At 41.6% G+C, this 57,671-nt stretch carries 39 protein-coding genes and 2 riboswitches; of the genes, 13 read left to right on the top strand and 26 right to left on the bottom strand.

Going from position 1 to position 57,671, the window contains the following annotated elements:
* The 4 genes from QMG11_RS03890 to QMG11_RS03905 all read left to right on the top strand — a co-directional run.
* A partial coding sequence (locus QMG11_RS03890; RefSeq protein WP_281833597.1) for a CLIPPER-2 domain-containing protein occupies nt 1-3,739 on the top strand: 3,739 nt, incomplete at its 5' end.
* The gene (locus QMG11_RS03895; RefSeq protein WP_281833598.1) at nt 3,739-7,275 is read left to right on the top strand and encodes a hypothetical protein; all 3,537 of its coding nucleotides are present in this window, start codon (nt 3,739-3,741) and stop codon (nt 7,273-7,275) included. The genes QMG11_RS03890 and QMG11_RS03895, both read left to right, overlap by 1 nt.
* Before the next feature lie 473 nt (nt 7,276-7,748).
* The gene (locus QMG11_RS03900; protein ID WP_281833599.1) at nt 7,749-11,711 is read left to right on the top strand and encodes a tetratricopeptide repeat protein; all 3,963 of its coding nucleotides are present in this window, start codon (nt 7,749-7,751) and stop codon (nt 11,709-11,711) included.
* Between the two features lie 516 nt (nt 11,712-12,227).
* Complete coding sequence (locus QMG11_RS03905) at nt 12,228-13,952, top strand: ATP-dependent DNA helicase (protein ID WP_281833600.1); 1,725 nt, start codon at nt 12,228-12,230, stop codon at nt 13,950-13,952.
* A 159-nt stretch (nt 13,953-14,111) separates the two neighbouring features.
* Here QMG11_RS03905 and QMG11_RS03910 read toward each other — a convergent pair whose 3' ends face one another.
* Both QMG11_RS03910 and QMG11_RS03915 read right to left on the bottom strand, forming a co-directional pair.
* Nucleotides 14,112-15,449 carry a CoA-disulfide reductase gene (locus tag QMG11_RS03910; protein WP_281833601.1) on the bottom strand — a complete coding sequence of 446 codons (1,338 nt, stop codon included), beginning with the start codon at nt 15,447-15,449 and terminating at the stop codon, nt 14,112-14,114.
* Nucleotides 15,450-15,591: 142 nt separating this feature from the next.
* Complete coding sequence (locus QMG11_RS03915) at nt 15,592-16,971, bottom strand: L-cystine transporter (RefSeq protein WP_281833603.1); 1,380 nt, start codon at nt 16,969-16,971, stop codon at nt 15,592-15,594.
* Nucleotides 16,972-17,243: 272 nt separating this feature from the next.
* On the opposite strand from QMG11_RS03915, the gene QMG11_RS03920 reads away from it, so the two are divergent.
* Entirely contained in the window at nt 17,244-18,386 is a 1,143-nt protein-coding gene (locus QMG11_RS03920) for an aminotransferase class V-fold PLP-dependent enzyme (protein ID WP_281833604.1), read from the top strand.
* A 48-nt stretch (nt 18,387-18,434) separates the two neighbouring features.
* On the opposite strand, the gene QMG11_RS03925 is transcribed toward QMG11_RS03920, so the two are convergent.
* From QMG11_RS03925 to QMG11_RS03960, 8 genes are all read right to left on the bottom strand, one after another.
* The gene (locus QMG11_RS03925; protein WP_281833605.1) at nt 18,435-20,354 is read right to left on the bottom strand and encodes an amino acid permease; all 1,920 of its coding nucleotides are present in this window, start codon (nt 20,352-20,354) and stop codon (nt 18,435-18,437) included.
* A gap of 272 nt (nt 20,355-20,626) precedes the next feature.
* Complete coding sequence (locus QMG11_RS03930; RefSeq protein WP_281833606.1) at nt 20,627-21,787, bottom strand: CD0519/CD1768 family membrane protein; 1,161 nt, start codon at nt 21,785-21,787, stop codon at nt 20,627-20,629.
* Between the two features lie 302 nt (nt 21,788-22,089).
* Nucleotides 22,090-23,016 (bottom strand): pseudouridine-5'-phosphate glycosidase, encoded by a 927-nt coding sequence (locus QMG11_RS03935; protein WP_281833607.1) that lies wholly within the window; start codon nt 23,014-23,016, stop codon nt 22,090-22,092.
* Complete coding sequence (locus QMG11_RS03940; RefSeq protein WP_281833609.1) at nt 22,992-24,101, bottom strand: PfkB family carbohydrate kinase; 1,110 nt, start codon at nt 24,099-24,101, stop codon at nt 22,992-22,994. Before QMG11_RS03940 ends, QMG11_RS03935 begins: the two co-directional genes overlap by 25 nt.
* A gap of 69 nt (nt 24,102-24,170) precedes the next feature.
* Nucleotides 24,171-25,076, bottom strand: coding sequence for a DMT family transporter (locus tag QMG11_RS03945; RefSeq protein ID WP_281833611.1), 906 nt, complete (start codon nt 25,074-25,076; stop codon nt 24,171-24,173).
* Complete coding sequence (locus tag QMG11_RS03950) at nt 25,057-27,429, bottom strand: ATP-binding protein (protein WP_281833613.1); 2,373 nt, start codon at nt 27,427-27,429, stop codon at nt 25,057-25,059. Before QMG11_RS03950 ends, QMG11_RS03945 begins: the two co-directional genes overlap by 20 nt.
* Before the next feature lie 475 nt (nt 27,430-27,904).
* Nucleotides 27,905-29,875, bottom strand: a complete 1,971-nt coding sequence (locus QMG11_RS03955; protein WP_281833615.1) for a UvrD-helicase domain-containing protein — start codon at nt 29,873-29,875, stop codon at nt 27,905-27,907.
* Between the two features lie 52 nt (nt 29,876-29,927).
* Complete coding sequence (locus QMG11_RS03960) at nt 29,928-30,494, bottom strand: hypothetical protein (protein WP_281833617.1); 567 nt, start codon at nt 30,492-30,494, stop codon at nt 29,928-29,930.
* A gap of 132 nt (nt 30,495-30,626) precedes the next feature.
* On the opposite strand from QMG11_RS03960, the gene QMG11_RS03965 reads away from it, so the two are divergent.
* Nucleotides 30,627-31,406: a RelA/SpoT domain-containing protein gene (locus tag QMG11_RS03965; protein WP_281833619.1), complete on the top strand. Its 780-nt coding sequence runs from the start codon at nt 30,627-30,629 to the stop codon at nt 31,404-31,406.
* A 77-nt stretch (nt 31,407-31,483) separates the two neighbouring features.
* Here QMG11_RS03965 and QMG11_RS03970 read toward each other — a convergent pair whose 3' ends face one another.
* Both QMG11_RS03970 and QMG11_RS03975 read right to left on the bottom strand, forming a co-directional pair.
* Nucleotides 31,484-32,827 carry a diadenylate cyclase gene (locus QMG11_RS03970; RefSeq protein ID WP_281833620.1) on the bottom strand — a complete coding sequence of 448 codons (1,344 nt, stop codon included), beginning with the start codon at nt 32,825-32,827 and terminating at the stop codon, nt 31,484-31,486.
* Nucleotides 32,828-33,013: 186 nt separating this feature from the next.
* Complete coding sequence (locus tag QMG11_RS03975) at nt 33,014-33,331, bottom strand: hypothetical protein (RefSeq protein ID WP_281833622.1); 318 nt, start codon at nt 33,329-33,331, stop codon at nt 33,014-33,016.
* Nucleotides 33,332-33,622: 291 nt separating this feature from the next.
* Between QMG11_RS03975 and QMG11_RS03980 the strand changes: the two genes are divergently transcribed.
* The 3 genes from QMG11_RS03980 (at nt 33,623) to QMG11_RS03990 (ending at nt 35,999) form a co-directional block, all read left to right on the top strand.
* Complete coding sequence (locus QMG11_RS03980; protein WP_281833624.1) at nt 33,623-34,561, top strand: NAD(P)H-dependent flavin oxidoreductase; 939 nt, start codon at nt 33,623-33,625, stop codon at nt 34,559-34,561.
* A 78-nt stretch (nt 34,562-34,639) separates the two neighbouring features.
* Entirely contained in the window at nt 34,640-35,581 is a 942-nt protein-coding gene (gene fabK / locus QMG11_RS03985; protein WP_281833626.1) for an enoyl-[acyl-carrier-protein] reductase FabK, read from the top strand.
* Between the two features lie 124 nt (nt 35,582-35,705).
* Entirely contained in the window at nt 35,706-35,999 is a 294-nt protein-coding gene (locus tag QMG11_RS03990) for a hypothetical protein (RefSeq protein WP_281833628.1), read from the top strand.
* Between the two features lie 26 nt (nt 36,000-36,025).
* Here QMG11_RS03990 and QMG11_RS03995 read toward each other — a convergent pair whose 3' ends face one another.
* The 6 genes from QMG11_RS03995 to fdhF all read right to left on the bottom strand — a co-directional run bounded on the left by QMG11_RS03995 (nt 36,026) and on the right by fdhF (nt 42,484).
* Entirely contained in the window at nt 36,026-36,499 is a 474-nt protein-coding gene (locus QMG11_RS03995; RefSeq protein ID WP_281833629.1) for a GDSL-type esterase/lipase family protein, read from the bottom strand.
* Nucleotides 36,500-36,581: 82 nt separating this feature from the next.
* Entirely contained in the window at nt 36,582-36,761 is a 180-nt protein-coding gene (locus QMG11_RS04000) for a hypothetical protein (RefSeq protein WP_281833631.1), read from the bottom strand.
* 16 nt (nt 36,762-36,777) lie between these two features.
* The gene (gene fdhD / locus QMG11_RS04005; RefSeq protein WP_281833633.1) at nt 36,778-37,509 is read right to left on the bottom strand and encodes a formate dehydrogenase accessory sulfurtransferase FdhD; all 732 of its coding nucleotides are present in this window, start codon (nt 37,507-37,509) and stop codon (nt 36,778-36,780) included.
* Nucleotides 37,499-38,095, bottom strand: coding sequence for a molybdenum cofactor guanylyltransferase (gene mobA, locus QMG11_RS04010; protein WP_281833635.1), 597 nt, complete (start codon nt 38,093-38,095; stop codon nt 37,499-37,501). Before mobA ends, fdhD begins: the two co-directional genes overlap by 11 nt.
* Entirely contained in the window at nt 38,096-39,793 is a 1,698-nt protein-coding gene (locus QMG11_RS04015) for a 2Fe-2S iron-sulfur cluster binding domain-containing protein (RefSeq protein WP_281833636.1), read from the bottom strand. It abuts the gene before it with no gap.
* Nucleotides 39,794-39,805: 12 nt separating this feature from the next.
* Nucleotides 39,806-42,484, bottom strand: coding sequence for a formate dehydrogenase subunit alpha (fdhF, locus tag QMG11_RS04020; RefSeq protein ID WP_281833637.1), 2,679 nt, complete (start codon nt 42,482-42,484; stop codon nt 39,806-39,808).
* A 292-nt stretch (nt 42,485-42,776) separates the two neighbouring features.
* Here fdhF and QMG11_RS04025 point away from each other — a divergent pair, with 292 nt between their 5' ends.
* From QMG11_RS04025 to QMG11_RS04035, 3 genes are all read left to right on the top strand, one after another.
* Nucleotides 42,777-44,027 carry a helix-turn-helix transcriptional regulator gene (locus QMG11_RS04025; RefSeq protein WP_281833639.1) on the top strand — a complete coding sequence of 417 codons (1,251 nt, stop codon included), beginning with the start codon at nt 42,777-42,779 and terminating at the stop codon, nt 44,025-44,027.
* 61 nt (nt 44,028-44,088) lie between these two features.
* The gene (locus QMG11_RS04030) at nt 44,089-44,886 is read left to right on the top strand and encodes an ABC transporter substrate-binding protein (RefSeq protein WP_281833642.1); all 798 of its coding nucleotides are present in this window, start codon (nt 44,089-44,091) and stop codon (nt 44,884-44,886) included.
* 50 nt (nt 44,887-44,936) lie between these two features.
* A complete protein-coding gene (locus QMG11_RS04035) occupies nt 44,937-45,386 on the top strand; it encodes an MOSC domain-containing protein (protein WP_281833644.1) in 450 nt (149 codons plus the stop codon).
* A 40-nt stretch (nt 45,387-45,426) separates the two neighbouring features.
* Here the strand turns inward: QMG11_RS04035 and QMG11_RS04040 are convergent, their stop codons facing one another.
* The 8 genes from QMG11_RS04040 to nadA form a co-directional block, all read right to left on the bottom strand.
* Nucleotides 45,427-46,713, bottom strand: coding sequence for an NCS2 family permease (locus QMG11_RS04040; RefSeq protein ID WP_281833645.1), 1,287 nt, complete (start codon nt 46,711-46,713; stop codon nt 45,427-45,429).
* Nucleotides 46,714-46,804: 91 nt separating this feature from the next.
* Nucleotides 46,805-47,728, bottom strand: coding sequence for a BMP family lipoprotein (locus QMG11_RS04045; protein ID WP_281833646.1), 924 nt, complete (start codon nt 47,726-47,728; stop codon nt 46,805-46,807).
* 83 nt (nt 47,729-47,811) lie between these two features.
* Nucleotides 47,812-47,913, bottom strand: a riboswitch (purine riboswitch).
* 53 nt (nt 47,914-47,966) lie between these two features.
* Nucleotides 47,967-48,068, bottom strand: a riboswitch (purine riboswitch).
* 79 nt (nt 48,069-48,147) lie between these two features.
* Nucleotides 48,148-48,963, bottom strand: coding sequence for an aldo/keto reductase (locus tag QMG11_RS04050; protein ID WP_281833649.1), 816 nt, complete (start codon nt 48,961-48,963; stop codon nt 48,148-48,150).
* Between the two features lie 846 nt (nt 48,964-49,809).
* On the bottom strand, nt 49,810-50,805 hold the full coding sequence (locus tag QMG11_RS04055) for an NAD(P)-dependent oxidoreductase (protein ID WP_281833651.1): 996 nt from the start codon (nt 50,803-50,805) through the stop codon (nt 49,810-49,812).
* Nucleotides 50,806-51,312: 507 nt separating this feature from the next.
* A complete protein-coding gene (locus QMG11_RS04060) occupies nt 51,313-52,098 on the bottom strand; it encodes a PHP domain-containing protein (RefSeq protein WP_281833652.1) in 786 nt (261 codons plus the stop codon).
* A 251-nt stretch (nt 52,099-52,349) separates the two neighbouring features.
* Entirely contained in the window at nt 52,350-53,189 is an 840-nt protein-coding gene (gene nadC, locus QMG11_RS04065; RefSeq protein ID WP_281833653.1) for a carboxylating nicotinate-nucleotide diphosphorylase, read from the bottom strand.
* Complete coding sequence (locus QMG11_RS04070) at nt 53,170-54,459, bottom strand: L-aspartate oxidase (protein ID WP_281833654.1); 1,290 nt, start codon at nt 54,457-54,459, stop codon at nt 53,170-53,172. The genes nadC and QMG11_RS04070 overlap by 20 nt, the downstream gene beginning before the upstream one ends.
* A gap of 2 nt (nt 54,460-54,461) precedes the next feature.
* Nucleotides 54,462-55,373 (bottom strand): quinolinate synthase NadA, encoded by a 912-nt coding sequence (gene nadA, locus QMG11_RS04075; protein WP_281833655.1) that lies wholly within the window; start codon nt 55,371-55,373, stop codon nt 54,462-54,464.
* Nucleotides 55,374-56,005: 632 nt separating this feature from the next.
* Between nadA and QMG11_RS04080 the strand changes: the two genes are divergently transcribed.
* Nucleotides 56,006-57,424 carry a carbon starvation CstA family protein gene (locus QMG11_RS04080; RefSeq protein ID WP_281833656.1) on the top strand — a complete coding sequence of 473 codons (1,419 nt, stop codon included), beginning with the start codon at nt 56,006-56,008 and terminating at the stop codon, nt 57,422-57,424.
* The last annotated feature ends 247 nt before the right edge of the window (nt 57,425-57,671 follow it).

A 57,671-nucleotide genomic window follows, 5' to 3' on the forward strand; every position in this document is an offset into this window, starting at 1 on the left:
GATCACATATAGCTTTACCGTTAAAAACACTGGTAATACTACTCTTACTGCTGTCACTGTTACAGATCCTAAGATCTCAGCTCCTATTACCCTGGATAAGGCAACGCTACTTCCTGGGGATACTGCTACTGGAACTGGAGAGTATACTGTCACTCAGCAGGACGTAGATGCCGGTAAGGTTGACAATACCGCTACATTCACCGGTACCGATCCTAAGGGTGGTAAGGTCACTGAAAAAGATACTGTTTCCGCTAAGGGACAGGTTACTGCTGACTTTACCGTTACCAACACTCCTGTAATAAACGATAAGGATAGTAGTTTCGTGGTAAATAAATACACCAAGGTGGGGGATATCGTTACATATACCCTTACCCTTAAAAATACCGGTAACGCTACCCTTAAGGACATTGTCGTTACCGATACAAACAACACTACTGGAATCACAATGGATAAAGATACATTACTTCCTGGGGATACTGCCACTGGTACAGTAACGCATAAAGTTACACAGGCTGATATCGATGTCGGTACCATCGTTAATCCGGCGAACTTCACTGCTAAGGATTCCAAGGATGTTGCTCTTCCTACAAAGGAAGCTACGGCTACTGTTAATGGAAAAGCTATAGTAGACCTCTCCATAGAAAAAGCTGTAACCGATGAGAGTGGAGATGGAAAGGCTCAGGATAGGGAGATGCTGACATACACAATAATAGTAAAAAACAACTCAAACATTACAGTAACGAATTCTAAACTAACAGACACTCTGTCATCCAAGTTCTTCAATGGACAGACCCCTAAGAATCTGGAGGTAAAGGGAGCCTCCACTCAGGGAAGCTTAAAAAATGGTATTACTCTGGACAAGATAGCAGTAGGTCACTCTGTAAAAGTAACCTTCCAGATGAAAGCTGTCTATCCGGCCGGGACTATCTCTGGAGATAGGGTGGATAACATAGCTACTGTAATCTATGAGGGTAAGAATATAGATTCCAATAAGGTTAGCCTTCCAGTTGAAGAGCTCTCTCTTGTTGATCTGGACATTAAGCTAGATGTTAAAGACCTGGGAGGAAAGGGAACTACAAAGGGAGACGGAGTAGTTGAAGACGGAGAGTCTGCTGAATATACAATCTCTGTAACCAATAATAGTAGTGTAGATGCTGAGAATGTAAGAGTAATCGACCCTTATAAGGAACTCTTCCTCTACAAGGACAACTCATACAGCTATCTTTCTCTTGAGGACGGAATAACCTCTGCAAAGGATCTGGGAGAAGGAATAGTTATTCCAAGGGTAAAAGCCGGGGAAACTATTAAATTAAAGTTCCAGGTGGAGTTTGCCTATAAGGGAAGGGAGGTCTATGAGGGGGATACTATACCTAACCAGGCATATCTCTCCTTTGAACAAAATCAAGATCCTAGAAGGAGAAGCCTCTTCCAAATCAGCAGTTTAGCAGCTACAACGGATCAAAAGAAGGACTCTAATGTTGTAGTTCTTAATGTTGCAGAGCCAAGCTATACCCTTACAAAAACTATCAGAGGTAAGCAAACTACCTTCTACCCTGGAGACACAGTTGTCTATGATATTCAGCTGACAAACAACTCCACAGTTATAGGAAGAGATGTAAAAATACAGGACAGGGTCAGCCAGATCAAAGCCTTTGAGAGCTGGGATTGGAGAAGGGAAGAAGTCAAGGACTCTGAATCTCTTCTAAAAACAGAAATAAGAAGGGACCTTTTTGAAACAGGTCTTATTATTAATCCTGGAGAAACTAAGAATTATACCCTTGTAGGAAAGCTTAAGAGCGACCTCAAAAAGGGAGATGTTACAAATACAGCAGAGGCAGGAAAAAATCTGGAGATTAAAGCTGAAGCTACGCTAAAGGTAGAGGAAGCTGATATCAAGATAGAGAAGAGTGTCAAAAAAAGATGGGTTTCCATTGGTGACCTTGTGAGTTACAAGATCATTATTCAGAACCTTTCAGCCTCAGAAAGCAGCGTGTTGAGAGATGTAAGGATAGTGGATATCCTTCCTCCTGGGTTCAAGTATGCTGAAAATTCCGGAAAAATCGATGGTAAGAAGGTCCAGGTAGAGAATAAGGGACGTACTGTGTACTTTAAGGGACTTACCCTAACTGGAAAAAAAGAACTGGAGATAAACTATATCCTCCGTGTGGGAACCGGTGTAAAGCCTGGGACCTATGTTAATAAAGCCTGGACCGAGACTTCTGGTGATAGAAAGGCATCCAAGGTAGCTGAAGCTAAGGTAGAGGTAATAAACGATCCTCTATTCAACAGTACCGTTATAATCGGAAAGGTCTTCCATGACAGAGACGGAGACGGATGGCAGGATGATGCTACAGCGAAAAGGATTAAGGTTAAAACCCTTACAAATCAGGCTAACTACTCAGGTGGCTTTATGGAAAAGGATGGAGAAAGATGGAGTATCTCACAAGATGATAATGAGATCATCCTTGGAGACCTTAACGGAAAGATTTCAGAAGATTCAACTGCAAATACCATAATGTTAAAAAGGGGGATCATTAACCCTAAAATTCCTGGAGATATTGTAGTTTCTACTAAGAAAGGAACTACTATAACCTTAAAGGGAAGTGGTGAAGTTATTAAATCCTATAAAGGTAGCGTTAAAAAGGGACTCTCTGGAGAAGAGATAGCTGTCAGCAGAAAGATAGTTAAAAACCCTAGCTACAGAGAGGGCTTTAAAGATGTTAAAGGTAGGAGGAGAGTGGTTTTAAACAATATATTCGCTCCTGTATACTTTGACTCTGCATACGCCCTTATCAAGGAAAATGAAAGTGAAAAGTTAAAAAAATATATTGAAAATTTACAGCATAAGAAGAACCTCAAAATAATACTTACAGGGTACACTGATTCTCAGCATCTTACAAAGAGAGCTAAGAAAAGATACAGGAATAACCTCTATCTTTCCTTGGCCAGAGCAGAGGTCCTCAAAGAATACCTTGCAGCTAAGCTGGATATTACAGAGGATATGTTTGTTGTAGAGGGGAGAGGAAGTGAAAATCCTGTGGCCAGCAACTGGACTAGTTCCGGAAGGGAACTTAACAGAAGAACTGAGATATCTATTGAATACGATGAAGAAATCACCGAGAAGAAGCTCTATAAGATAGACAATAGCAGCTACTTTGAAGTCATTGAAATTAGAAATGAAGGGGTAAAAGAAGAGGGAATCCCGGGAGTAAGACTGGCAACTGTAGAGGGGCTTGTTATGGAAACCGATAGATTCGGGAGATTCCACGTAGATGGAGTTGACGATATTCCTGACAGGGGTAAAAACTATATCATAAAGGTTGATAAAGCTACCCTTCCTCCAGACACTCTGTTCACCACAGAAAATCCAAGGGTAAAAACTCTTTCCAAGGTTATGGAGAAGTTTAACTTCGGAGTTAAGATGCCTGAAATGAAAAAGATCAACAAGGAAAAGATAGTTGAAATAAGAGTGGGAAGTGTCTTCTTTAAGACCAATAAATGGGAGATTAAGGAGGATCAGATTGAAAGTTTAAACAATATTGCTGATCTCCTAAAAAAGCACAACGGAGGTACAATAATCGTTGAAGGAAATGCAGACAGCAGAGCTTCCAATGAATATAACAGAGTCCTGGCACTAAAAAGAGCTAAGACAGTAGAGGAGGAGCTGACAAAGCTCCTTGGAGAGAAGGAAGTTTCAAAGATAACAATTATATCTCAGCTTCCAGGAGGTGAGATGTAATGAGAGAAAGAACCTATTTTAAACACTTTTTCATACTCTTTTTAATGGTTAACCTGGTAGCACTATCTTCAGAGGAGGTCATCTTTAACCAGGGTGACCCCTCTCAAGAGGTTGGAGAAAAAGAACTCCCTTACAGCATAAGGGTAGTTACCAATGGGGAGGAAAAACCCATATCTGCAAATGACACTACCGAAGGTATGAATAGCAACAGAAGAAGCGATGTTATATATAAAAGTAGGATACAGCTGGAAAATAATGAGGGGGCTATATGGTCTGTTATAGATCCCATAGAGGTCTCTCCTAAACTTGATATCACTTCTGAAAGGGGAGAAGTTGTCCCTGAACAGGAGACATGGTTTAAGATCTACAGCAACTATGGGGAGTTTATTAAGAGGTGGGAGATTACCATTTATGAAGACAGGGAGGAGAATATCCTTGCTACCCTTAAGGGGAATAGCATAGATTTCTCAAAGGAGATACCATGGATTCCCTCAAGGGATATCTATGGCAGAGAGGAGATTTTCTATAAGTTAAAGGTCTGGGACACCGAAGGAAACTTTGATGAAACAAAGTTGAAACCTCTTAAGGTAGTCACAAGGGAAAGATGGGAGAAGAATAGTGCTGCTGAAAAAAGAGGAGAAAGAGCTCTGAGCGGTGGGGAGGCCTTTGGAGGTAGTTCCCTTTCTATCCAAAATATACCTATAGACGCCTCAAGAGTCAGGGTTTACGGGCATGGTTTCCCAGATAAAACAAAGATCTTAATGGGAGATAGAGAGATTCCAATAGATTCCCAGGGGAAATTTGCACTGGAGGAACACTTCTCCCCCGGTCCTCACATCCTGGATCTTAAGATTGTCAAGGATGGGGAGGTATTTAGCTACCCACTGGAAATTACAGTACCAGACAGATACAACTTTATTGTGGGAATTGCCGACATAAAGGGAGGTAAGAACAAGGTTTCCGGAAGTGATGAGATTATCTCTAAAGATTACCATTACGATGGTTCCTCCTATACAGATGGCCGTGTAGCCTTCTACTCGAAAAACAAATATAAGAAGTATCTTCTGACTGCTCAGATGGATACCCACGAGGAGGAGTTAAAAAATATCTTTAACAACATGGACGAAAGAGAGAACACAAGTGTTTTCAGGGACATGGAAAGAGATATGTACTACACAACCTATGGAGATGAATCCACTACCTATAGTGATGTTAATACTCAGGGAAAGTTCTACCTGAAGCTTTCATGGGATAAAAATAACCTCCTATGGGGAAACTATAATACAGGATTTACAGGAACTGAGTTTGCCAACTATAACCGTAGCCTATACGGGGCAAAGGTAGACTTAAGAAGCAGAAAAACAACACTATTTGGAGAGGACCGTGAGCAGTTAAAGGTATTTCTCTCTCAGCCGGGAACGGTATTTGCCCACGATTCATTCTTAGGTACAGGGGGAAGCCTCTACTACCTGAAGCATACTGATATGGTTACCGGAAGTGAAAAGATATGGGTAGAGGTCAAGGACAAGAGTACAGGCCTTGTTACTGACAATATCTATCTTACCGGCGGTGAGGATTATGAGATCGACTACTTCCAGGGAAGGGTTATCCTCTCAAGACCCCTTCTCCAGATACTTCAGGATACAGATGATACCTCAGTGATAAAGAACGGTGCATTAGACGGCAAGGAAACATATCTGAGGGTTGATTATGAATACTATCCTGTAGGAATTGAAGATGACGACCTTTCAGGAGGTATCAGAGGGGGAAAATGGCTTACAGAAGGAATCTATACAGGGGGTACATATGTAGAGGGGAATGATAACGACCTGGACTATACCCTTAAGGGAGCTGATGTTGTTCTCAGAAAAAGTAAGGATACCTTCTTAAGAGCTGAAATTGCAGAGAGCCAGGGAAGAGAAGGGGGCAGTAAGTTCTACTCCGATGATGGTGGTATCTCCTTTAAAGAGGTAGGAAGCAGGGAAGAGGAACAGGATGGAAGAGCCTACTCCCTAAAGGGTAGAGCCAGACTTTCAGACCTTGACACTAACCTGAGCCACAATACTATAACTGAAGGTTGGTATCGTAAAAAGGAAAGAGGATTTTCCATCTCAAGTCTTGAAGATAACAGAGAGGAAACTAACTACGGAGTCAAAACTACCTATAAATACTCTAAAAAACTCAAGTTAAACTTCTACTACGACCGTGCTGAGAGCAGGGATGATGAGAAGGAACTACAGGAGGAGGTAGGGGCAAAGCTTCATTACAGGTTTGAAAAACTCCTTCTTAGTACTGAGCTGAAGGGAAGCAAGGAGGAGGATTCAGAGAATAAGGGAGAAGGGGTTCTCAGCGGAATCAGAGGAGAATACTTCTTTACTCCTTCCACCTCTGTCTATTCAGCCCTCCAGGGAACTCTTTATAAGAAAGAGGAATATGAAGCAAATGACATGGTAACCCTGGGTGGAAAGAGCAAGCTGGGAGATAAGCTTGGATTAAACCTGGAGTCCAGTTGGGGATCAAGGGGAGATTCGGTTTTAGGTGGCCTCGACTATGCCTTAGGAGAGAACCATGATGTCTATGTTAACTATCTCCTTTCTGAGGACAGCAGCGAGAGAAATAAAACCCTGACCTTTGGTCAGAAAGCTAAATTAAATAAAAGGTACAGTATCTACCAGGAAAATCAATTTGTTCAGGGAGACACCAATGGAAACGGCCTTATCCAGTCCTATGGGCTTGATTTTGACGCTACTGAAAAGTTAAGAACCGGTATCTCTTATCAGCAGGGAGACCTGGATAAGGATGACGACAAGATAAAAAGAAGAAGTGTAAGCCTCTACTCGTCCTACGACGCCAGAAAGGTCTTCCTCAGAAATAAGATCGAGTATCGTAGGGACAAGGGAAGCAGTGAAAAGAAGCATCAATGGCTCACTGCCAACCGTATCAAATATGTCCTTGATAACGAGTGGACCTTTAAGGGAAAGGGAAACCTATCCTACACTAAGGATGAAAAGGATCACAAGGAAGACGCTAAGTTTGTAGAGCTAAGTCTGGGGTTTGCCTACAGGCCTATATGGAACGACAGACTTAATATCCTCAGTAAGTACACCTATCTATACGACCTTCCAAGCGAGGGGCAGGATGACAGCGGCACAGATGAGAAAGCTCACATCTTTGCCATAGAGGAACTATATGATATAGATGCCCGTTGGACCATTGGAAGTAAGGTAGCTCTTAAAAAGTCTATGCTTAGAGAGGGAAGGGATGAAGGTGAATGGTTTAGCAACACCACTGAGCTATACGCTGTTAAAGCCCTCTACCACCTTATTCAAAACTGGGATATAATGGGAGAATATCACTGGCTTATCTCAAGGGATGCTGAAGATATGTCCCAGGGATATCTCGCTTCAGTGCAGTATCATGTAAATACAAATATGAAGGTGGGAGTAGGATATAACTTTACCTCCTTTGACGACGATCTGACTCATGATGATTACGATGCTGAAGGATGGTTTATAAACCTGATCGGAAAGCTATAGTTCCTAAGAAGTACAAATCTTATTTTTAAATCCATAAAAAAGGTTAGAGTATTGACTCTAACCTTTTTTATGGCTGGTTTATTAATTTGAAACTATTATTTTTTAAAAAATTTATAAATCTTCCTCAAATTACCAATAAAGTACAAAAGATTACATTTTTAAAATTCACTCCTCTATATTCCTGTTTTTACAGGTATTAAAATATTCAAGTTCAAGGTAAAGGGTTCAACAACTATATATTAAGTGTTATCTTCCAGACTTTATTACAGAAGTCTATAAAAAACAAAATAAATAACTTTTGTACATTTTTATAAAAAGTCATTAAAAAGTATGACATTTAGTCAAAAAAAGGAGGAGTTGTTTGAATAAATTGTATATTTGTTTGATGGGTTGCTTCTGTTTATAGATTTTTTGCCGGTGAAGGTGTTGTTCATGATGATGACGAAATAAAATTATGTATTGAGGTGAAGACTATGAAAAACTTTATTATGTTAGGGGAGTCTAAGGATAAATTTGAAGAACATATGAGGGAGACAATAAAGGAATCCATAGAGGAAGTTAAAAAATATATGGAGGAAAATACAGATAAAAAAGTGGAAAAAATAAAAAAGGAATTGGAAAACCTGCTTTATTTGAATAATATAAACGTCAAGATAATAGATATAGGGATAGTCAAATTGCCCAAGGAAAGGGTCAGGCTGTTTGAAGAGTTGATTTCAGAGATAGAACAAAAAGATGAACTATCTCATGAAGATAAGAAAATTTTAAAATCTAAAATTTATATTAATATGGGTAGTTCTCACAGGGATTTAAGAAAATATAAGAAAGCTGTTGAGACATACAAAAAATCTATCGATATATCACCCTATAATGATATAGCTTATATTGAATTAGGGGCTGCATATGGTAATCTAAATAAATACCATGAGGCTATTGAGGCGTATAAGGAAGCTATTAAAATAAACCCTGACAATGATGAGGTATATATCAATTTAGGAGCTGCATACTATAACCTGAATAGATATAATGAGGCTATAGGGGTATATGAAAAAGTTATCCAAAAAACTTCCGACAACCATGAGGTATATGTTCATTTGGGTTCTGCCTACGACAGTTTAAATAAATATCAGGAAGCTGTGAAAGCATATAGGGAAGCTATCAAAATAAATCCCAATAATGATGAGGTATATATCAATTTAGGGGCTGCATATCATAACTTAAATAGATATGATAAAGCTATTGAGGTGTATAGGGAAGCTGTTAAGATAAATCCCAATAATGACAGAGGATACATTAATTTGGGATTTGCTTATGTTAATTCAAATAAGTTTAAAGAGGCTGTGGAAGCTTGTAAAAATGCCATTGAAATAGACCCTCATAATGATGGGGTCTATGCTCACCTGGGTTATGCTTACTATAATTTAAATAAATATGAGGAAGCTATTGAAGCATGTAAAGGTGCTATTGAGGTAAACCCATCAAATGACGGTGCCTATGCAAGTTTAGGGTATATCTATAACAGTTTAGACAGACATGAAGAAGCGTTGGAAGCATGTAATAATGCCATTGAACTAAATCCAGATAATGATATGGCCTATGCAGGTTTAGGGTATGTCCATGGGAGATTAAATAGATATGAGGAGGCCATTGAGGCATCTAATAATGCCATTAAATTAAACCCATCAAATGACAACGCCTATGCCAACTTAGGTTATGCCTATGGCAGATTAAATAAATATGACGAAGCCATTGAGGCGTGTAATAATGCCATTAAATTAAATCCATCAAATGCCGTTGCACATGCTAACTTAGGTTATGCCTATAGTAGGTTAAGTAGATATGAGGAGGCCATTGAGGCATATGGAGAAGCTATTAAACTTAACCCAGATAATGGTGAGGTATATGTAAGTTTGGGATACATCTACAGGAATTTGAACAGATATGAGAAAGCTATTGAAGCGTATAATAAAACTATTGAAATAGATACAGCCAACGATATAACCTATGCTAACTTAGGATATGTGTATAGTAAGCTGAATAGATATGAGGAAGCTATTGAAGCGTGTGAAAGATCTATTGAACTAAATCCCAACAATGATATGGACTATGCTAACTTGGGGTATATCTATGGTAGGTTAAATAGATATGAGGAGGCTATTGAGGCATGTGAAAGATCTATTGAACTGAATCCAGATAATGATGCGGCCTATGCTAACTTAGGTTATGCCCATGGTAGGTTAAATAACTATGAAGAGGCCATTGGGGCATGTAATAATGCTGTCAAATTAAATCCGGATAACGACCTAGCATACGCTAGCTTAGGGTATATCTACGGAAAATTAGATAAATATGATGAAACCATCAAAGCATGTAATGATGCCATTAGATTAAATCCATCTAACGCTACTGCATATGCTGATCTAGGAAACGCCTATGACAAGCTAGAAAGATATGAGGAAGCTGTAGTTGCTTATAAGGAAGCTGTTAAAATAAACCCTCATAGTAATGTTTATTCTAGTCTGGGAAGGGCTTGTGACAAACTAGAAAGATATGAGGAAACTGTGGAGGCGTATGAAGAAGCTGTTAAACTTAACCCTGATAGCGATGTTTATGCCGACCTGGGAAGGGCTTGTGACAAGCTAGAAAGATATGAGGAAACTGTGGAAGCATATAAGGAAGCTATAAAAATAAATCCTGATAGCAATGTTTATGTCGACCTAGGAAGGGCTTGTGACAAGCTAGAAAGATATGAAGAGGCTGTGGAAGCATATAGGGAGGCTATTAAATTAGATCCTGACAATGATAATATATATGCTGATCTAGGAAGGGCTTATGGATATTTAAATAGATATGAGGAAGCCATCAAAGCTTGTGAAGAGGCAATTAAACTAAATCAGGATAATGATGCAGCCTATGCAAGTTTAGGATATATTTATAGTAAATTAAATGAGTATGATAAAGCTACCGAGGCTTGCGAAAGATCTATAGAATTAAACCCAGACAATGATATGGCCTATGCAGATTTAGGATATATCTATGGGAAGTTCAATAAATTTAATGACGCCATAGAGGCATGTAAAAAATCTATAGAATTAAACCCAGATAACAATATGGCATACAGTAACTTAGAGGCTGTTTATGACAGTTTGAAGAAATACCAGGAAGCTATTGTATCATTTAAAAAACCCCATAAAGAATCCGGCAAAGCAAGCAAAAAGTCTGCTGAAGTAGATTCCGCCAATAATTCTCAAAGTACTAATTTAGAAGTGGTACCAGCCTCTTCAGATAAAGTTAGAGAATCCATGGAATCAGAAGAGGTGCCTGAAAGAATAAAAACAGATAGTGACTCCACAGACCATCGACTTTTCTCTGAAAGGGTAGAGGAAGACGAGGATGAGGTTCTTATTAGGTCATATAAAAAAGCTGTGGAAGCAAATCCTGAAGATCATTTGGCATATATTGATCTGGGGGTTACTTACTTTGAAATGGGCAGGCATGAGGAAGCTATTGAGTGTTATAGAAGATCCATTAAGCTCCATCCAGGTGCAGATTCCATCTTAAATCTTAAGGAAGCTCTAATAATTACAAATAAACTTCAAGAGTCCCTGGAGGTAACTTTAGAAAATTCTTTAAGCAGAAGGGAGGAAGATAAATTTATATTTATGATGCTGGAGTACATTTCAAAAAAAGTATTGGATATGGATACATCTAAGGAGCTGGATGAGATAAATAGTTTAATATCAAAAAGAAAAAAACATATAAGGTGGCATTCTGAAGATATTGAAGAGTGGATTTCAAAGTTACCAGCAGAAGAAAAAAGAGTAGAAATTTTAAATTTGATAGAGGTATCAAAGGGGCTTAATTTAGAATTTTTATCGGACAGCTTAAAGGATTTTGAAGAAATAAAAACAGAGGATGACCTTACAGATCATAATCCTTCTTCTGCGAGTACAGAGCAATATGAGGAAAATGCCCTTATTAAATCATACAAAAAAGCTGTTGAAATAAATCCTGAAAACCATTTGGCGCATATTGATCTAGGGTTTGCTTACTTTGAGGTAGGCAGGTATGAGGACGCAATCCAGTGTTATAAAAAATCAATTGAGCTTCATCCAGATATAGATTCCATCTTAAATCTTAAAGAAATTCTAATAATTACAAATAGATTTAAAGAGTCTTTGGAAGTGACCTTAGAAAATACTTTAAGCAGAAGAGAGGAAGATAAGTTTATATTTACAATGCTGGAGTATATTGCAAAGGAAGTACTGAATATGAATACATCTAAGGAGCTAAATGAGATAAATGATTTGATATTAAAAAGAAAAAAACACATAAGGTGGCATTCTGAAGATATTGAGGAATGGGCTCTTAGTCTGCCATCGGAGGAGAAGAGAAGAGGAATTCTAGGTATGATTGAAAAATCTAAAGGCAAGTAATTGAAAAAAGAGGAGGTATAAATTTTTTACTAAAGTTAATTTTTTTAACAGAGTTAACCGAAAGATAATATATCAGGTATCTAAAATTATATAAAAAGGAGCGTGCCCCTCCACCCTTTCTAACCTCATATAACTGTTTTTTATCAAGGTCAATAACTTATAATTCTATACTTTTCTTAATAATAAAAAAGGCTGGAGGCACCCCTCCAGCCTTTTAAACTTTTATTCCCTTTTATTATCACTTAGAGAATTTTTTTACACTTAAATAAGTCTATACCCTTATTTATTTGGACTCGTTACCTCCTACCTCTAGTGCCCCTCAGTCTATTTTTCTTATTATACCGTCTTTTTTCAAAGTTCTTTAAGCTGCATCTTCAAGAGATATCTTTTTATGGCATGATTTAATAAAAAGAAGCTAAACGCTCTCCCCTCTCTAACCTCATGTAATGGTTTTTTATAAGGGAATTAATTGGTATAATAGAGGAATAAAAGAAGCAATAGGGACAGGTGCATAAGATGATCGGTAGATATTATGAAATTGGCGGAGAACTAAATAATGAATATGGGATAAGCTATAAACCAAGAAAACAGCAGATAAAGATGGCCAGAGAGATATTCGATACCCTTAAATCCAGTGAAAACCTTGTGGTAGAGGCGGGAACAGGAGTCGGAAAATCCTTAGGATATCTCATCCCCCTGGCCTTCCAGCTAAAAAGAAGCAAAAAAAAGATAAGAGGATTAGTCAGTGTAGGGACTAAAAACCTCCAAAGCCAGTTATGGAATGACAGACATATAATAGAAAAGATGTTTGAATTAGAGATAGCTATGATAAAGGGGAGAACTTCCTATCCCTGCTTGGAAAAATTAGATAAAAACGGATATGAAATCAGGGAATGCGTAAATGATAACTTAGAATTAGTAGCTCCCTATGTAAGCAGTGAATTTTTTACAGAAAGCGAATTATGCAAGGGGAGGTCTTGCACCTTCTATGATGAGTGTATCCCCAGGAGGAAGAGGCTAGAGGCTCTTGATGCAGATATAATAATAGCTAATAATACCCTCACAGTATTAAATATAGAGCTTGATGGGATAATTATGGGAGAGTTTGAATACGCAGTCTTTGATGAGGCTCATGAGTTATCAGATGATGTAAGAAGGACACTCTCCTCTCAGGTAACCCCGAGAGGGATGAAGCAGACAGCAGATGAAGGAAACATAACAGAGGAGAAGCTTCGGATGTCTATAAATAAGTTCAAGGAAGTATTGGAGGAAGTATCCAAGGATATAGAGGAGGATATGGAGTTAACTGAGGAGATAGCAGAAAAATTTGGCTACATCAAGACCGTTCCTGTGTTAAAAGCTGATGAAAAGATAGAAAAGGCCTGTAAATCCCTGAATAAGCAAATAGAGAGCTATAATAAGGCAATAGAGGGAGCTAAAAAGGGAGGCAGTATTAAGGAATACTACTCCTTCAGTAAAACCTCTCTAAATATAAAGCAGATAGATGTGGCCAAATTTTTCATGAAGCTGGATAGCGCCTTCAAGAGTATAATCTTCACTTCTGCTACTATCTTTGAGGGAAAGGAAGACCTTAAGTACTTTAGAAACTTCATCGGAAAGGGATTTCCTATACACAGAACCTTAGATGTGGGGACTGTATTTGACTTTAACAGACAGATGAAGCTCTGGTGCTCTCAGGATTATGATAAGAACGCTGTGGACTATCCAGATAAGGTAACTAAAGTCATAAAGAGGCTGGATTCTAAAAGAAAGACTGGGGAGGGGATAGTAGTACTATTTACCTCTGTTAAAATTATGAATAGCGTCGCTGAGCAGCTAACAGAATACAGAGTCCACAGGCAGCATAAGAAAAATCCCAACTTCAAGGAGGACTTCTTAAAGGATAGAGAGGGCATCCTCCTTGGAGTAAAGAGCTGCTGGACAGGAATGGATATTAAGGGGGACAAGTTAAAGTATCTGGTGATAGCAGGTCTCCCCTTTGATGCACTAACCTGGGAGAATACAAAGGTAGAGGAGTATCTAAAGAATATAGGGAAAAACCCGTTTATGGATTACTCTGTACCCAAGATGATAAATACTTTAAGGCAGGGAATAGGAAGACTCATAAGGACTGTAGATGACTCAGGATCGGTATTTTTGCTGGATAACAAGCTTCTCTCTGGAAAGATGTACACAAAGACTATCTTTCAGTCTCTGCCCACAAGAATTAAGGAGTTTTAATTAAGAAAGTGAGAATAAAGATTATACTAAAAAAGAAGAGACTGAAAATCTCTTCTTTTCTGTTATTACTGTTAAATTTATAGTCGTGAACTCTTTGGTGGAAGGGACGGGAATCGAACCCGTGTCCACCCCTATATGCAAATCCTTTATAAACTTATATTACTTAGAAACGTTACCAGCTACATTTAGCACGTCCCAAGTTCTTGCAAATGGCGGAGCATAGCAAAGGTCAAGCATCCCAAGCTCGTTGGTCTTCATACCAGTGTGGATAGCTGTAGCAATAGTGTCTACTCTTAATACAGCACCATTCTTACCTATCATCTGTCCCCCAAGGATTACCTTAGTATCTGCATCATAGATAAGCTTTACCCAAATATCCTCCTGTCCAGGGTAGTAGTTAGTCTGGTTCTTGTCCTTAATAGTCTTTGTCTTGTAGTTGATACCCATCTTCTCAGCCTCAGCCTCAGAAAGACCAGTTCTACCAGCCTCCATAGACATTACCTTTACACAAGCTGATCCTAGAGTACCAGGGAACTTATTCTCTGCTCCAGCAAGGTTCTCTCCTACGATTCTTCCGATCTTATTTGCAGTAGTTGCAAGAGGAATATATGCAGGCTTATCCTTCAGTCTGTGAGGTACTGTTGCACAGTCTCCAGCTGAGTAGATATCCTCTATGTTTGTCTTACCCATCTCATCAATGATGATAGCTCCGTTTCCTATCATCTCGATTCCAGTACCAGCAAGGAAGGATGTATTTGGCTTTACTCCAGTGGAAATTACCACCATATCAGCCTTGTATTCGCCCTTGTTTGTCTTTACTCCAGTTACTCTTCCTTCTCCAGTAAGCTCTGTTACCATCTCCTCAAGGTGAAGCTCTACGCCATCATAGCTTCTAAGCTCCTCCTCCATTACATCTGTAATCTCCTTGTCAAATGAATCTGGAAGCACTCTAGCGTCTAACTGAATAAGTCTTACCTTCTTTCCAAGGTGGTGAGCAGCCTCTACAGTCTCTACACCGATGTACCCTGCACCGATTACCACTATCTCCTCTACCTCATCCTTGTTTATAGCTTCCTTTACTCTGATTCCGTCTTCCAGGGACTTCAGGGTAAATACATTCTCCTGCTTTACATTCTTAATTGGAGGAATAATTGCCGACGCTCCACTTGCTATCATAAGCTTGTCGTAGTTGTCTTCAAATGTTTCTCCAGTTTCAAGGTTCTTTACAGTTAATGTCTTCCTTTCAGCATCTACACCAGTTACCTCGTGTAGGATCTGAACGTCTACACCAGTTTCTCTGAACTTCTCCACTGGTCTTGCGATCATATTAGAAGCCTCATCAAAGAAACCTCCCACAAAGTATGGAAGTCCGCATGCTCCCCACGATACTGTATCTCCCATCTCATATACCACTACCTGGGCGTCCTTTAACATTCTGTTTGCTTTGGCAGCAGCACTCATTCCAGCTGCTACTCCACCAACGATGATTACTCTCATTGCTGTTCCTCCTGTTTTAAGCTATTTTTATTTTTAATAATTTTAACTTATTTTTTTACTTAAGTCTATTTAAAGGGGACCAAGTTTTCACAAGGTCCCCCTATTAACAAATCTTTTCAATAGTTTTTTAGTTACCTGTCAATTATGCTTCATCCATTGCAAGGTCATTGTCTGAGTTATAAGCCTCTACATCCATCTGTCCTAGAAGCTTACCAGTTACTACTCCAGTTGTCATAGCACCAGATACGTTGATTGCAGTTCTTCCCATGTCGATTAGCGGCTCGATAGAGATAAGAAGTCCAACTAGTCCTACTGGAAGACCTAGAGATGATAGTACGATTAGAGCTGCAAATGTTGCTCCTCCACCTACTCCAGCTACTCCAAATGACGATACAGCTGTTACTACTACAAGTGTTACGATGAAGGAGAAGTTGATCTCAATTCCAGATCCTGGAGTTGCTGCGATCATGATAGCAAGCATTGCAGGATAGATTCCAGCACATCCGTTCTGACCGATTGTAGCTCCCAGTGAAGCTGAAAGGTTCGCTACTCCCTCAGATACTCCAAGCTTCTCTCTCTGAGTCTGTACATTCAGAGGGATAGTTCCCGCTGATGATCTCGATGAGAATGCAAATGTAAGTACCGGAAGAGACTTCTTTATAAATGTTGCAGGGTTAAGTCCAACTATCATAACAAGAACCATGTGCATCACGAATACTGCAAATAGTGCTGCATATGAAGCTCCTACAAACTTTATAAGGTTTAGGATATCGTCTACATTACTTCCAGCTACTACCTTAGTCATTAGAGCAAGTACACCAAATGGAGTAAGTCTAAGAACTAGAGTTACCATTCTCATTACTACATCGTGAGCTGCATTTACCATATCTTTAAACAGTTCAAATGCCTGTGGCTTCTTCTTCTTGATTCCAAGAGTAGAGATACCAATGAACGCTGAGAATAATACTACAGATAGAGTAGAGTTTGAACCCTGACCAGTAATTGCATAGAATGGGTTTCTAGGAATTACACTTACTATAGTAGAGGTAATGTGCTGCTTTGAAGCTGCCATATCCTGAAGCTTAGCTGTTCTAGCTGCCTCTGCTGCTCCAGATGCAAGCCCCTCTGCTGAAAGACCAAATCCAAGGGAAGCAAGTACACCGAATAGCGCTGCCACTGCTGTAGTTCCCACAAGAAGTGCGATAATTGTTCCACCCATCTTACCAAGGGAATCTCCTTGCTTTAAGTTGATTATAGCTGAAGTAATAGATACCATGATTAACGGCATTACGATCATCTGAAGAAGATTTACGTATCCTCTTCCGATAACGTCAAACCAGTGAATTGACTCAGTTACTACATCGGAACCTGCTCCATAGATCATCTGCAGAATTCCTCCGAAAACAACACCCATCCCCAAGGCTACAAAAACTCTCTTAGTAAACTTTACATATTTTTTTTGCATGTTGTAAAGTACTGCCACCATAGCTAACATAGCTACTACGTTGATTAAAACTAACATAAAACACCTCACATAATTTTTTTAAAGTTATTACAACTCCCTTAACACGCATTAGAATATCATAATATATAGATGTGTGTCAATAATTTTCTTTTCGTTTTAATATCGTATGTTTTTTGTTAAATTTAAATTAAAATATGTTAAGTAAAGCTTCCTGAATGGGGTTCTTTACTGCTTTACTGTAGATATCCTATGTTAAGTTTTATTATCTTTCATTCGTAGTATGGACACAAGTTAAAAAATAGACTATACTTCATATTGAGGTGATAATTATGTACTACTTTGACAATGCTGCCACATCCTACCCAAAACCAGAAGGGGTGTATGAGGAGCTTATAGATATAATGAAAACAAGGGGGGCTAACCCAGGAAGGGGAAGCCACACAATGGCACTAAATGCTTCCAGGGTGATCTACGATACCAGGTGTAAACTTGCTAAGCTATTCAATATAGAGAATCCCCTGAATATAGCTTTTACCCACAATGCTACCCACAGTCTGAATATGGCAATTAAGGGATATTTAAGGAAGGGGGACCATGTGGTAACCACATCCCTAGAACACAACTCAGTGCTCAGACCCCTCTACTCCCTGGAGGAGGATTGTGGTCTGGAGCTTACTATAGTGGAGGCCGATAGGAACGGTTCTATCGACACCGAAACTATCCTTTCAGCTATAAGGGAGGACACCAAGGCGGTGGTTATGACCCACGCTTCCAACCTTACTGGAACCATCCTTCCTGTAGGAGAGATAGGTAGAGTATGTAGTGAGAGGGGGATCACCCTTATTGTGGATGCGTCCCAGAGCGCCGGATACCTTGATATTGATGTAGAGGATATGAATATCGATATCCTCTGCTTCACTGGGCACAAGTCCCTCTACGGTCCCCAGGGAACGGGAGGAATATATATAAAGGATGGAATAGAGCTCTCTCCCCTTATGGAGGGAGGGTCTGGATCCCACTCAAAGCTCAAGAGACACCCTCGTGAGATGCCTGATCTTCTTGAGTATGGTACCCTAAATGCCCCGGCTATAGGAGCTCTGGGGGCAGGGATCGACTTTATTACAGAGATAGGACTGGAAAAGATCAGATCCCACGAGGAGGAGCTTGTTAAGACCTTTATGAAAGGAATAGCTGACCTCCCCCATATAGAGATCTATGGAAGGACTAAGGAGAAAAGAACCCCTGTAGTCACTCTGAATATAGAGGGAGCCGACCCGGCAGAGGTAAGTCAGCTTCTGGATGAGGAGTATAACATCGCCACAAGACCGGGAATGCACTGTGCACCCCTGGCCCACAGATCCATAGGGACCTATGAAACAGGTGCTGTTAGATTTTCTTTTGGCTACTTTAATACGTTAGAGGAGATCAACTACGCAGTTAATGCCATGAAGGAAATAGTTGAGAGTATATAAGAATTACAGAAAAAGGGAAGGCAGATGCCTTCCCTTTTTTAATACTTTCTATCTTTTATCAAATCTCTTTCTTTCACTGAGAAGAATCAGATCCTTGAGGTAGTTTTCATTTTCAGCTTCCAGCCACTTCTCCTCAAAGTCCTCATTCTTTACTATAGAGGCAATGGAGGCCAGGGTCTGAAGATGCTGTCTCGAAAGGTTTCTTCCACTGACAAAGAGAAATACCGCCTTTACCCTTTCACTTCCCACACCGAAGTTTACCCCCTCACTACACCTGATAACAACCATCTTAAAGATATCCTCCCTGTCTATCACCACATGGGGAATGGCTGTAAAGTGGTTTATAGCTGTACAGGATTGCTCCTCACGCTTTCTAAAGAGATCTATAAGCTCATCCTTGGAGATCTTGAGATCCTCTGTCAGATACTCTGCCTCTATCTTAAAGAGCTCCTCCAGACTTAGTAGCCTGTTCACATCTATGAAGTTACTCTCCTTTATAAGAAGATCGAAGTGATCTAACTTAACATCCTCCCTCTCATGGATAATATCCCTCAGCTCCTCCTCTAGGTGGTGCTCTACATTAATATTCTTAGTTACCCTGAGAAGAAGGTGAAGAAGGGCATACTCTCCGCTGTACTTCTTGCTCCCATAGAAGATATACATAAAGAGACTTCCCACTGCCAGAATAAAGCACAGGAATATAGGCATAAATCCAAGACTCAAAATAAAGTAGGAAAAGGTAACTATTACACCACACTGAACCCAGGGATAAAACTTCACCTTAAATGTTGGACGATAGTTCTTAATATTGCTTTCTCTTAATATAAGTACACAGAGATTTGTAAGTATATAAGCTAAAAGTATCACCGACGACGCTGTCTTAGCCAGATACTCCAAAGGAAGCATCAGAGACGTACAGATGAAGATACCGGTAACAATTATTGAGAATGCCGGAGTCTTAGTCCTCTCATTTATCCTGCTGAACCTGTCTGGAATAAGGTTATCCCTGGCCATAGCAAGGGGATATCTCGATGCAGCCATTATACCTGCATTAGCTGTGGAGACAAAGGCCAGCATAGAAGCTGTAATAATAGAGTAGTACCCTATACTTCCACTGAATATATGAGCAGCATCAGCGATAGGGGTAAGGGAGTTGGCAAGGGTGATATCGTCTATCCTTCCCACAGTTACTATAAGCATAAGAGTATAGTATATTGTAATTACACCGATAGATCCAATGAGTCCCAAAACTATATTTTTCCCAGGATCCTTTACCTCCTCAGATATACTGGCAGCCTTGAGAAGTCCACCAAAGGATACAAAGATGAATGCTGTTGTTGAAAGAAGGGTTCCCATGCCCTTTACGGAAAAGATCTTGTATGCCTCTCCCTCTACAAAATCCGGTCCTACCTTTTTAAATGTCTGGATAAAGGGAGCATAGGAGTTCCCATCGAGGTTCCCTATTCCCTGCCCTATATATACAGTCATTATCGTGAGAAGAACCACAACCAGGGCCACCTCAAACTTACTGGCAAGATCCACCCCTACTATATTCAAGATCACAAAGAAGACTGTAACCAAGAAGGAGGCTATCATCATATTTAAGGATGTAACCCCGTCTCCATAGAGAGCTGTAGTTATTACTCCGGCAATACCGAAGATGGCAAAGGCTGTCTTCAGAGATATGGCAAACCAGCTGAGCATCCCCGACACAGTACCTGTAAGGGGGCCCATGGCTCTCTTTATAAAAAAATAGTCTCCCCCTGCCTTGGGCATAGCTGTTGTCAGCTCTATTACGGAGAGTATCCCCAGAAAGGCAATGATTCCCCCTAAAAAATAAGATAATATCATTGCTGGTCCCGCCTTACTAAAAGCCAAACCTGGAAGTATGAATATTCCAGAACTAATCATTGCTCCAGAAGAGATACTAAACACATCTAAAAATCCCAGTTCCTTTTTTAGTTCCATGAAATCCCCCCAATTTTGTATAAATAAATTTCAGTAGCTCGCTCCCTACTTAAAAAAAGTATTTCTATGATTATACTTCAACTTATACTCATATCAAAGTAAATCAGTGGTAAAAAACCCTCCTAAGATACCTATAACCCCTAAACTTCCATATCCTTTTTTAAAGAGAATTTTTCCATAAATTTCTAGCCTATAAACTTTAAACAATATAAAAACCACTTAATCGAAATTAAGTGGTCTCTATTTATATCCGAACTTCTATTAACTGAATTTTAACCCAGAAGAGAAAATAATAGGTTTGCTGAGACTCCAGCAACAATTCCTCCTATGGTATGACTAAATATAGCCTTTCCAGTGAGCTCCCTGAATCTAAGGCTGTCCATCATAGCCACGTGGGTACTCAGGTAACCACTCCAGCACATCCCCATAGCTGTAAATACAGCTATCTCATTTCTCCCTATGATACCCTCCTTTAGTAGCTGAGGTACAAGGCTAATAGCCGCTCCCACTGCTCCCAAAGAAGTTATAGGAAATGCCAGGGCTGCTGAATTTTTAAACCCAAAGAGGGGTCTCAAGATAAAAGAGATCTTATCTCCCAGGAATGGAAGAAGCCCTACACCTTCGTAGGCTGCACCTGTGTACTCCCCATTAGTTGCACCGTTGGTTAGCATCATTACCAGGGTGCATATAATAAGTACTCCCGGAATTATATCCAGGCCAAGCTTAACTCCAGATTTTCCACCCTCAAGGGATGCCTCTAGAAGTCTTCCGCTTACACTTCCCTCCCTTACCTCACGCATCTCAACCTCTTTTTTACCTGCGGCCTTCTCAAAGAGTTCCTCCTCCTCTGGAAGCATATGAGTTTTTTTGGTAAACCTTATCATTATATTCACACTTACAATACTTCCTATAAAAGCCCCTATATTCCCTATTACCGTAGGCAGGATAAGACTTTCCCCTGCCACACTGCTCTGGGCTATCATAAAGGCTGAAACTACAAGCCCCATTCCAAAGGAGGTTCCCAGGTTAGTCAGAGCCGGAAGCTGATACCTCTTAAAGTATTTCTTAAACCCCTCATCATTGGCAAGGGTAATAACTGCCGGATTGTCCGATAGATAGGTAGTGACTATACCAAGGGCTGAAGCTCCTGGAAGTCCATAGAGCGGCTTCATAAATGGTGAAAGTATCTTGTTGATGATGGCTACCACTCCAAATTCAGACAGTATCGAGGCAAAGGCCCCTGCAAGTACTGCTATTCCCATTATAAAGAATACGGTATTTAATAGTAGATCGTGAGCTGTGTTCATAAAGGTATTTATCAGGTTGATAGCTCCCATCCTGCTGGTCATATACCAGAAAAATGTCCCCATCAGAGCTATACAGGCAAATCCCTCAACTCCCACTGCTCTTTTTTGCATTAGTTTCTTTTCCACTTTCTCCCTCCATTGTTTCATATATACACATAATGTATTATCTAAAATTGGTTTTGTCAAATTTAATTGTAGATTAAATTTATATATATAAACATATTTTACCATATACTAATAAAATAATCATTTTATTGGGGATATTTTTTTAAAAAACTTCTTTTAGTTAAAAAAGTTTACAATAAAAAGCAAGGTGACGTTGCATCCTGATAGTCAATTGGAATACTTATTACTTCCCATAAATTTTTTATAGATTCTATACTTTCCTTAGCAATAAAAAAGAGCACCCTAGGGGGTGCTCTTTAGCTTTACTTCTTGTTGCAGTACTCCTTAGCAATCTCAGCAGCTAATCTGGCATTGTTGAATACAAGCTGAATATTGGAGTCCAGAGAACTTCCTCCAGTTATCTCCTTTATCTTTCCTAGAAGGAATGGAGTTGAAGCCTTCCCCTTTATTCCCTTCTCCTCAGCTTCCTTAACAGCATCCTCGATAGCTTTAGTGATCACATCATAGTCCATCGAGTACTCCTCTGGAATAGGATTAGCCACTACTACTCCACCCTTTAATCCAAGGTCCCACTTAGCTATCAGTGCTTCAGCTATCTCCACAGGCCTATCCAGTCTGTAATCCACACCAAACCCGCTTCTTCTTGTATAGAAAGCCGGTAGCTCATCTGTCTGGTATCCCACTACAGGAACTCCGTTTGTCTCAAGGTATTCAAGAGTCAGACCGATATCCAAGATAGATTTAGCTCCTGCACATACAACAGCTACATCGGTATTTGACAGCTCCTCCAGGTCCGCTGAGATATCAAATGTATCCTGAGCTCCCCTGTGTACTCCTCCGATTCCACCAGTTGCAAATACCTTGATTCCTGCAAAGGATGCAATAATCATAGTAGATGCCACTGTAGTAGCTCCGTCCATCTTCTTTGAGATGATAAACGGAATATCTCTTCTACTTGTTTTTACTACCTTAGTTCCGGCCTTTCCAAGATAGTCTAGCTCCTCCTTGTTAAGTCCTACCTTCAGTCTACCATTTAATATAGCGATAGTTGCAGGTACTGCACCATTTGCTCTGATGATCTCCTCTACCTTGGCAGCTGTCTCTACATTCTGAGGGTATGGCATCCCGTGGGATATAATTGTAGACTCAAGGGCCACCACTGGTTGATTGTTAACTAAAGCCTCCTTAACCTCTGGGGCTATATCTAAATACTTTTCGTAAAATTGCATCTTTTTACCTCCTCTAATTTTTCCTCTATTTTTTTTCTGCTTAAATCCTCTGGTATATTACTCTTACTCTCCAGGGAGCATATGCTGTTTGCTACCCCATACATGGCCTGCTCCTCTATGGACCTCTCCAGGACCCTTCCGAGAACTACTCCTGAAAGGAATGCATCTCCTGCTCCAGTAGATCCTACAACCTCTGTTTTGGGTGGCCTTATAAATCCGCTCTCTGCCTGATTTTTATAGTAGACTCCATCCTTCCCCAGGGATATAAAGATATTCTTTATCCCCAGTTCATGGATCCTTTCTCCCGCTGCCACTACATCCTCTTCGCCTTCTATCTTAACTCCGCTTATATACTCTGCCTCTATAAGGTTTGGCTTAAGTACATCTATCCTATGGTAGAGCCCCTCTATCTTCCTGGATTTTTCCAGGGATACGGTGTCCACCACAAAGGGAACGTCGAAGTTGTTTAGCAGGAACTCTATTACTCCCTTGGGAAGGTTGGTGTCCAGCACACAGAGCTTTGCTCCTCTGATGAGGTTTTGCTTCTTCATGATAAGTCTCTCATCCATTCCGTCCATTATGTCCATGTGGGAGATAGCCACCTCCATATCCATCTCTGCTCCCAGGATGGATAGGTAGGTTGAGGTACTCTTCCCCTCTACAACCTCTACATTGCTTACATCTATTCCCCTTCTCTTGCAGTAGTCCAGCAGATCCCTTCCACTGGAATCATCTCCCACAAGACTGATCAACTTTGTGTCCAGATCCAGCATAGCCAGATTTTCCGCAATATTTCTTCCTACTCCTCCGAAGCTTCTCTTTACCACTCCGGGATTGGAATCCTTCATCTGAAACTTCCCTGTCGGGTAGCCCTCTATATCGATATTGGCTCCCCCAATCACCAGGATATATGGTGATTCCTTAAGTACATACCCCTTACCCAATACATATCCCTTCTTCATGAGATTACTTATATGTACCCCCACCGAGGATCTCGCTATCTTCAACTTTTCAGATATTTCCTCTTGAGATATCATGGGATTTTGACTTATCAGATCATATACTTCCCTCTCTCTATCAGTCACTCCCTACCTCCTAATCTTAAGTTTAGGCTTTTAAACTTTTGTTTATCATACACCTTTTTATTCCTTTATTCAAGCTTTTTTTGCTCTTTTTAGATTTTTTTTATATACCCTAGGAATAAGGGTTCCCGCGATCACAAGGACGATCCCTGCTACTCTTACTCCTCCCAATGGTTCATTGTAGATTAAATATGCCGTTGTAGCAGCTACCACCACCTCAAAGTTCGCCAGTATGCTTATCTCAAAGCTTCCAAGCCTCTTGGAGGCCTCTAAGAAAGCAAAGTGGGAGGCCACTGTAGGTAAGAACCCCAGAGCTACTCCTAAAACTAACACCCTATAGTCTGAAAGGAGGGAGGTGTAGATCCTACCTACATCTGCAAGGGGGGTTACTACCATTAGTCCTGCCAGGAAGCTGTAGTACATAACAGTTACGACTTCCACCTTGGATGAGATCATCTTGTTAAATACCGGAAGGATCCCGTAGGTTGCACCTGCCAGAAATCCCGCTGTGATCCCTATGAGACTGTAGTTCATATCAAAGCTTCCCCCTGAAACAGTGAGAATAGATCCTGTAAAGGTCACTCCTATGGCAAGAAGCTTTTTCCTGGTCAGGGGAGCTCCCTGAAATATTCTGGAAAAGATTAATGTAAAAGCAGGGGATGTGTATAGCATAATTACCCCTGCTGTAATTCCAAGTTCTATGATAGATGTAAAGTAAAATATATTAAATAATCCCTGGCTTATAATCCCTATTATCCCGCAGAAGAGGAGACCCCTTCTGCTTACTCTGAAGGTCTGGGGCTTTCCTATGAGCATTCCTCCCCCTAGGAGGATCATGCCAAAAAACAACCTCATAAAAGAGGTCTCATAGGCCCCTAAGCCATAGCTCCTAGCAAAGTTTGCCATAATTCCCAGGAGGCCCCAGAAGAGGGCCGCCAGTAAAACACATAGATACCCCTTAAGCTCCCTCTCTCTCATTGCTACCTCCCTGAACCTTCACTCCTCTGATAGCTCCATGGATCTCCAGCTTCTTCTTGATCGGCAGGCTTATCCTAAAGGTCGTTCCCTGCTTATATACGCTCTCTACCTCTATCCTTCCCTCCATAAGTTCCACTACCTCCCTTACAATGGCAAGGCCCAGACCAGAGCCCTTTTTATCCCTGTTTTCATTGAGATCAAGCTGTTCATATCTTTTAAAGATCTTTTCGCCCTCCTGCTCAAAATTCTTCATCCCTATCCCTGTGTCCCTAACCTCGATAACAAGCTCCTCCTTGTCACGGCTCAGACGCAGCTGTACGCTTCCCTTCTCAGTGAATTTAAAGGCATTCCCCAGAAGATTCAGTATTATCTCCTTGAGCCATACCTCGTCCCCCATAAAGTATCTCGGGGCATCCTCAGTTATTATAAAGCAGAACTCCACATCATCGGACCTCTTTAGCCCCAGAGATATTCTCTCCAGATCATCTGCCATCTGATACAGGTTTATCCTCTTGTTCTTAAGCTCTATCCTTCCAGATTCCAGCTTGGACAGGTCCAGCACATTGTTTATGAAGTCCAGAAGGGTTTCAGCGGACACCTCTATATTCTCCATGAGATGTCTCTTCTTTACATCCTCCTCCTTTCTTATGAGTAGTTTATTGAATCCCAGTATTGCAGTTAAAGGTGTCCTCATCTCATGACTCATATTAGCCAGAAAGGCACTCTTTATATTGAGGGCATTTTCCAGGTTTTCCTTGGTATCCTGGAGCTCCCTCTCGATCTTCTTTATCTTCTCCATCTCTATCTTAAGGATGAAGATATATGGCAGGAGGAGAACAAGGGCTACCCCAAAGAGAAACACAAACTTCTTATAGGTATTTCTCCTCTCTATACTGGAGGTATCCATCTCCCACCTGTACCTTATCTCATCGTGGTCCAAATACCTAAACATCCTGTCCAGGATATTAATAATTATCTTATTTTCCTCAGTTGCTGCCATGGTAAAGGCAATCTTCTTGTCCAGCACCCCAAAGAGCCTGAGGTCCTTTATCCCCTGAAGGTTGTGGGGATGCTTTAGGAGGGTGTAGCTGTGGGTGAAGTAGTCGATCTCCCCATCCCTCAGAAGTTTGTAGAGACCGTCTATCTCCTGGTCCCTTATCAGCTCATATCCCCCTCTGGTCCCGCTGAGCTTTATCCCTACTGCTCCTACCTCCTCTCCAGATTCCTTAAACACCTTCTCGATATTCTCCCCTACACGCTCCTTGAGGCTGAATATCCCCACTACACTGGAAAAGTATGGGGTTGTTTCCACTATCCCCTCTCCATCCCTTCCAGAGGTGTGGGTTGCATCCAGATCTATGGTGTTGTCCCTGAGGCTCTCTAAAATCTCCTCACCGCTGTCTCTATTCACATACTCTATCTGTACCCCTGCTCCTGCCCTTAAAAGGTTCATATATTCACTTATACTCCCCTTCATCCTTTTATTCTCATAGTATGCCAGGGGAGCTATCCTGTCAAAGTCGGCTCCTACCCTTATGGTTCGTTTATTCCTCAGATACTGAACCTCCTCCTGGCTGAGGTTTATCTGAGACCATATGAGCTTCGTCTTGGTACTCCTCTCTATAAACTTCTTATCCTCTGCCTTTAGCCTCTTTAAAAACTTCTCCACACTTGCCTCTACCTTTGGATTCAAAAGGTAGAGGGTCTTATCGTAGCTGTAGTTTCCCAGAACATTTATCTTGGAGATCTGCTGCCTCTGGGGGTTCCTCATATAGATGGGGTCTTCCAGAGAGAGGAATCCGTCCACCTCCCCATCCCTCAGAAGGCTAAACCCCTCCTCTACACTGTCCACATAGTAATACTCATTGGTATAGTACTTCTTAGCTATATTCCTGAAGAAGATGTTGTCCCCCTTAAAGAGAGCTATCCTCTTATCCGCTTCATACTCCTGCACAGGAAGAACCTCATTGACATAGAGGACGTACTCCATCTTTTTGGCCTCCTCTATCCTCTTTACATCCTTCCTTCTCCCTGGGAAATCTATAAAAACGTCGATATCCTTCATCCATTTTAGTTCGCTGTAGCTTCCCTTTACCACCTCTACCCTTCTGCCAGCATACCTGGAGAAGTACCTTATGAGCTCCTCATTGTATATATCATTGTAGCTCTTTCCATCTCTGCTTCTGGTAATATAAGCAAACTTTACAGGTTTCCCTCCGCTCCCCCTCCTGAACTCCAAGAAGGTAAAGAGAAGAAACACTACTCCCACTACTATAAATAATCTCCTACTGTTCTTTCCCCCTATCAATTCCCTTCCTCCCAAAAGTTGATTTCTTCTACAAGTATACTTCATAAAAGCTCCATTCAAAAAATATAGTTTATCCTTTAATAATCAACAGGATGAATAAACCATACTGCATTAATTTGAATTATATATACAAAGGAATTTCCCAATAATTCATTCGTTGACTATAAATACATCCAATAAAAAGCAACGTGACGTTGCATCCTGATAATCAGTTAGGATACTCATTACTTTAACATAAGTTGTTACTTAAGAAATAACTACTAGAAAATTTTAAAATCAAAGTTTTTAGCCACGAATTTACACGAATTTTCTTAATAAAAGTACTTTAACCAAATTGAACAAAATCAAAAGACCTCATTTGTGAAGACGCTTCCCACTTCTTCTACATTCTAATTTGTGTCATTAGTGGCAAATGTTTTGAATTTCACCTAAAGATAGTGACCTAAGTTACTTTATGTAATTTTTTTATAAATTCTATACTTTCCTTAACAAATAAAAAATCCCAGGTTTCCCTGGGATATCAGTTATCTGCTACTATTCTGTCTATTGCTCCTGAGAGGAGACTCCACTGTTCAAACCCCTTATTGGAGAAGAGGGTCCCGTAGATATATACCTCCTCACAGCTTCTCAGAAGCCTGGAAACCACAGAGAAGAGCTCCTCCCTCTCCTTCTGTACCTCCATCTCTCCAGTGAGCACTTCACCCCTCCAGTCCTTATTGAGGGCCCAGAGGTTCTGAAACTCATTGTAGGTTTTAAGGGTATAGAGGGGATTTCTTATCTCCCCCATGATGAGGTATCTGCTCCTCCTCTTGGTTCCTATAAAGCTATTTGGAGTAGAGAGTGAAAGAAAGTTCCCCTCCAGCTTCTCCCCTATATCATCCAGGGTCTCCGTTGTCTTGGCACCGTCCCTTATAAACTTTACAAACTCATAGTTGGCGTCACTTATCATTCCAAAGTTCTCCATAACCTCCAGGAAGCTTCTGGCAGAATCTATAAGGCTCTTACATGCCTTTATATCCTCTGAATTGTCCTCCTCTGCAAGGAGAAACTCCATATATACTCCCAGGAAGAATTTGTCTATGGGAATATCCTTTGGGGTGGTTTCTATAAAGTCTGCCACCTTATTTAACCCTTCTATAATCTCCTGGGCTACTCCCCTTACCTCACCCTTCCTCTCTATCCTCTTTATGGTGTAGTTTCTTTCGGAAAGGTAGTCTGTAAGGATTGAGGCTGAGATCATATTTATCCCCAGCACCTGGGCAAGGAAGCTCTTGATCTCATCGTAGTTTAAGTGGATATTCTTAAACCTGTAGAAGAGAACGGATAAAACTATGAGGGAAAATACCCTTGGATTGTCTGTAATCTTGTCATTTTTAGAGGTATAGAGATATCTTATATTGTGGTCTCTGGCTATCCTTCCCAGACCAAAATCCAGGGTAACATCATACCTTGGAACAACCACCGATATCTCCCTGGGATCCACCCCCTCCTCCAGGAGATTTTTTACAAGTCTAAGTATCTTTCTGTCGGTCTTACTCTTATACTCATTGTCTATATCCAGATGGATATTGGAGTACCCCTTGGCCTCTCCCCTTTCCAGGAAGAGCCCCTCCCTGAAGTCCTCTAAAAATTTGTCAAAAGCTCCTTCACACTGATTAACTAACTTCTCCTTCTGAAAGAGAGGAACCAGGTTTTCCTCCAGGTAGTTTTTAGAAAACTGATAGATCCCGTGGGGGCCATCTGTATTTTTATAGAGGATCACTCCCCTCATCCACTGACAAAGATTCAGGATAAAATCCGTCTGGGATATGGAGGAGAGCTCCAGGTCATCCACCATGAGGAACTTATACCTGTTCTTCAGATGGGAGATATACCTCTCATCCTTCATGAGGTAGTTGGAGTAGAGGTAGATAGCTGCTGCTTGATCGATTATCCCCTCCTCTAGGGTCCTCTCAATATATCTGTTTACTATCTCATTCATCTCATCATAAAACTTTTTACTAAACCTTCCCTCCTCTGGTTTACTGGCATATATTCTCTCCCCCATCCTACGATAGTTTGTATTGGAGAGGGCTGCACTCACTATATTGGAGAGAAGCTTTCTGGCTATCCCCTCATCCTCACCTATTATTCCATCGAGATAACCCTTCCTTCTGTAGTACTCCACAGTCTTGTACATGAGACTCTGGGAGGCTTCATAGTGCATGATCACCGGGAGAAGAGACTTCTTCTTTATAAGATCACACTTCTCCAGTATCATGGGCCAATAGACCCTTATCTCTTTTTGGACAAACCCAAAGTAGGAGTAGATATTCAGGCTTCCAGCCCTTCTGTACTTAACCTCCCTCTGCCACCTGAGCTTCTCCCATCTGTTGGCTACTAAAACCAGTATCTCATTGGAGCTTATTTTATCTGAAAGCATTCTGTTGTATCTGCTTATGGCGTCTGTTGTTTTTCCGCTTGCAGTATTACCCTCTATTATTCTTCTCATCTTATCATCACCACTATAATTTTATAGGTCTTTTCCCTTCAGTGCAAGGAGTTTATTCCCTCTCCTCCAGCTCAAGCTCCTGAAGCTCTACAAATATGTTCCCCAGGATGAAGTAGCTCACTCCCATAAGGATTATAAAGAATATAACCCCTATAATCGTAAAGGCCATAACTACAGATATGAGGACACAGTTGGCATAGATGTTAATACTCTTCACCTTCTTGAGTTTTTCAAGGGGAGCATCCAGATTTTTAAGGAAAAATCCATATACGATATAGAGGATTACCACACCTATTCCCAGGATTGCCTGGTAGGGGAGGATCCCCTCGGGATCTCTCAAGGCCAGGATATTCAGGGCATACCCTATGAGGGAGAAGTAGATCAGGTAACCTATCACCTTATCCATCTTCACACTGTGTAGAATAATATTTAAAGCCCCCTTAAACTTCAGCATTATATAGATAAATAGACAGGTAGATACAAAGGATATGGCTACACTGTATATGGTATTTACTATCTCAGGCTGAATTAAGAAGGGGGCTATCCAGTTAAATATTCCATAGAGGTAGCATACTAACTTCATGTTGCTTATATCTATGATCTCGGTGTTTTTTTTCATTCCTTTCTCCCCCTTTCTCTATACTTTTCTTATAGTTAAACTTACGCCCCTTTTATGCATTGACCTCTAAATTTATTGATTTTTTAACAGCTTTAAAGTATTATACAATTAGAAAAATGGCGAGGTGATAGCATGCAAAAGTTCAAACCCCTTGATAAAGAGGAGTTCTTCAATGAATTCTCCATCTCAGAGGATTATTTTAATGAAACCGGCCTTAAATGGAAGGAACTTCAGGATATATATTTAAATTACAGCAGTTTAATTTCCTACCTTGAAAAGGAAGCGGAGCATATCTTCTCTAAGCTCAGAGACGTTCCCAATGTCCACTCGGTGAGAAGAAGGGTAAAGAAACCCAGACACCTCATTGAAAAGATTATCCGTAAGGGTAAAAAGTACTCTGAACAGGGTATCAATGTGGAAAACTACAAAAGTATCGTTACAGACCTTATCGGTATAAGGGTACTTCACCTCTTTAAGGATGACTGGCAGGAGATCCACAAGGAGATTACCCGTCTCTGGGAAACCAAGGAGACTCCCCAGGTAAATATCAGAAGGGGAGACTACAACTTAGAGACCCTGAGAGAAAACATCAAGGACCTCAACTGCGACATTATCCTAAGGGAGCACGGTTACAGATCCGTCCACTACCTGGTGGGAGTTCCCCTCTCAAAGGATGAAGAGGTTCTCGTAGAGATCCAGGTAAGAACAGTATTTGAGGAGGCCTGGAGCGAGATCGATCATATAATAAGGTATCCCTATGATGTAGATAATCCCGTCCTCACTGAGTACCTTGCTATCTTCAACAGAATAGTCGGAAGTGCCGATGAGATGGGGATGTTTATAAAGAAGTTAAAGGGTGAAGTTGGAACCGAGGGCTTAAACCCAAGAGAGCTGGATATGAAGTTTAAATAAAGAGTAGCGGAGAAAAATCTCCGCTACTCTTTTTATTCTTTTACTTACTTTTCTTCAATATTCTTTAATACTTAATTCTACCCCATGATATCTATGGAACCGTCCTCGGATATTACCACAACTACCATCCTATACTTAGATTTCATGGTCTCATAGTATTTTATGGCAGAGTTATACCTGGCACCCCTGGAGGAGTCTCCCTTTTCAGTTATAAGACCGTCCAGGATAACCCCTATGGCACAGCACATCCTCCTTGGAGACATAAGTACAGCCCCGTCTATCTTAGAGAAGTTCGAGATAAGCTCCCCTGTTATCTCAAAGGGTTTAAAGGTTGTAGCCTGGATAGCCAGCCTCTCAGTTTCCTCCATACACCCCTCTGTAATAACAAGGAGGGCCCCCCTGTTCTTTTCAATGGTTGCCTCTATAAGGGTCCAGAGTTTTTGCTTCTCCCAGTTTAAAAGTTCCGGAAAAACTCTCTCTACCTTATCTATAAAGACCTTCTTTTCCGAGATAATATTTTCAAAGTGGGGTATTCCCTCTACGATCTTAAGAACCCTCTCATCCTCATAGAAGAGCTCCCAGTGATATCCCGATATTATCTTCAGCTTAAAGGTGTTCTTCAGTGTCCTGGCAAGGTTCTTTCCTATAAAACCATATACTCTGTCTAGGTCGGTGAAGAGGGAGTATCCCCCCCTGGTTCCCTCTAGGAGCTTTCTTATCTTCCTGTACTCATCCATCCTTATATCCTTTTGAAACTTTATGAGGTTGTTTATCACCACGCTGTCCAGGCTTCCGATCACTATCTCTCCCCTAGCCTGACTGCTCTCATACTTCAGGTTGGATATCTTATTGAAGACCTCAAAGATATTGTGGGTCTCCGATGCGTGCTCCGTCCTTAGCCCCTTAAAGAACTCCTTGGTGGAAAAGTTAATGAGTTCCTCCGCTTCCAGGTGGTGGACCTCCTCTCCAGCCAAAAAGGACTCCAGGGTACTCCTGAAATCCTTAAATACCTTCTCTAAAAGCCCCTCTATATAATTTAACCGGAGCTTATTGTGGATACACTTGTTATAGTCCTTGCTGCTTATATCCAGCATTAGGTAGTAGAGCTTCTCTTCCACTCCAATCTCCGGACTTATAAAGAAGTGAGTCTTCTCCGGACTAATCTTCCTAATGGTATTTTCCAGAACAAAGTTATAGGTATCCATCTGCTCCATAAGTTTATTTAGGTTTTGATAGGTTTCCGTCATGGAAAAAAAGTTTTCAAAATCCTTTTTATTATAGGTATTGCTGTAGACCTCTACCTCCCTCCTCTCGCCATCGATGGTTAAAAGAGAGAGGTTACAGCTCCCTTCTAGCTTCAGCAGTGTAAACACTCTTTCTATCTTATCTTTTATCCTCTCATAATATTCCTGAACTCTCATAATTCATCCCTTCAACTGTATTTAGTATTTTAATATTTTTATATCTTCTTTTCCTCCCTTTCCTCTTTTCCTCCAGGCAATATTTTTAGGAAAGGACTTATTTAAAGACCATTGAGGGAGGCAAAACTATAAAAACCCTCTTAGAGAGGAGGCCATTCCTCTGAAAAAGGGTTTTAAATTCATAGATTAATCTGTAGATTCCAGGTCGGTTTTTATTTGAAACATATAGGGGTTTATGAGGTATCTGAAGCACTCCTTACCCCGGAGCTCGGTCCCCCACCTCTCCTCCCTGGGCAGGGGTAATATTATCCTATCCCTCAAGAGTTCCTTTAAGATGGGCAGATCATCACTCTTTTCCAGGTAGAGTATCCCCTGCTGGAAATCGATTCCCAGAGCTCTCTTGTCACACAGCTGGGACATGAGACAGCAAACTTCATAGGGCATCTCCTGAAACTTTTTTTTAAACTCCATTGCATTCTTAGGCCACAGATTACACTTTCTCACCTTTCTCCTCCCCTAGATCTTAAATGAAATAAAAAAACACCTATACATTAAATATCACCGCTTCTATATTAAAATATTAAGCCCAATTATTGTCACAGTCAACAGTTTAAAAACCTTAAATTTTCTACAATTCTTCACCTCATCAGATGACTTTAACGGTTTTAAGTTTATTTTTAAAGGGAGAGGAATAAAAAACTCTTTACTTTTAAAATTACATATGTCATAATATATATAGGATTAAATTACATACGTTATAATATATAGTGTAAACTATTTAGGAGGTAATATATTATGTCAATTCAAATTGGAAACTTAGAGATAGATCTACCTATTATTCAAGGGGGAATGGCTATAAAGGCATCTATGGGAAGACTTGCTTCTGCTGTTGCCAATGAAGGTGGAGTAGGACTTATTGCGGGAACTGGTCTTACACCTGCTGAGCTTAAGGAAGAGATAATTGATGCTAAGAATAAAATCGTAAACAAGGGAGGAGCTCTGGGTGTTAACATCATGGTAGCTGCTTCAAACTTTATGGAGCTTGCTAAGGCTTCCATCGAGGCCGGAGTAGATATGATCGTGTGTGGTGCTGGATTCTCAAGAGATATCTTCGAGGTAGGTAAGGAATCTGGAGTAGCTATCGTTCCTATCGTTTCATCTTTAAAGCTTGCTAAGATCTCTCAAAGACTTGGAGCAGATGCAATAGTAGTAGAGGGAGGAAACGCAGGTGGACACCTGGGAACTGAAAAGGATTCTTGGGATATTATCGGTGAGATCGCTGCTAACATCTCTATCCCTGTATTTGGTGCTGGAGGAGTTATCGAGCCTGCAGATGCTCAGAGAATGCTTGACCTAGGAGCCGATGGAGTACAGATGGGAACTAGGTTTATCGCTACAGTGGAGTGCGAGGTTAGCGATGAGTTTAAAAATATGTATGTAAATGCCAAGAAGGGCGACGTAGTTGAGATAGCAAGTTCTGCAGGACTGCCAGCAAACGCTATAGTTTCTCCATACGTGAATAAAGTATTGGAGGCTGCAACTAAAAAGCCAACTTCATGCCACAACTGTCTGAAAAAGTGTACGAGAACATTCTGTGTAAATGAAAGACTTGTTATGGGACATGAGGGTGACCACGAGGAAGGAATTTTCTTTGCTGGAAAGGATGTATGGAAGATAAATGAGATACTTACTGTAAAGGAAGTTATGGACAGATTCAGGACCGTTTTTAAGTAAGACCTTCTCTTAAAACTTTACTTTTTGTTAAAATTACCATATAATCTACTGGTTATCTAATGATTTAGGAGGAATTACATGATAAAAACTGACATTTGTGAACTACTTAATATAGAGTACCCTATTTTTCAGGGAGCTATGGCATGGATCGCCGATGGAACTCTTGCTGGACACGTATCAAAAGCAGGAGGTTTAGGAATAATTGCCGGAGGTGGAATGCCCTCTGAGCTTCTTAGAGAGGAGATCAGAGTAGTTAAATCTATTACAGACAAGCCCTTTGCTGTAAACCTTATGCTTATGATGGCTGAGGTAGAGGAGCAGATAGATGTCTGTATAGAGGAGGGAGTTCCTGTAGTTACAACTGGAGCAGGAAATCCTGGACCTTATATGGAGAAGTTAAAGGGAGCTGGAATAAAGGTTATTCCTGTAGTACCTTCTGTAGCTCTAGCCAAGAGAATGGAGAGAGTGGGAGCAGATGCTGTAATCGCAGAGGGAACTGAAGCGGGAGGACACATCGGTCAGATCACTACCCTTTCCCTTGTACCACAGGTAAAGGAAGCTGTTAATATTCCTGTTATCGCTGCTGGTGGAATAGCTAATGGTAAGCAGTTTGCTGCTACCCTTGCCCTTGGAGCAGATGGAGTACAGGTAGGTACAAGATTCATCGTAGCTCATGAGTGTAATGTACACGAAAACTACAAGGAGTCTATCATAAAAGCTAAGGACAGATCTACTGTATCCACTGGTAACCACACTGGACACCCAGTAAGAGTTATAAATAACAAGCTGGCTAAGGAGATGCTGCAGATGGAAAAGGATGGAGCTACTTCTGAGGCCCTTGAAGATATGGGTAGAGGTAAGCTTAGACTTGCAGTAAAGGATGGAGACATCGTTAATGGAAGCGTTATGGCCGGACAGGTTGCTTCTATGGTTTCTAAGAGAGAGAGCTGCTCTGAGATCATCTTAGACCTTATCGAGGACGCTAAGAGAGAGCTTGATGCTCTAAAGAACAGATTTTAATTTATTTGAATAATAAACAATAAAAAAAGAGAAAGGAAACTTTCTCTTTTTTTATTTAAAGGAAATGGAAATAGTTTACAGTATCTAGTTATTACCTAGTCTTAATGTTTTGGGGGGAGTAACTATGAGAATCGGATCTATCTTCTGCACTGAATGTAAGAATATCCATACAGATGTACATAAAGCTTTTTCAGCTATAAGGGGGCACTTTAGGGAAGATACCTTTATCACTGCTGAGGACAGCTGTGAGGCCGATCTGTGGCTTTTAATCTGCGGGTGTACCAACCCCTGCATCGAACACGGTCATTTAAAAGGAAAATTTGGAAAACTATTTGTTATGAGTGAAAGTGATATTCCAAAGGCTATTCACATGATCGAACTTTTAAAGGAAGACAGGGAAGCCATCGATTTTAATTAAATACCTTATAATCAAAAAACCTCCCTCTAACGAGGGAGGTTTAATTTGCTGTTGAGAAGTTCATATCCCCTGGTAGAAAGATGAATCCCGTCTGTTGTATACCTAGAATCTATCCCACCATCTCTTCCCAGGAATTCAGAGTAGATATCCAGATAACCTGCCTGTGCTTTAGTGGCTATCTCCTCTATCCTTCCATTGAGAGATTCTATCTTTTTGTTTCTGTCCATATTATCCACTGGAAGTATGGATATTACAGTGAGACTTCTAAATTTCTTCTTCAGCTCATTTATGAGTAGGGTGTAATTCCCTAGAATCTTCTCATCTGGAAATCCCATGATCACGTCATTTACCCCAGCCATGAGGTAGATCTCACCTTCCCTACCTTCCTCTATCTCCTCTAACCTCCAGAGTAGGTCCCTTGTGGTATCTCCGGGAACCCCCAGGTTCACCACTCCCCTTACAGGATTCCATGCCGTTATACTGTCTCCCAATAGTATCATCCTTCCACCTCTCTTACTGCCTATCTTTTCCTTTAACCAGAGTTTAGCATCTAGAGTAGAGAAATGAAAGAATTATTCTGCACTAACCTGCCTTCAGGGGAAGGATCTCCCTTATGGAAAGTACTGAGTGATTTGTTCTTTCTGCTACTTCAGAGATAACCTTCTCCATTCCACCGCTTATATCCTCCAGCATTATTGTCCCCACTTCCTCTGAAACGCTATAATCCCCAATAACTTCATAGATATACTGTACAAAATACATAGCTATACCTCCCTAATTAATCCACCTCTATCTGAATACCCTCTATCTCATTATATATAATAGGCTCAGGGCTTCCTATTCTCCCTATAAGGCTCACCCCATACTCCCTGGCTATATCCAGTGCCAGGTTACTGGTTATCCTCATAGAAGCCACCACAGGAACTCCTGCCCCTGCTGCCTTTATAACCATATCTGAGGACACCCTTCCTGTTATTATAATAGTGGAGTGTTCCAGGTCCATACCCTCATCCAGAGCAGCTCCTATCACCTTGTCCACTGCATTGTGCCTCCCTATATCCTCCCTCACCAGCACCCTGCCGCTGAGGTCTCCTATGGCTGCACAATGGGTTCCGCCGGTAGTCTTATGGAGTCTGGCTGAATCCAGCATCTCTCTGAAGATCTCCCTGATCCTCTCCAGGCTCTCAGAGTACTCTCCCAGAGTTCCTCTTCTTTTAAATGCCTCCCCTTTGGGAAGTTCACCGCTTCCACATCCGCTGAGGACCACATTTTTTATTGTGTACACTTCCTCCTCCAGCTTCCTGTCCACCAGAGAAAAGATCCTTCTCCCGCTACTGCAGGGAGAGGCCCCTATAAATTCCCCCTTGTGACCTATAAGACCTCTGGAATATAGGTACCCCAGAGCCAACTCCGAGAGGTTGTCTGGGGTACACATGAATGTTATTAACTTTCTGCCATTTACAAGAAGATCCACCGCTTCCTCTGTAAATATATTTATCTTACTTCTCATACTCTCCCCCTACCTCTCTCAGTTCCTCTGGAGTGTTTATATTTTTAAACCCCTTCACTATCTCTATACCTTTAGTCATAGACTCTATATCTACCCACTCTACCCTATTTTTCTCAAAGAGAAGGGCTATCTTATATCTCTTCTCCTCTATAAGTTCCTCTATACCTCTCAGGAGGCTCCTCCTGTAGAGGGCACAGAGGGGTTCCCTCCCCTCTCTGTGCTTTGGAATGGCTGCATCGTAGCTCCCAGAGAGCCCTCCCATATACTCAAGAAATTCTTCCCTCTGGAAGGGGGTATCACAGGAGATCACCAGGATCTCCTCATGGGTGCTGTGAAGGAGCCCTGTATAGATCCCTCCCAGGGGACCTATACCCTTAACTTTATCCTCCACAACCTTCACAGGATAGTTCCTGTATTCACCGGGATTATTGGATACCACTATCACCTCTGCAAAAGCTTCTACCTTCTTCAGAAGGTGTTCGATAAAGGGAGTTCCTCCATATCTCAGAAAAGCTTTATCCCTGTAGCCCATCCTGGATCCCTGACCCCCGGCCAGGATCACCACTGTTTTCCTGTATCTTTTCATCTAGCTCTTGTCGCTGTATGTTGTATGAAGAAGGTGGTGACTCTTGTGACCGCAAGGATCCTTCAGATAGTTCTCGTAGAGAGCCTTCACTTCCGAGTTCTCATGGGACTTTCTGAGGTCACTTTCAGTATCAAACCTATACATCCCCTCCATCCTTCTTCTTCTCACATCGTAGTTGTCTGGAATAGGTGCTCCGCCTCCGCTTATACACCCTCCGTGACAAGCCATAACCTCTATAAAGTCGTAGTCTGCCTCTCCCCTTTCAATGGCATCCAGTACCACCTTAGCTGAAGAGATTCCATTTACTACAGCCAGCTTTATCTTGTGCTCTCCCACCTCTACAGAGGTCTCCTTCACATTGTCAAAACCTCTTATCTCGTTGAATTCAAGCTTCTCAAACTGACCCCCAGTAAGGACGTGGGACACAGTTCTAAGAGCTGCCTCCATTACACCTCCAGATGTTCCGAATATCCTTCCGGCACTGGATCCCTTACCCATGAAGGAATCGTAGTCTGCGTCATCTCCCAGGTATGCAAAGTCGATCCTGTTCATCCTTACAAGCTTAGCAAACTCTCTGGTAGTTATTACCATATCCACATCTTCAGGCATCTGCTCCCTCTCTGCCTCTCCCTTCTTTGCAGTACAAGGCATGATGGAAACAACAAATATATCCTCCACAGGAATATTCATCTCCTTTGAGTAGTAGCTCTTTGCAAGAGCACCGAAGATCTGCTGAGGTGACTTACAGCTTGAAAGGTTATCTATAAACTGAGGATAGTTCTGCTCCATATAGTTTACCCATCCTGGACAGCACGATGTAAACATAGGAAGCTTACCCTTACCCTCTGTGAGTCTCTGAAGAAGCTCAGTTCCCTCCTCCATAATTGTTACATCTGCAGAGTAATCCGTACTAAATACCCTGTCAAACCCTAACTTTTTAAGGGCAAGTACCATCTTAGATGTTGCATCTGTACCAGGAGCAATGAAGAACTCCTCTCCGATTGTATGCTTTATTGCAGGGGCCATCTGTACGATGAAGTGCTTCTCCCTCTTCTTTAGCATCTGATTAAGTTCAACCACATGATTTTTCTCAGTTAGGGCTCCCACTGGACATACCTTAACACACTGACCACAGGTTATACACTTACTCGCAGAAAGGTTGTCTCCCTCCTTGAGGACGATCTCCCTCTTACCATCTTTCTCCACTACCTCATATACCTCTATCTCCTGTGTATCTCTGCACACAGCTACACACTTCTCACAGAGGATACACTTATTCATATCCCTTACCATTCCAGATGAGCTTCTGTCTATCTCATAGGTGTATTCCAGGTCCACATCCCTGTTTACCACTCCATACTCGTAGCAGGCATTCTGAAGGTCGCAGTCTCCCTTTGCCTTCTCACAGGTAAGGCAGTCGTTGGGATGGTTCTCCATTATCTTGTTAAGGATCTCTTTTCTTTTTTCTATTATCTCGTCTGTATAGGTTCTTACAACCATTCCCTCTCTACCTGCTGTCTCACAGGACTTTACCAGTTCTCCATCTGCCTCTACCACACAGATACCGCAGACCTTCTGGCTTCCAAGGTCCTTGTGGTAGCAAAGAGTCGGGATATTTATCCCAAGCTCCTCGCAGTTCTCCAGCAGAGTCTTATCGGTTGTAGTTTCTACAATTACTCCATCTATTTCTATTCTCATCTTTCCTCCACACTAAGCAATCTTTTCTATTCTTACAGCAGTAACCTTAAGCTCCGGGATTCCACACTGTGGATCCAGGTGGTCTGCACCTGTAAGTACGTTACACGCACCATTTGCAAAGTGGAACGGCATGAAGAACAGGTCCTCTAATATTCCATCATTTGCCACTACAGAGGTTTCTATCTCTCCTCTTCTGGAGATTACCCTTATCATCTCATCCTTGCCTATCTCAAGCTTCTTCATAGTCTCTGGATGCATCTCTATGTATGATACCGGCGACTTTATGTTAAGCCCCTCTACCCTTCCAGTCATTGTTCTGGTGTGGTAGTGGTATAGGTTTCTTCCATTTGTCATTAGGTATGGATACTCCGACGACTGCATCTCTCCACTGAGCTCATACTCCGCTGCAACAAACTTACCCTTACCTCTCATTGGAGAATCAAGGTGTAGTATAGGAGTTCCCTCTGGCTTTTCAGAGCTTACTGGCCATGCCACTCCCTCATCCTCGATGAGGTCGTAGGTGATTCCAGAGTATTGAGGTGTAAGCCTTGCTATCTCAGCCATTATCTCCTCTGATGAAGTATAGCTTTCCTTCCATCCCAGAGCACCCATTACCTTGTCGATAACCTGCCAGTCCTCCATTACACCCTCTCTGGTTACAGCTCTTCTTACTCTCTGCACCCTTCTCTCGGTGTTGGTAAATGTCCCCTCCTTCTCTGCAAAGGAAAGGGCTGGAAGAACAACATCTGCCAGTTCAGCTGTTTCTGTAAGGAATATATCCTGAACGATAAGTAGATCCAGCTCCTCTAAGGCGTGTTTTATATGGTTTATATCTGGGTCAGATACCATTGGGTTTTCTCCCATAATATAGAGACACTTCATCTCTCCATGGGAGGCTCTGTGCATTATCTCCGGCAGGGTATAACCTGTCTTGGAGTTCAGCTCCACTCCCCACTCGTTTTCAAACTTTCTACGGATCTCGTCATCTGCTATCTTCTGGTATCCAGGGAACACATTTGGAAGTCCTCCCATATCGCAGGCTCCCTGTACGTTATTCTGTCCCCTCAAAGGGTTTATTCCTCCGAACTTTTTACCAATATTTCCACATAGAAGGGAAAGGTTGGAAAGGGACATTACTCCATTGGTTCCAGATTTGTGCTGGGTAATACCCATAGCATAGAAGATAGAGGCTACATCGCTTGCGTATATTCTCGCTGCTTCTGCAATAAGTTCCGGCGACACTCCGCAGATCTCACTTGCATATTCAGGGGTATACTTAGCTACCAGCTCCCTTAACTCCTCAAATCCCTCTGTATTTTTAGCTACATATTCCTTGGCGTATAGGTTCTCGCTGATGATCACATTCATCATGGAGTTTATAAGGGCAATATTACTTCCCACCTTCAGCTGAAGGAATATATCTGCATCATCAGCTAGGTCTATCCTTCTTGGATCGGCTACAATCACTTTTGCACCCTTTAACTTAGCTCTCTTTATCTTAGCTCCAATAACTGGATGGTTTTCCCTTGGATTGGACCCAATCACAAAGATAACCTTTGAATCTTCAACTTCGCTAATGCTGTTAGTCATAGCTCCGCTTCCTAGTGTAGTTGCTAACCCGGCAACTGTTGAACTGTGTCAGAGACGGGCGCAGTGATCTACATTATTTGTACCAATTACTGCTCTGAATAACTTCTGAAATATAAAGTTATCCTCATTGGTACATCTTGCTGATGTAAGTCCTGCAAAGGCATCCGATCCAAATCTATTCTTTATATCAAGCATCTTAGTTGAAAGGAACTCTATCGTCTCCTCCCAGCTTGCTTCCTCTAACCTTCCATCTTTTCTTATAAGGGGCTTTGTAAGTCTGTCTGGATGATCTACAAATTTATATCCAAACTTACCCTTTACACAGAGTAATCCGTCGTTGGGATCCATCTTAGCTGGGTTTGCCTCTACTATCCTGTTGTCCTTTACACTGAAGTCTATCTGACATCCCACACCACAGTATGAACATGTAGTTCTTACTACCTCAGTTTCCCACTGTCTGTAAGAGGTCTTTGCCTTAGGTAGAAGGGCTCCCACTGGACATACACTTACACAGTTACCGCAAGACATGCAGGCTGTATAATCTATCTTAGAAGCTCCCTTGGCTCTTACTGCTCTTCTTCCATTCTCCTCAGACAACTGTAGTCCGTTGCTGCACTGCTGCTCCCTACACATAGCCACACACTTTCCGCAGGCTATACACTTATTGGGATTGATTGTATAGAATGGATTTGAGTCATCTATCTCCAAAGTCTCAGGGCAGTTATTTGCAGTCTGATGTACATCATACTCATAACAGTACTCCTGCAGTTTGCACTCTCCTGATTTTTCACATCCCAGACAGTCTAGGGGATGTTCCGAGATGATCTCCTCTAAGATCTCCCTTCTCTCCTCTACTACCTCATCTGTATGTGTTCTTACTACCATGCCTTCCACAAGATCTATCTCGCAGGCCTTCTTCTTACAGCCATCCACTTCCACAACACAGATTCCGCAGTTCTCATCTTTTTGGATGATTCTGGAATCATAACAGAAGTTAGGTACCTGAATACCTATCTCCTCCAGGGCTGTGAGAAGCTTTCTTCCTTTGGAAACTTCATAGTTTTTTCCATTAACTACTATATTCACTAGGATCCTCCTCATTAAATTTTATCAACCTACTAATTATAGTTACTCCTATGAAAAATAAAAATTTCAATTTAACACTTTTTTTCATCCTGTTTCGCCCCGGTATTTTTACTGTTTTTTTACTTTTTGATTTGTTTCAGAATTTTTAAGGGTATTTTAAGGTTGTTTAAGAATTTACATTTTTTAATTTTATACCTTTTTTCCTCTATTTTATTGTTAAAAGTTACTTTATTTTTATTTTTTTTCCTGATAGAATGATGAAACGATACATTTTCTATTTAATTTTATGATTTTATGGGGTATATAGATGAATAGCAGCTTCATTTTAAAGTTAGAAAACTTAATAAAAAGCTCCAATAAGGATATCTACTATGAGTATTTGAGGGTACTTCACATCTACAGATACTTTATTGGAAATATACAGGAGTTTACTCCTGAAGACCAGCTGGAGATCCTCTCCTTTTTTTATGAGCATATTCTGGGTAAGCTTGAAAATATCTACTCCCCCTTAGACCTCAATGAGAGTTTTATCTTTAAGGGAGACAAGTTCAGGGAAAGAAACTTCAGGATGGCTCTGGAATACTTCAGGAACAGAAGTGTCCTGGGTCTTACCAATACCCAGAGTATCGAACTCATTGAAAGGAATAACAGGATCTATCCAACCTCCCTTCTTGAGTTTCTTCGCATGAACGCCAGAACCCTAGAGGAGGTTTTCAACTTCAATGAGCAGAGGTTTAGGGACAAGCTGGAAAACCTTCCCTCTGAAAAAGAGTTTTACAAGATCTACTCGGATTCCTACTGTGATGTGATCATCATAAGAAAGAATTTTTTCTCCAGCCTCAACCCCTCATTTTTTTCCAGGGACGGGCTGATAATCAGATTCTGTGAAACTGGTCAGATAGGGTTTGAAAAGGATGCTACCCTCCTAAATGAGAAGGAGGCTCTCATATCCAGGGGAATTCCCCTGGGAGACTACAAGGTCCTTACAAAGGAGATCTCCTATGTAACCCTTCATATCAAAGATGAATTTTTCAAAGCATTTCAGATAGAGTTTCCCAACTATGCCTTAAAGAAGCTTCCATGGCGTTTGGATCCAGCTACCCTTTCCATGCTGGATAACCTGGATACCTGTAAGAATCCCAAGATAATGCTCCTCAACTTTATAAGCGGAGTTATTCTGAGCCTTGTGGATGAGGAGAAGAGGCTGAACTTTCAAAGGGTTACAGATAAAAATCTGACTAAGGTTATAGAGTATATAGACCACAACCTGGAAAACAATATTACCGTTTCCCAGATACAGGGAGAGTTTGGACTAAACAAGAATATCCTTTCCAGCCTCTTTAACACCAACTTCGATATGTCAGCTTCCAAATACATCATAAACAAGAAGCTGGAGAGGGCTTCAAGCTACCTTCTGGAAACGGACCTTTCCGTCACCGATGTAGCCTTTAAGTTTAACTTTTCCAGTGCCAGCAAATTTTCCTCACACTTTAAGAAGAAGTATTCCCTGACTCCCCTTCAGTTTAAGAAGAAGTTTGAGGAGCTTGCAGGGAAGTAGATAGCTTTCGAAACACCAAGATGAGTTTACAACATAATTTTAAATAAAGGGAGAGATTCAGATGATTAAAAAGTTACTTGTTACTATGCTAATGTTATTCACCATGGGAGTAAGCGCACTTGCTGAGCAGAGCAAGGAGATACTTCTGGCTACTACAACCAGTGTAAGGGATTCAGGGCTTATGGATTACCTTCTTCCAAAGTTTGAAAAGGAGAGCGGATACAAGGTAAACCTTATTGCTGTGGGAACTGGTAAAGCCCTTCAGATGGGAAGAGACGGGGAAGCCGACCTTCTTCTTGTCCATGCAAAGGCCTCTGAGATGAAGTTTATGAAGGAGGGGCACGGAAAGGAGAGAAGGGAGCTGGCTCACAACTTCTTTGTACTTGTAGGTCCTGAAAACAACCAGAAGATGAGTTCAGTAAAGGAAGCTCTTACTACAATCGAAGGAGAAAAGCTTGAATTCGTTTCAAGGGGAGACGATTCTGGTACCAACAAGAAGGAACTGGCTCTTTGGAAGGAAAATAACATTACTCCTGAAGGGAAATGGTATATCAGTTCTGGTAGCGGTATGGCTGCAACTCTTAAGATTGCCAATGAACTAAATGCCTATACCCTTTCAGATATAGCTACATTCCTTAACCTAAAGAAGGATCTTGACCTTGAGATCAAGGTAGGAGAGGATTCAGAGCTTCTTAACCTCTACAGTGTTATAACTATAGATCCGGCTAAAAACCAGCATATAAATGCTGAGGGAGCTTACAAACTTATGGAGTGGTTTACTTCAGACAAAACAAAGAGTATAATTGGAGAGTATGGTAAGAAGGATTTTGGAATGCCTCTTTTTATTCCTGAAAAATAATTGTATAGGGACAGATCTATTATCTTGTCCCCTATGGAGAGTGAAGTATAGTGGTAAAAGATCAGATTATAGGTAGGGTAAAAGCTATCAATATCAGCGCTACAAAGGGAGTTGTAAAAAATCCCATTGAAAGAGGGTACTTCAAGGTAGATCACGGCCTTGAGGGAGATGCCCATGCTGGAAACTGGCACAGACAGGTGAGCCTTCTGGCTTCTGAGAGTGCTGATAAGGTAAGAGCTGCAGGTCTTGATATAACAGACGGAAGATTTGCTGAAAATATTACAACTGAGGGAATAGAGCTCTACACCCTCCCTGTAGGTACAAGGCTCCAGATAGGGGAAAGTATACAGGAGGTAACTCAGATTGGTAAGGAGTGTCACACAGGATGCGCTATAAAGCAGACTGTAGGGGACTGTGTTATGCCAAGAGAGGGGATCTTCACCAAGGTTATAGTAAACGGATGGGTAGCTCCTGGAGATGAGATAAGAGTAGTAGATTAAAAAAAAGGGAAAGCTTAATGCTTTCCCTTTTTTATATCTCTTAGTGTGCCATGAGGCTGACTACAGACAGGATTCCTATTACCCACATGGTAGGCTTTATCTTCCTTCTGTCTCCGGCTATAGTTGTTATTATGATATATGAGATAAATCCAAAGCAAAGTCCCGTACTCATGCTGTATGTAAGGGGCATAAGCACAATGGTAATAAATGCAGGGATGGCTACCTCAAAGTCGTGGAAGTCTATATCCTTAATGTTTTTAAACATGTATACCCCTACTACAATAAGAGCCGGTGCTGTGGCAAAAGCCGGAACTATTCCTATTACAGGAGTAAAAAACATTGCCAGAAAGAAGAGTCCTCCAGTTACCAGGGAGGCAAGTCCCGTTCTAGCTCCGCTGGAGATTCCAGATGCCGCCTCTATATAACATGTAGTTGTAGAGGTTCCCAGAAGGGCTCCCACAGTTGTTGCTGCTGCATCTGCTTCTAGGAGCCTACCAATCTTATTTATCCTTCCCTTCTTATCCACCATATCAGCTTCTATGGCGCAGGCCATTATAGTTCCGATAGATTCAAAGAGGTCCACAAACATAAGGGAAAATATAGGTCCTATGGAGGCCACCTGAAGGGCTCCCATTATATCAAGCTTAAAGGCTATAGGGGCAATGCTTGGAGGCATGGAGATAATGCTCTCAGGAATATCCACAACTCCCACAAACATTCCAAGGGTTGTAGTAGCTAAGATCCCCACAAGCATAGATCCCTTTATCTTCTTGATCTCAAGTACTGTGATTATAAAGAGCCCTGTAAGCCCCAATACAATCTGTGTACTCATAGGTCCAAGACCTATCATTGTAGCTGGGTTGGGTACCACCAGTCCCAGGTTCTGAAGCCCTATAAATGTAATAAAGAGCCCTATTCCCGCAGACATGGAAAGTCTGAGGGTTATAGGGATGGCATCTACCACCTTCTCCCTTACTCCCAGAAAGGCAAATATCAGGAATACCACTCCTGAAAGGAAGGTTACTCCAAGAGCCTGTTCCCAGGTAAGTCCCCTTCCTATTACAAGGGTATAGGTAAAGAAAGCATTTAGGCCCATTCCCGGAGCCATAGCAAAGGGAACATTTACCCAGAGAGCTGCAATAACCGTCCCTATAAATGAGGCAAGACAGGTTACCGTAATAAGAGCTCCCCTATCCATTCCAGTTGCCCCCAGTATGTTGGGATTTACAAAAATAATATATGCCATGGTAATAAAGGTGGTCATTCCCCCTATTACTTCCTTTTTTACATCGGTTCTGTGTTCTTCCAGACTAAAGATATTTGTCATTTGTTTTCCTCTCTTCAACAGATTTAGAATCTGTATCTCCAATACAATATACCATCCCCAAAACAACTTAACTCTCTATGAAAAAGATCCCCTACTGAACCTTTCCCTCTATTATCGCTTCGATCTCCTCTATCCCCTCAACCTTCTCTGTGAGGGCTATTCCCTTCTCCTTCAGTCCAAGGGTTTCAACTCCTCCCTTAAAGTTTCCAGCTGTGTACTCCTCTACTACCCCTTCCACAACATTGTCTATATTCTTAAGTACAGAGGTAACTACCTGCTCTGGCGCCAGGTACTTCTGGTCTGAATCTACACCTATTGCATAGAAGTTCTTCTCCTTAGCAGCTTCCATAACTCCCACACCAGTTCCGCCAGCTACGTGACTTATCACATCTGCTCCTCCCTGGTTCATCATTACAGCTATCTCCTTACCCTTTACCGGGTCTGAAAATGATCCTGCATAGTTAACAAGGACCTCTATATCGTTGTTTACCATCTTAGCTCCAGCTCTGTATCCGTCGATGTAAGTTGTAATAATAGGTATCTCCAGTCCCCCTACTATTCCCGTTACACCGTTTTCAGATTTAAGGGCAGCACTTGCTCCAGCAAGAATTCCCCTCTGGTACTCATCAAATACTACCGACTTTACATTGGGAAGATCCACTACCCCATCTATAATTACGAACTTAGTATCAGGGTAGTTTGTGGCAACCTCTGTTAGAGGGTCTACAAAGTAGAATCCAACTGTAATAACAAGATCGTATCCTTCATCAGCGAAGCTCTGAAGGTAGTCCTTCATTACCGCTACAGACTCAGGCTCCACATACTTTATGTCGATCCCCTGCTTCTCCTTGACCCTCTTCACTCCCTCATAGGCTGAATCGTTGAAGGATTTATCCCCAAGTCCCCCTACAGAGAATACAAGACCTATCTTTTCAGCAGCTTCCTGGGATACCTTGTCCTTTCCACATCCTAAAAACGATAAAACAACCACTAATACTAATAACAATTTTTTCATATTTCCTCCTAGAAATCATAATTACAAAAACCCCACCTTGTATGACTCTATGAGTGCACAACAAAATGAGGCTGATCTAACACCTATCCTGAAAATACACCCATAATCAGAGGATTTTTGCTCCTCTGGTAGAGACTCCCCCTGCATATTAGAGGGATTATATGGGAACTATTCAATTATAAAAGCCCCATCTTGCATGACTCCATGAGTGCATCACAAAATGAGGCTGATCTAACACCTATCCTGAAGATACACCCATAATCAGTGGATTTTTGCTCCCCTGGTAGAGACTCCCCCTGCATATTAAGGGGATTATATGGGATCTTTTAACCTTAATTTTGAACAAGTGTCATTATAAGTCTTTTTACCTGTTTTGTCAACAATTCTCTGGTATAGCCCCACCTCAAACACCCTATCTTTTAGAAGTAGCAGTTGTCTGGATCGGGGAAGAGTCTCCTTCCGTCCCAAAGGCCTCTCATGGCCTCCCTGTCCTCATCGTCCAGGGTAAAATCAAAGATCTCCTTATTGGCAATTATCCTCTCCTCATGTACAGACTTAGGTATGACGATGATACCCCTTTCCACAAGAAACCTAAGAGCAATATTGGCAACTGTTTTCTTGTGCTTTTGAGCTATCCTAGCCATCTCCTCGTTATCAAAGATCTTTCCTGCCTGCATGGGAGCATAGGCAGTGAGCTTTATCCCCTTTGATTCACAGTAGTTCTGCATATCATACTGGGGAAGTCCCACATGGGTCTCCACCTGATTTATAACCGGAACCACCTCGGCTGTCTCTAGAAGTTTCTCTATATGATACATGGTAAAGTTGGATACCCCTATAGCCCTGATCTTTCCCTCATGGTATGCTTCCTCCATGGCCCTCCACGATTCCCTGGCCCTCTCCACTCCCTTATGCCAGTGGATGAGATAAAGGTCCACATAGCTTATCCCCAGATTTTTCAGGGAAACTTCCAGGGCTTTCTTGGTTGACTCATACCCCTGGTCGGAGTTCCAGAGCTTGGTGGTAATAAAGATCTCCTCCCTGGGAATTCCGCTGTCCCTTATGGCCCTTCCAACCTCCTCCTCATTTTTATATGCAGCTGCTGTATCTATATGTCTGTACCCCTCCCTAAGAGCAACTCTCACAGAGTTATACACCTCTTCACCCTTAGCTTTAAAGGTTCCCAGTCCCACAATGGGAATCTCCACACCGTTATTTAACTTCACTTTTTCCATTACACTCCCCCCTGTCTATAGTTTTCTTCTATATAAATCTAATCTCAAAAAATCATTATTGCAAGTTTAAACTTCCCTTAAAGGAGGAAGTTTTAAAGTAAAACTCTGGATACTTCTTAATAATGAAATTTTATTTTTTTTTATTTTAAATAAAAAAAGGAAATTCTCCTATTCTGCCAATGTATATAGCATCCAATCCTTTTAATACTAGGTAAGATTAATTCATTCCCTAGGACAGGAAACTTTTCCCCCAGAAATGTAATCCTGTCAAAAAAAAGAAGCTGGCAGGTGCCAGCTTCTTTTTTATTAAGGAAATTCTAAATTTCCAAAGTATCATAATTCCTATTTCACTCTCCAAAGAGAGCGAGGTACTTTCTTACCATAATGCAAGAAAGTACCCAAAGAAGATCTAGGAGTCCACAATTGCCTTTTTAAGCGACTACATATTTCTCGTTCCTTTGTTGGACTCTCTACAGAGCCTAAAGTAGTAAACGGAACTAAGCACTTTTTATTGTGAAGCCTGACGACTGTGAACTCCGTTTTTTTAATTCGTACAAATAACTTCTCAATCATAATTTGTGCAGATTAAAATATTAAATACTATATTTAATATAAGTTGCTGCTTAAGAAATAACCACTAAAAATTCTTAAAACAAAATTCTTTTTTAGCCACGAATTTACACGAATTTTCTAAATAAAAGTACGTTATCCAATTGAACAAAATTAAAAAGACCCCATTTGTGAAAATGCTTCCCACTTGCTTTACATTCTAATTTGTGTCATTAGTGGCAAATGTTTTGAATTTCACCTAAAGGTAGCAACTTAAGTTATTTAAATTATTTAAACCTATAATTCATTTTCACTTCTTCCCCTGGTAAGGAGGTCATTCAGATTATCATAGGATATCTCCACCATATTTGTCAGGGCTTCATCTGTATATGAGCCAATGTGGGGAGTTATTATTACCTTGGGAAACATCTTGGTGAGCTTTTCAATATTTCTGTCTGTAAGCTCCTGATCCCTCAGATCCCTGAAGAATACCTCAGATTCCCCCTCAAGTACATCTGTTCCAAATCCTCCAAGCTTACCAGATTCCAGTCCCCTTATTACCGCCTCTATATCCTGGAGTTCACCCCTGGCAGTATTGATGAGGATGGCCCCCGTCTTCATCCTACCTATAAACTCATCATCCACCAGATAGTGGTTGGAGTCCTTGATGTAGGGGCAGTGAAGGGAGATAATATCCGACTGGGCCACTACCTCCTCCATAGGGAGGTATTCCACCACATCTGCTGCTGCCTTACTTGGATAGAGGTCATAGGCTATAACCCTGGCTCCAAGGCCCTTAAAGAGCTTTGCAGCGGTGAGGCCTATCCTTCCCGTGCCGACAATTCCCACTGTACACCTTCTGATCTCAGGGCTGAACATCTGGGCATCAGCCCTGAAGTCCTTCTTCCTTGTCCTGTGCACAGTATAGGCTGTATTTCTGAGAAGCATCATAGCCAGGGTCAGGGCCAGCTCCGCTATGGCATTGGGGGAGTACCCCGGTACCCTTGCCACTTTCATACCATGTTTTTTAGCTGCCTCTACATCTATATGATTGTATCCCACAGTTCTTGTAAGGAGGTACTTTACCCCGTAACCTGCCATCTTCTCTATATTTTTTGCATCTGCCGGACAATTTCCCCTGAGCATCACCGCTTCATTCCCCTCTATAAGGTGAAGGTTGTCGGTATTCAGCAGATCCCCCACATATGTTGTCCTGTACCCATATTTATTTAAACTGTTAAAGTATTCAGTTTCTACATCTCTCACTCCGTAACAGACTAAGTTAACTGCCATCCTGCTATCCTCCTAATTCTCTCACTCACATCTATTTTAATTCCTTCCTCCTATAGGAGGATAGGAATTTTCCATTCTAAAAAAACCTTCCCAATATTATATCAAATTTTCTGTTTTTATAAAGGGAAAATTCTTCTGCTCCTTTAACATGAAAAAAACAGCTATTTAGATAGCTGTTCCTTCAGTTATTAATAAAAAATTCGATACTTTTGCCTTGATGCAAATGTATCCAAAAAATCAAGTCCTCCGGCAATTGTCTTTATTAGTAATACAACTTTTTCATTGCTCTCCTGGGCTCTCTACAGAGCCTAAAGGAGCTCTACGCAATGAAGCAGGTTGCGCAATGTGAAGCTAGACGACAGCCTGCAGACGCCTATTAATTTCAAGAACTTTATTCAGGAAAATTCGTGTAATTCGTGACTTGTAATGGGGTTTTTATTTAGTTCTATGACCTCATCGGCTCTGTATTGGTGAGAAAAATCAACGAAAGCATTGTGACATCAAAGTTTATATATCCCTAAAATCCTCCACTATGTTGAGGCCCATGGCCTTAGCCAGCTCCACAGCCTCATCTACACAGGGGTCTGTAATATCCCTTTTAAAGTGTGTATCTCCCGAGACAATTACATTGACCCTGTACTCCCCTACTATCCTCCAGAAGTTAAGGTTTGTATAGGCATGGGTCCCCTCATCCTCGCTTCTGTTACTTCCATACCTGATACCGTTGGCATTTATCTCAAGGATAGCTCCACTCTCCTGGGCAAACCTTCCTATCTCGTGGGCCATCTCCTCAGCATATTTGTCCCATCTGTACCTCTTAAGTATAGAGTCTGGGTGGGCTATAAAGGCAAAGAGGCCTGTATTCCACCCCTCCATTATAAGCTCTGTATTCATCTTCAGGTGCTTTGGCTCGGGATTGTTTCTGGAGAAGTGTACAAACTCTCCCCCCTTGAGATCCCCTACAATATGGTTAGCCATAACAAGGTAGTCCGTTCTTTTCCTCAGCTCTCTGAGGTACTCCAGGTGCTCCCCGTCCCCCACTATATACTCAGCTTCTACTCCGCAGAGAACCTCTATCCCCTCTGCCCTTTTAGCCGCTTCCCTGACCTCATCTATATATTCATCTACCTGATCCTCCTGCAGCCTGTAGCTGTCTGTATATCCCGGTATTGGAGCGTGTTCACTGATTCCCAGTACAGTATAACCAGCTTCCCTATGCAGCCTGATGCTCTCTTCCACCGAGAGATCCGAGTGGTTGCAGTAGAGGGTATGAGAGTGAAAATTTTTCTTCATAGTTGAAAGACTCCTTTCAGATTTTCTTTAATTATAGCACATCCTCAGTATCATTCTAATTAAAAAGACCTTATTTTAGGTATATTTTCATCCTTTTATCCAATCCCTCTCCCTCTGCCAACTATAAAAAGCAACGTGACGTTGCATCCTGATAATCAATTGGAGCACCAATTATTTCATGTAAAACTTTTAACACTTCTATACCTTCCTTAACAATAAAAGGTCCCTCTAAATTCAGAGGGACCCGCTACCTACTCTACTATCCTTAAATTTTTCATGCTGAGATCCAGAGCTCTGGCTGAATGGGTCAGCTTCCCCATGGAAACATAGTCTATCTTTATTCCTCTGAGCTCCTCCAGCCTCTCCAGAGTCATATTTCCAGAGACCTCCACAATAGCCCTGCCACCTATTATCTCCACTGCCCTTCTTATGGTGTCTGTATCCATATTATCAAGCATTATGATGTCGGCTCTTCCCTCCAGTGCTTCCTCTAAGCCCTGAAGGTCCTCCACCTCTACCTCTATCTTCTTTATAAAGGGATATCTCTTCCTCACAGCTTCAATGGCTTTTCCTATACCTCCAGCTGCAAGGATGTGGTTGTCCTTTATCATGGACATATCTGAAAGATCAAATCTGTGGTTGTTTCCTCCCCCTACAGATACAGCATACTTCTCTAGATATCTCAGTCCCGGGGTTGTCTTTCTTGTGTCCATCACCTTAATTCCGTAGTCTCTGAGTTTTACCGCTGCCCTGTTTGCCAGGGTAGCCACCCCGGACATCCTCTGAAGGAAGTTCAGTGCAACCCTCTCCCCTGTAAGGAGCACCCTTGTATCTCCCTCTATGAGGGCTACAATCTCTCCAGGCTTTACCTCCTCTCCCTCCTCCTTATGCTTTACAACCCTTACATCTCCAAGGATCTCAAAGGTTCTGGTGAATATATCCAGTCCGCAGAGAACCCCCTCCTCCTTGGCTATGAGCTCCACTTGAGCCCTGCTTCCCCTCTTCACTATACTGAGGGTGGTTATATCCTCATATACCCTGTCCTCTTCCAGAGCGTTTTTTATAATCCTGTCAACTAACAGATAGTTCATCCCTTAAGTCCTCCCTTTCCCTTAATATTATCTCTCTGGCCTCTCCCCTGTGGGCCCAGGGGGTATAATTCCTTATCAGCCTTCCAGTATAAGTTCCCTCATACCTCTTTCTCTCTGCTTCCCCTTCAAGCTGCTCCTCTATATCCTCTGCTGCTCTTCCGCTGTATACCAGAGCTTCCAGGAGGGAGTTGCTTGCCAGCCTGTTTCGTCCGTGGAGGCCCGTACAGCTCACTTCTCCCACTGCATAGAGGTTGTCACAGCTTGTCCTTCCCCGGGAATCCACTGCCAGCCCCCCCATATAGTAGTGCTGAGCCGGCCTCACAGGGAGAGGCTCCCTGGTTATATCGTGCCCCCTCTTAAGGCACTCCTCATATATTCCCCTGAATCTTTCCTTTAAATACTCTTTTTCTAACCCAGTGGCATCCAGGTAGACCCTACCTTCCTTCAGTTTCTCCATTATTGCCCTGGCCACCACATCTCTTGGCTGGAGTTCATCTACAAATCTTTCTCCCCTGTGATCTATGAGAAGAGCCCCCTCTCCTCTGAGGGCTTCCGAGAGAAGAAACATCTTTCCCTCCCCTTCTGAGTGAAGGGCTGTAGGGTGAAACTGGATATATCCCAGGTCCCTGGTCTCTATGGAATACCTCTTGGCCAAAGCCAGGGCTATTCCATCTATATTTTTGTTGTTTGTGGTAGTTGCAAATAGTCCCCCTATTCCCCCTGTGGCCAGAACAACCCTTCTGCAGGAGATCTCCTCTACCCTTCCCTGGATCTCCACCAGGGCTCCCTCTACACTATTATCTGTCACTGCCAGGTCCAGAAGGTGGCACTCCTCTATTAATTTGATATTCCCCCTGCTGCCAACCTGCTCTATTAATGTTTCCATTATAGCCTTACCGGTTTCCGATCCCCTGTAGGCTATCCTGTTTATGCTGTGGGCTGCTTCCCTGGTGAACTTCAGATTCCCCTCACCATCCTTTTCAAACTCCACTCCCATCTCAAGGAGTCTGGCAAGATACTTCATGGACTCATCTCCCACCACACCAATAGCTTCCAGGCTGCTCTCTCCTCCACCGGCTTCCATGGTATCCCTGGTAAAGAGCTCCCGGTCCTCCTCCCTCACGGTGGTTATTCCCCCCTGGGCAAGGTAGGAGTTGCAGTCCCTTATCTTAGAGTTGGTTATCACCACTATCTCACATTCACTGCTGAGGCTAAGAGCTGTATGGAGCCCCGCTAATCCACTTCCTACTATGAGCACATCTGTTTCCATAGCTACCCCTTTCTCGATATATCAAGCATATTGTCCAGAGCTCTCTTGGCTCCAGCCATTACCTCCTCATCTACAAATACCTCTCCCCTTCCCTCGGCAAGGGACTCCAGAATGGTTTCTGGGAACACCTTCTTCATGGCCTTGCATATCATAGGAAGGAAGATAAGCTCCTTCTCCGGGTTCTCTATCTTCATCTGATACTTTATCCCTGCTTCAGTTACTATGAGGAATCTCTTCTGGGAACTCTCCCTTACAAACTTCAGTATCCCGCTAGTACTTCCCACGTAGTCTGCCATATCCCTTACCTCTTTGGTGCATTCAGGGTGGGCAGCTATGAGAAGATCCCTTCCGTGCTCCTCCAGAGCACCCTCTATATCCGAAGGCTTTACCACGTCATGGATATTACAGCACCCGTCCCAGGGAATTATATTTTTATCGTTTATCTGCTCCGCCACATAGGATCCCAGGTTTCTGTCTGGGACAAAGAGGATATTCTTACACTGGAGGTTGTTGACTATCCTTTCCACACTGGAGGAGGTACAGCACACATCGCTCACAGCCTTTACTGCGCTGGAGGAGTTTACATAGGTTACCACCTTGACATCCTCATATTTGGCCTTCTCCTGAAGTATCCCCTCTGGGGTGGCCATATACTCCATGCAGCAAGGAGCCTCTGTATATACTGGGAACAGCACCCTCTTGTTGGGAGCCAGTATCTTGGCACTCTCAGCCATAAATCTAACTCCGCAGAATACAATGGTCTCTGCCTCTACATCCCTGGCTATCTGGGCCAGGTAGAAGGAGTCCCCCACATAGTCGGCTATCTCCTGTACATCAGCTCTCTGATAGTAGTGGGCCAGTATCACTGCATCTTTTTCCTCTTTCAACCTTAAAATCTCGTCTTTAATATTCATCTCTTCCCCTCGAACTTCTTATTTTCTAAATCTATCACTCATACTTTTCTTAAACACCTTTTGTGAGAGAGACCTTCTCCTAAAAGCCCCTCCTCTTTCAAGACGATAATATTTCTATAAACTCAAAATTGCAATAAAAAATATTTTTTTCACTTATTCAATTAGCCTAGATTTTAAAAGGATTCTCACTTCCTTCACTAAAAAAAATTTCAAATTCTCCCTAGATTGAGTAATTTTTTCACTATTTTCTTGATAAGATCCTTTTTTCCACCGTCCAATATATTTATCCCAATAAAAACAGTGGTTTAAAAGAGTTTTTTTTTCATTATTGTTTTCTAATAGGAGGGAATGTGATAAAAAGACAATCACCACAAAATACAAAATAATGTTTTCACATTATTAAAATGCGTTTTGTGTTTAAAATCAGTACTTAAAGAACTAATAAATTGCTACAAAGACACTTTCCGCAAGGCTTATTAATTAGGAATTGCATTTAATGTCGATAATACGCATTTGATGTTGGGATAATATCTCTTGAAGAAGTCTCTGGATTACATTCTATAGTTATCAGGGTATAATCATCCCATACAATAATTTTAAAAATTTAAATAAAAAAAAGGAGGAAACAACTTATGATTACCTTTATAGTTTCACTGTTGGCACTTATAGGTGGATATTTTGTTTACGGTACAATAGTAGAAAGAATTTTTGGTGTAAGTGACGCCAATGAAACTCCAGCAAAGAGACTTGCTGATGGAGTTGACTACGTGGAGATGGATTGGAAGCAGGCCTTCCTGATTCAGTTTCTTAACATTGCAGGTCTTGGACCTATCTTCGGAGCAGTAGCAGGAGCCCTTTGGGGACCAGCTGCATTTATGTGGATCGTATTTGGATGTATCTTTGCAGGAGCTACCCACGATTACCTGGCTGGTATGCTTTCAGTTAGACACGATGGAGCTACTATTGCAGAGGTAGTTGGAGAGTATCTTGGAGAGGGTGCTAGAAAGATTATGATCGTATTCTCGGTAGTACTTCTTATCCTGGTTGGTGTTGTATTCGTTAACGGACCTGCTGGAATCTTAAACAGCTTAGTACCTACTGTTTCTACTCTAAAGTGGGTTGCTATAATCATGGCATACTACATTGTAGCTACACTTGTTCCAGTTGATAAATTAATCGGTAAGATCTATCCTCTATTTGGAGCAGCTCTTATCTTCATGGGTATCGGAATTGCTATTATGATGTTTGTAAAGGGATACGCAGCAGATATTCCTGAGCTTACTTTCTCTAATATTCACCCTAAGGGAACTGCTATCTACCCATTCCTATTCATTACAATTGCATGTGGAGCAATCAGTGGATTCCACGCAACTCAGGCACCGCTTATGGCAAGATGTCTTAAAAATGAGAAGGAAGGTAGAAGAGTATTCTACGGTTCTATGATCGCAGAGGGTATCATCGCTCTTATCTGGGCTGCTGCTGCTATGACATTCTTCGATGGTGGAGTAGAGGGACTTGCTGTTGCAGGACCTGCAGGAGTTGTTGTAAACACTATCTCAAGCTCTATGCTAGGTAAAGTAGGAGGATTCCTTGCACTTCTTGGAGTTGTTGCTTGTCCTATCACTTCTGGAGACACTGCATTCAGATCAGCTAGACTTGCTCTTGCTGACGCTGCTAAGTTCAACCAGGGACCTATTAAGAACAGACTTATTGTTGCTATACCTCTATTCGCTGTAGGTATCGGACTTTGTTTCATCGACTTTGGTATCATCTGGAGATACTTTGCTTGGTCAAACCAGACTCTTGCTACAATAGCTCTATGGGCTGGTGCTGTATACCTTGCACAAAATGCTAAGCTGCACTGGATAGCTTCTATCCCGGCTACATTTATGACAGCTGTAGTTACTACATATATTATCATTGCCCCAGAGGGACTTAAGATGTCTACTGCTATAGGATACCCAGCTGGTATCATAGCTGCTGTAGTATCTATGGGACTATTCCTTAAGAAGGCAAGAGAGGCTTCTGCAGCACAGGGAGCAAAAGCGTAACCCCCAATTTCCCACCTTGTGGGAGTGACACTATATAACCCCAATATGAGAGGTCTGAATCCCGCAGGAGGATTCAGGCCTCTTTTTTTTACTGAGAATCATATTTTGCCACGAATTATCACAGATTATGAATGTAGATTTATTAAGAAGTATATTTCCACAAATTCTTCTTAACTCACACTAATTAAGTATTTAGAAAATGGTTGTCTGAAGGCTGTCGTCCTACTTCACATTAACAGTCCACTTC

It is taken from the genome of Propionigenium maris DSM 9537 (assembly GCF_027925155.1).
In the GTDB taxonomy this organism is placed as follows: Bacteria; Fusobacteriota; Fusobacteriia; order Fusobacteriales; family Fusobacteriaceae; genus Propionigenium; species Propionigenium maris.

Bases quoted from the DNA above. Each gene is read 5' to 3' on its own strand.
- fabK (WP_281833626.1), top strand. From the start codon at position 34,640: ATGATAAAAACTGACATTTGTGAACTACTTAATATAGAGTACCCTATT.
- QMG11_RS03955 (WP_281833615.1), bottom strand. From the start codon at position 29,875: ATGAGAAGAATAATAGAGGGTAATACTGCAAGCGGAAAAACAACAGAC.
- QMG11_RS03900 (WP_281833599.1), top strand. From the start codon at position 7,749: ATGAAAAACTTTATTATGTTAGGGGAGTCTAAGGATAAATTTGAAGAA.
- QMG11_RS03965 (WP_281833619.1), top strand. From the start codon at position 30,627: ATGCAAAAGTTCAAACCCCTTGATAAAGAGGAGTTCTTCAATGAATTC.
- QMG11_RS03935 (WP_281833607.1), bottom strand. From the start codon at position 23,016: ATGCAATTTTACGAAAAGTATTTAGATATAGCCCCAGAGGTTAAGGAG.
- nadC (WP_281833653.1), bottom strand. From the start codon at position 53,189: ATGAACTATCTGTTAGTTGACAGGATTATAAAAAACGCTCTGGAAGAG.
- QMG11_RS03915 (WP_281833603.1), bottom strand. From the start codon at position 16,971: ATGTTAGTTTTAATCAACGTAGTAGCTATGTTAGCTATGGTGGCAGTA.
- QMG11_RS04080 (WP_281833656.1), top strand. From the start codon at position 56,006: ATGATTACCTTTATAGTTTCACTGTTGGCACTTATAGGTGGATATTTT.
- QMG11_RS03990 (WP_281833628.1), top strand. From the start codon at position 35,706: ATGAGAATCGGATCTATCTTCTGCACTGAATGTAAGAATATCCATACA.
- QMG11_RS04045 (WP_281833646.1), bottom strand. From the start codon at position 47,728: ATGAAAAAATTGTTATTAGTATTAGTGGTTGTTTTATCGTTTTTAGGA.
- QMG11_RS03995 (WP_281833629.1), bottom strand. From the start codon at position 36,499: ATGATACTATTGGGAGACAGTATAACGGCATGGAATCCTGTAAGGGGA.
- QMG11_RS03970 (WP_281833620.1), bottom strand. From the start codon at position 32,827: ATGAGAGTTCAGGAATATTATGAGAGGATAAAAGATAAGATAGAAAGA.
- QMG11_RS03945 (WP_281833611.1), bottom strand. From the start codon at position 25,076: ATGAGAGAGAGGGAGCTTAAGGGGTATCTATGTGTTTTACTGGCGGCC.
- QMG11_RS03895 (WP_281833598.1), top strand. From the start codon at position 3,739: ATGAGAGAAAGAACCTATTTTAAACACTTTTTCATACTCTTTTTAATG.
- mobA (WP_281833635.1), bottom strand. From the start codon at position 38,095: ATGAAAAGATACAGGAAAACAGTGGTGATCCTGGCCGGGGGTCAGGGA.
- QMG11_RS03925 (WP_281833605.1), bottom strand. From the start codon at position 20,354: ATGGAACTAAAAAAGGAACTGGGATTTTTAGATGTGTTTAGTATCTCT.
- QMG11_RS03910 (WP_281833601.1), bottom strand. From the start codon at position 15,449: ATGAGAGTAATCATCGTTGGTGGAGTAGCAGCTGGAATGAGTGCTGCT.
- QMG11_RS03950 (WP_281833613.1), bottom strand. From the start codon at position 27,429: ATGAAGTATACTTGTAGAAGAAATCAACTTTTGGGAGGAAGGGAATTG.
- fdhD (WP_281833633.1), bottom strand. From the start codon at position 37,509: ATGAGAAGTAAGATAAATATATTTACAGAGGAAGCGGTGGATCTTCTT.
- QMG11_RS04000 (WP_281833631.1), bottom strand. From the start codon at position 36,761: ATGTATTTTGTACAGTATATCTATGAAGTTATTGGGGATTATAGCGTT.
- QMG11_RS03960 (WP_281833617.1), bottom strand. From the start codon at position 30,494: ATGAAAAAAAACACCGAGATCATAGATATAAGCAACATGAAGTTAGTA.
- QMG11_RS04055 (WP_281833651.1), bottom strand. From the start codon at position 50,805: ATGGCAGTTAACTTAGTCTGTTACGGAGTGAGAGATGTAGAAACTGAA.
- QMG11_RS04040 (WP_281833645.1), bottom strand. From the start codon at position 46,713: ATGACAAATATCTTTAGTCTGGAAGAACACAGAACCGATGTAAAAAAG.
- QMG11_RS04030 (WP_281833642.1), top strand. From the start codon at position 44,089: ATGATTAAAAAGTTACTTGTTACTATGCTAATGTTATTCACCATGGGA.
- QMG11_RS04025 (WP_281833639.1), top strand. From the start codon at position 42,777: ATGAATAGCAGCTTCATTTTAAAGTTAGAAAACTTAATAAAAAGCTCC.
- QMG11_RS04050 (WP_281833649.1), bottom strand. From the start codon at position 48,963: ATGGAAAAAGTGAAGTTAAATAACGGTGTGGAGATTCCCATTGTGGGA.
- QMG11_RS04015 (WP_281833636.1), bottom strand. From the start codon at position 39,793: ATGAGAATAGAAATAGATGGAGTAATTGTAGAAACTACAACCGATAAG.
- nadA (WP_281833655.1), bottom strand. From the start codon at position 55,373: ATGAATATTAAAGACGAGATTTTAAGGTTGAAAGAGGAAAAAGATGCA.
- QMG11_RS04060 (WP_281833652.1), bottom strand. From the start codon at position 52,098: ATGAAGAAAAATTTTCACTCTCATACCCTCTACTGCAACCACTCGGAT.
- QMG11_RS03920 (WP_281833604.1), top strand. From the start codon at position 17,244: ATGTACTACTTTGACAATGCTGCCACATCCTACCCAAAACCAGAAGGG.
- QMG11_RS03980 (WP_281833624.1), top strand. From the start codon at position 33,623: ATGTCAATTCAAATTGGAAACTTAGAGATAGATCTACCTATTATTCAA.
- QMG11_RS04070 (WP_281833654.1), bottom strand. From the start codon at position 54,459: ATGGAAACAGATGTGCTCATAGTAGGAAGTGGATTAGCGGGGCTCCAT.
- QMG11_RS03905 (WP_281833600.1), top strand. From the start codon at position 12,228: ATGATCGGTAGATATTATGAAATTGGCGGAGAACTAAATAATGAATAT.